Annotated in this window: 51 protein-coding genes, 1 tRNA gene and 1 riboswitch (3 of these 53 cut by a window edge); of the genes, 33 read left to right on the forward strand and 19 right to left on the reverse strand. The window is 73.7% G+C overall.

Features of this window, described 5'->3' with window-relative positions:
• Window positions 1–2, forward strand: a 2-nt sliver of a protein-coding gene (pdhA, locus tag Q6348_RS03430) for a pyruvate dehydrogenase (acetyl-transferring) E1 component subunit alpha (RefSeq protein ID WP_304601899.1). 1,147 nt of this gene lie to the left of the window's left edge; just 2 of its 1,149 coding nucleotides fall inside the window; its start codon lies beyond the left edge, outside the window; the stop codon is cut by the window's left edge — 2 of its three bases fall inside, at window positions 1–2.
• Window positions 1–1,030: the 3' portion of an alpha-ketoacid dehydrogenase subunit beta gene (locus Q6348_RS03435; protein ID WP_304599926.1), read on the forward strand. 2 nt of this gene lie to the left of the window's left edge; only the last 1,030 of its 1,032 coding nucleotides appear in the window; its start codon straddles the left edge of the window (only 1 of its three bases is visible, at window position 1); its stop codon occupies window positions 1,028–1,030. Before pdhA ends, Q6348_RS03435 begins: the two co-directional genes overlap by 4 nt.
• Before the next feature lie 24 nt (window positions 1,031–1,054).
• Window positions 1,055–2,497, forward strand: a complete 1,443-nt coding sequence (locus Q6348_RS03440) for a dihydrolipoamide acetyltransferase family protein (RefSeq protein ID WP_304599927.1) — start codon at window positions 1,055–1,057, stop codon at window positions 2,495–2,497.
• Window positions 2,498–2,585: 88 nt separating this feature from the next.
• A complete protein-coding gene (locus Q6348_RS03445) occupies window positions 2,586–4,157 on the forward strand; it encodes a succinic semialdehyde dehydrogenase (protein ID WP_304599928.1) in 1,572 nt (523 codons plus the stop codon).
• A 38-nt stretch (window positions 4,158–4,195) separates the two neighbouring features.
• Complete coding sequence (locus Q6348_RS03450; RefSeq protein ID WP_304599929.1) at window positions 4,196–5,863, forward strand: GMC family oxidoreductase; 1,668 nt, start codon at window positions 4,196–4,198, stop codon at window positions 5,861–5,863.
• A 175-nt stretch (window positions 5,864–6,038) separates the two neighbouring features.
• On the forward strand, window positions 6,039–7,712 hold the full coding sequence (locus tag Q6348_RS03455; protein WP_434062008.1) for a phospholipase C: 1,674 nt from the start codon (window positions 6,039–6,041) through the stop codon (window positions 7,710–7,712).
• A 78-nt stretch (window positions 7,713–7,790) separates the two neighbouring features.
• On the opposite strand, the gene Q6348_RS03460 is transcribed toward Q6348_RS03455, so the two are convergent.
• Complete coding sequence (locus Q6348_RS03460) at window positions 7,791–9,665, reverse strand: MDR family MFS transporter (RefSeq protein ID WP_350339637.1); 1,875 nt, start codon at window positions 9,663–9,665, stop codon at window positions 7,791–7,793.
• A gap of 137 nt (window positions 9,666–9,802) precedes the next feature.
• Here Q6348_RS03460 and Q6348_RS03465 point away from each other — a divergent pair, with 137 nt between their 5' ends.
• Both Q6348_RS03465 and Q6348_RS03470 read left to right on the forward strand, forming a co-directional pair.
• Entirely contained in the window at window positions 9,803–11,923 is a 2,121-nt protein-coding gene (locus Q6348_RS03465) for a bifunctional copper resistance protein CopD/cytochrome c oxidase assembly protein (RefSeq protein ID WP_304599930.1), read from the forward strand.
• A 98-nt stretch (window positions 11,924–12,021) separates the two neighbouring features.
• Window positions 12,022–12,249 carry a DUF6458 family protein gene (locus tag Q6348_RS03470; protein ID WP_304599931.1) on the forward strand — a complete coding sequence of 76 codons (228 nt, stop codon included), beginning with the start codon at window positions 12,022–12,024 and terminating at the stop codon, window positions 12,247–12,249.
• Window positions 12,250–12,299: 50 nt separating this feature from the next.
• On the opposite strand, the gene Q6348_RS03475 is transcribed toward Q6348_RS03470, so the two are convergent.
• From Q6348_RS03475 to Q6348_RS03490, 4 genes are all read right to left on the reverse strand, one after another.
• The gene (locus tag Q6348_RS03475) at window positions 12,300–13,085 is read right to left on the reverse strand and encodes an anti-sigma factor (RefSeq protein ID WP_304599932.1); all 786 of its coding nucleotides are present in this window, start codon (window positions 13,083–13,085) and stop codon (window positions 12,300–12,302) included.
• Window positions 13,066–13,623, reverse strand: coding sequence for an RNA polymerase sigma factor (locus Q6348_RS03480; protein ID WP_434062023.1), 558 nt, complete (start codon window positions 13,621–13,623; stop codon window positions 13,066–13,068). Before Q6348_RS03480 ends, Q6348_RS03475 begins: the two co-directional genes overlap by 20 nt.
• Window positions 13,624–13,688: 65 nt before the next feature.
• Complete coding sequence (locus tag Q6348_RS03485; RefSeq protein ID WP_304599934.1) at window positions 13,689–14,375, reverse strand: class F sortase; 687 nt, start codon at window positions 14,373–14,375, stop codon at window positions 13,689–13,691.
• Window positions 14,376–14,437: 62 nt separating this feature from the next.
• Window positions 14,438–15,271, reverse strand: coding sequence for a DUF4397 domain-containing protein (locus tag Q6348_RS03490; protein ID WP_304599935.1), 834 nt, complete (start codon window positions 15,269–15,271; stop codon window positions 14,438–14,440).
• A gap of 186 nt (window positions 15,272–15,457) precedes the next feature.
• Between Q6348_RS03490 and Q6348_RS03495 the strand changes: the two genes are divergently transcribed.
• Entirely contained in the window at window positions 15,458–15,691 is a 234-nt protein-coding gene (locus Q6348_RS03495) for a hypothetical protein (protein ID WP_304599936.1), read from the forward strand.
• Window positions 15,692–15,726: 35 nt separating this feature from the next.
• Entirely contained in the window at window positions 15,727–17,661 is a 1,935-nt protein-coding gene (locus tag Q6348_RS03500; protein WP_304599937.1) for an NHL domain-containing thioredoxin family protein, read from the forward strand.
• A 20-nt stretch (window positions 17,662–17,681) separates the two neighbouring features.
• Here the strand turns inward: Q6348_RS03500 and Q6348_RS03505 are convergent, their stop codons facing one another.
• Window positions 17,682–18,278 carry a TetR/AcrR family transcriptional regulator gene (locus tag Q6348_RS03505; RefSeq protein ID WP_304599938.1) on the reverse strand — a complete coding sequence of 199 codons (597 nt, stop codon included), beginning with the start codon at window positions 18,276–18,278 and terminating at the stop codon, window positions 17,682–17,684.
• A gap of 122 nt (window positions 18,279–18,400) precedes the next feature.
• Between Q6348_RS03505 and Q6348_RS03510 the strand changes: the two genes are divergently transcribed.
• Window positions 18,401–18,922 carry a DinB family protein gene (locus Q6348_RS03510; RefSeq protein ID WP_304599939.1) on the forward strand — a complete coding sequence of 174 codons (522 nt, stop codon included), beginning with the start codon at window positions 18,401–18,403 and terminating at the stop codon, window positions 18,920–18,922.
• Window positions 18,923–19,529: 607 nt separating this feature from the next.
• On the opposite strand, the gene Q6348_RS03515 is transcribed toward Q6348_RS03510, so the two are convergent.
• From Q6348_RS03515 to Q6348_RS03525, 3 genes are all read right to left on the reverse strand, one after another.
• Complete coding sequence (locus Q6348_RS03515) at window positions 19,530–20,210, reverse strand: hypothetical protein (protein WP_304599940.1); 681 nt, start codon at window positions 20,208–20,210, stop codon at window positions 19,530–19,532.
• Between the two features lie 698 nt (window positions 20,211–20,908).
• A tRNA-Gly gene (locus Q6348_RS03520) sits at window positions 20,909–20,982 on the reverse strand.
• 641 nt (window positions 20,983–21,623) lie between these two features.
• The gene (locus tag Q6348_RS03525; protein ID WP_304599941.1) at window positions 21,624–21,911 is read right to left on the reverse strand and encodes a GNAT family N-acetyltransferase; all 288 of its coding nucleotides are present in this window, start codon (window positions 21,909–21,911) and stop codon (window positions 21,624–21,626) included.
• Window positions 21,912–22,081: 170 nt separating this feature from the next.
• Between Q6348_RS03525 and Q6348_RS03530 the strand changes: the two genes are divergently transcribed.
• The 7 genes from Q6348_RS03530 (at window position 22,082) to Q6348_RS03560 (ending at window position 27,666) form a co-directional block, all read left to right on the forward strand.
• The gene (locus Q6348_RS03530; RefSeq protein WP_304599942.1) at window positions 22,082–22,819 is read left to right on the forward strand and encodes an SDR family oxidoreductase; all 738 of its coding nucleotides are present in this window, start codon (window positions 22,082–22,084) and stop codon (window positions 22,817–22,819) included.
• A gap of 72 nt (window positions 22,820–22,891) precedes the next feature.
• A complete protein-coding gene (gene dcd / locus Q6348_RS03535) occupies window positions 22,892–23,467 on the forward strand; it encodes a dCTP deaminase (protein WP_304601902.1) in 576 nt (191 codons plus the stop codon).
• Between the two features lies 1 nt (window position 23,468).
• Window positions 23,469–23,939 (forward strand): Fur family transcriptional regulator, encoded by a 471-nt coding sequence (locus Q6348_RS03540; protein WP_304599943.1) that lies wholly within the window; start codon window positions 23,469–23,471, stop codon window positions 23,937–23,939.
• An 81-nt stretch (window positions 23,940–24,020) separates the two neighbouring features.
• On the forward strand, window positions 24,021–25,019 hold the full coding sequence (locus Q6348_RS03545) for an energy-coupling factor ABC transporter permease (RefSeq protein ID WP_304599944.1): 999 nt from the start codon (window positions 24,021–24,023) through the stop codon (window positions 25,017–25,019).
• 1 nt (window position 25,020) lies between these two features.
• The gene (cbiQ, locus tag Q6348_RS03550; RefSeq protein ID WP_304599945.1) at window positions 25,021–25,785 is read left to right on the forward strand and encodes a cobalt ECF transporter T component CbiQ; all 765 of its coding nucleotides are present in this window, start codon (window positions 25,021–25,023) and stop codon (window positions 25,783–25,785) included.
• Window positions 25,782–26,558: an energy-coupling factor ABC transporter ATP-binding protein gene (locus Q6348_RS03555; protein ID WP_304599946.1), complete on the forward strand. Its 777-nt coding sequence runs from the start codon at window positions 25,782–25,784 to the stop codon at window positions 26,556–26,558. The genes cbiQ and Q6348_RS03555 overlap by 4 nt, the downstream gene beginning before the upstream one ends.
• 91 nt (window positions 26,559–26,649) lie before the next feature.
• Window positions 26,650–27,666, forward strand: coding sequence for a hypothetical protein (locus Q6348_RS03560; protein ID WP_304599947.1), 1,017 nt, complete (start codon window positions 26,650–26,652; stop codon window positions 27,664–27,666).
• Window positions 27,667–27,697: 31 nt separating this feature from the next.
• Here Q6348_RS03560 and Q6348_RS03565 read toward each other — a convergent pair whose 3' ends face one another.
• Window positions 27,698–30,067: a heterodisulfide reductase-related iron-sulfur binding cluster gene (locus Q6348_RS03565; protein ID WP_304599948.1), complete on the reverse strand. Its 2,370-nt coding sequence runs from the start codon at window positions 30,065–30,067 to the stop codon at window positions 27,698–27,700.
• A 183-nt stretch (window positions 30,068–30,250) separates the two neighbouring features.
• On the opposite strand from Q6348_RS03565, the gene Q6348_RS03570 reads away from it, so the two are divergent.
• From Q6348_RS03570 to mnhG, 6 genes are read left to right on the forward strand one after another with little or no spacing between them, the layout of a single operon-like run.
• Entirely contained in the window at window positions 30,251–33,250 is a 3,000-nt protein-coding gene (locus Q6348_RS03570) for a Na+/H+ antiporter subunit A (protein ID WP_304599949.1), read from the forward strand.
• Complete coding sequence (locus Q6348_RS03575) at window positions 33,247–33,717, forward strand: Na(+)/H(+) antiporter subunit C (RefSeq protein ID WP_304599950.1); 471 nt, start codon at window positions 33,247–33,249, stop codon at window positions 33,715–33,717. Before Q6348_RS03570 ends, Q6348_RS03575 begins: the two co-directional genes overlap by 4 nt.
• Window positions 33,714–35,312: a Na+/H+ antiporter subunit D gene (locus tag Q6348_RS03580; RefSeq protein WP_304599951.1), complete on the forward strand. Its 1,599-nt coding sequence runs from the start codon at window positions 33,714–33,716 to the stop codon at window positions 35,310–35,312. The genes Q6348_RS03575 and Q6348_RS03580 overlap by 4 nt, the downstream gene beginning before the upstream one ends.
• Window positions 35,309–35,857, forward strand: coding sequence for a Na+/H+ antiporter subunit E (locus Q6348_RS03585; protein ID WP_304599952.1), 549 nt, complete (start codon window positions 35,309–35,311; stop codon window positions 35,855–35,857). Before Q6348_RS03580 ends, Q6348_RS03585 begins: the two co-directional genes overlap by 4 nt.
• Window positions 35,854–36,288, forward strand: coding sequence for an MrpF/PhaF family protein (locus tag Q6348_RS03590; protein WP_304599953.1), 435 nt, complete (start codon window positions 35,854–35,856; stop codon window positions 36,286–36,288). The genes Q6348_RS03585 and Q6348_RS03590 overlap by 4 nt, the downstream gene beginning before the upstream one ends.
• The gene (gene mnhG / locus Q6348_RS03595; RefSeq protein ID WP_304599954.1) at window positions 36,285–36,671 is read left to right on the forward strand and encodes a monovalent cation/H(+) antiporter subunit G; all 387 of its coding nucleotides are present in this window, start codon (window positions 36,285–36,287) and stop codon (window positions 36,669–36,671) included. The genes Q6348_RS03590 and mnhG overlap by 4 nt, the downstream gene beginning before the upstream one ends.
• Window positions 36,672–36,688: 17 nt before the next feature.
• Here mnhG and Q6348_RS03600 read toward each other — a convergent pair whose 3' ends face one another.
• Both Q6348_RS03600 and Q6348_RS03605 read right to left on the reverse strand, forming a co-directional pair.
• The gene (locus tag Q6348_RS03600) at window positions 36,689–36,943 is read right to left on the reverse strand and encodes a DUF4235 domain-containing protein (protein ID WP_304599955.1); all 255 of its coding nucleotides are present in this window, start codon (window positions 36,941–36,943) and stop codon (window positions 36,689–36,691) included.
• A 116-nt stretch (window positions 36,944–37,059) separates the two neighbouring features.
• Window positions 37,060–37,500, reverse strand: a complete 441-nt coding sequence (locus Q6348_RS03605) for a hypothetical protein (RefSeq protein WP_304599956.1) — start codon at window positions 37,498–37,500, stop codon at window positions 37,060–37,062.
• 75 nt (window positions 37,501–37,575) lie between these two features.
• Window positions 37,576–37,696: riboswitch (TPP riboswitch) on the forward strand.
• A gap of 58 nt (window positions 37,697–37,754) precedes the next feature.
• On the opposite strand from Q6348_RS03605, the gene Q6348_RS03610 reads away from it, so the two are divergent.
• The 3 genes from Q6348_RS03610 to Q6348_RS03620 are packed head-to-tail and all read left to right on the forward strand — an operon-like array spanning window position 37,755 to window position 41,629.
• Complete coding sequence (locus Q6348_RS03610; RefSeq protein ID WP_304599957.1) at window positions 37,755–38,837, forward strand: thiamine ABC transporter substrate-binding protein; 1,083 nt, start codon at window positions 37,755–37,757, stop codon at window positions 38,835–38,837.
• Window positions 38,838–38,849: 12 nt separating this feature from the next.
• Window positions 38,850–40,562: an ABC transporter permease gene (locus Q6348_RS03615; RefSeq protein WP_434062007.1), complete on the forward strand. Its 1,713-nt coding sequence runs from the start codon at window positions 38,850–38,852 to the stop codon at window positions 40,560–40,562.
• Window positions 40,559–41,629: an ABC transporter ATP-binding protein gene (locus Q6348_RS03620; RefSeq protein ID WP_434062006.1), complete on the forward strand. Its 1,071-nt coding sequence runs from the start codon at window positions 40,559–40,561 to the stop codon at window positions 41,627–41,629. Before Q6348_RS03615 ends, Q6348_RS03620 begins: the two co-directional genes overlap by 4 nt.
• 5 nt (window positions 41,630–41,634) lie before the next feature.
• Here the strand turns inward: Q6348_RS03620 and Q6348_RS03625 are convergent, their stop codons facing one another.
• From Q6348_RS03625 to Q6348_RS03640, 4 genes are all read right to left on the reverse strand, one after another.
• Window positions 41,635–42,753, reverse strand: coding sequence for a GNAT family N-acetyltransferase (locus tag Q6348_RS03625; RefSeq protein ID WP_304599958.1), 1,119 nt, complete (start codon window positions 42,751–42,753; stop codon window positions 41,635–41,637).
• 57 nt (window positions 42,754–42,810) lie between these two features.
• Window positions 42,811–44,217: a DEAD/DEAH box helicase gene (locus Q6348_RS03630; RefSeq protein ID WP_304599959.1), complete on the reverse strand. Its 1,407-nt coding sequence runs from the start codon at window positions 44,215–44,217 to the stop codon at window positions 42,811–42,813.
• Window positions 44,218–44,471: 254 nt separating this feature from the next.
• The gene (locus Q6348_RS03635) at window positions 44,472–46,292 is read right to left on the reverse strand and encodes an NAD-binding protein (RefSeq protein WP_304599960.1); all 1,821 of its coding nucleotides are present in this window, start codon (window positions 46,290–46,292) and stop codon (window positions 44,472–44,474) included.
• Window positions 46,293–46,349: 57 nt separating this feature from the next.
• Window positions 46,350–46,925: a TetR/AcrR family transcriptional regulator gene (locus Q6348_RS03640; RefSeq protein WP_304599961.1), complete on the reverse strand. Its 576-nt coding sequence runs from the start codon at window positions 46,923–46,925 to the stop codon at window positions 46,350–46,352.
• Between the two features lie 72 nt (window positions 46,926–46,997).
• On the opposite strand from Q6348_RS03640, the gene Q6348_RS03645 reads away from it, so the two are divergent.
• On the forward strand, window positions 46,998–48,248 hold the full coding sequence (locus Q6348_RS03645; protein WP_304599962.1) for an alpha-amylase family protein: 1,251 nt from the start codon (window positions 46,998–47,000) through the stop codon (window positions 48,246–48,248).
• Between the two features lie 29 nt (window positions 48,249–48,277).
• On the opposite strand, the gene Q6348_RS03650 is transcribed toward Q6348_RS03645, so the two are convergent.
• Window positions 48,278–48,577: a Dabb family protein gene (locus Q6348_RS03650; protein WP_304599963.1), complete on the reverse strand. Its 300-nt coding sequence runs from the start codon at window positions 48,575–48,577 to the stop codon at window positions 48,278–48,280.
• Window positions 48,578–48,640: 63 nt separating this feature from the next.
• Between Q6348_RS03650 and Q6348_RS03655 the strand changes: the two genes are divergently transcribed.
• Both Q6348_RS03655 and ilvD read left to right on the forward strand, forming a co-directional pair.
• Window positions 48,641–50,575, forward strand: coding sequence for a penicillin-binding transpeptidase domain-containing protein (locus tag Q6348_RS03655; protein WP_304599964.1), 1,935 nt, complete (start codon window positions 48,641–48,643; stop codon window positions 50,573–50,575).
• A gap of 168 nt (window positions 50,576–50,743) precedes the next feature.
• Window positions 50,744–52,585, forward strand: a complete 1,842-nt coding sequence (ilvD, locus tag Q6348_RS03660) for a dihydroxy-acid dehydratase (protein ID WP_304599965.1) — start codon at window positions 50,744–50,746, stop codon at window positions 52,583–52,585.
• A gap of 1 nt (window position 52,586) precedes the next feature.
• On the opposite strand, the gene Q6348_RS03665 is transcribed toward ilvD, so the two are convergent.
• Both Q6348_RS03665 and Q6348_RS03670 read right to left on the reverse strand, forming a co-directional pair.
• Complete coding sequence (locus Q6348_RS03665) at window positions 52,587–53,411, reverse strand: N-acyl homoserine lactonase family protein (RefSeq protein ID WP_304599966.1); 825 nt, start codon at window positions 53,409–53,411, stop codon at window positions 52,587–52,589.
• 4 nt (window positions 53,412–53,415) lie between these two features.
• Window positions 53,416–54,465: a DMT family transporter gene (locus Q6348_RS03670; RefSeq protein WP_304599967.1), complete on the reverse strand. Its 1,050-nt coding sequence runs from the start codon at window positions 54,463–54,465 to the stop codon at window positions 53,416–53,418.
• 449 nt (window positions 54,466–54,914) lie between these two features.
• On the opposite strand from Q6348_RS03670, the gene dnaK reads away from it, so the two are divergent.
• The 3 genes from dnaK to Q6348_RS03685 all read left to right on the forward strand — a co-directional run.
• On the forward strand, window positions 54,915–56,777 hold the full coding sequence (gene dnaK / locus Q6348_RS03675) for a molecular chaperone DnaK (RefSeq protein WP_304599968.1): 1,863 nt from the start codon (window positions 54,915–54,917) through the stop codon (window positions 56,775–56,777).
• On the forward strand, window positions 56,774–57,397 hold the full coding sequence (grpE, locus tag Q6348_RS03680) for a nucleotide exchange factor GrpE (RefSeq protein ID WP_304599969.1): 624 nt from the start codon (window positions 56,774–56,776) through the stop codon (window positions 57,395–57,397). The genes dnaK and grpE overlap by 4 nt, the downstream gene beginning before the upstream one ends.
• Window positions 57,398–57,470: 73 nt before the next feature.
• Window positions 57,471–57,671, forward strand: partial view of a DnaJ C-terminal domain-containing protein gene (locus Q6348_RS03685; RefSeq protein WP_304599970.1) — the 5' portion only. 801 nt of this gene lie beyond the right edge of the window; 201 of the gene's 1,002 nt are visible here — the first part of the coding sequence; it begins with the start codon at window positions 57,471–57,473; its stop codon lies off the right edge, out of view.

Consider the following 57,671-nt stretch of genomic DNA (forward strand, 5'->3'; position numbering starts at 1 on the left):
GACCACCACCGCCGACCGCGCCGGCACCTCGTCGTCGTCCGTACCCACCGAGAAGGTCACGCTCGCCCGGGCGATCACGCTCGGGCTGCGCACCGCACTGGCGCACGACCCGAGCGTCCTGCTGATGGGTGAGGACATCGGGCGCCTGGGTGGGGTGTTCCGGGTGACCGACGGCCTGCAGGCGGAGTTCGGTGCGGACCGCGTCGTGGACACCCCGCTGGCGGAGTCCGGCATCCTCGGCACCGCGATCGGGCTGGCCATGCGCGGCTACCGGCCGGTGTGCGAGATCCAGTTCGACGGCTTCGTGTTCCCGGCGTTCGACCAGATCACGACGATGCTCGCCAAGCTGCACGCCCGGTCGCGTGGCCGCATCACCGTGCCCGTCGTCGTACGGATCCCGTTCGGTGGCGGGATCGGTGCCGTCGAGCACCACAGCGAGTCGCCCGAGGTGCTCTTCGCGCACACCGCCGGGCTGCGGGTCGTGAGCCCGGCCACCCCCGCCGACGCGTACACGATGATCCAGGAGGCCATCGCCTCGCCCGACCCGGTGATCTTCCTCGAGCCCAAGGGTCGGTACTGGGACAAGGCCGAGGTAGCCCTCACGCCCTACGGCACGCCCGGCGCGGGGCTGGACAAGGCGCGCGTCGTGCGCCCGGGGTCGGACGTGACCGTGGTGGGCTACGGGCCCACCGTGCACACCGCGCTCAAGGCCGCCGCGGCCGCCGACGCCGAGGGCATCAGCCTCGAGGTGGTCGACCTGCGGACCATCTCCCCGCTCGACCACGCCACCGTGGTGGAGTCGGTGCGCGGCACGGGGCGCTGCGTCGTGGTCCACGAGGCGCCCGTGCAGCACGGGGTGGGGGCCGAGGTCGCCGCTCGCGTCACCGAGGAGTGCTTCTACGAGCTCGAGGCCCCGGTGCAGCGGGTCGGGGGTTTCCACACCCAGTACCCGCCCGCCAGGATCGAGCACGACTACCTGCCGTCCGTGGACCGCGTGCTGCACGCCGTGGACCGCGCGATGGCCTTCTGAGCCGGACCCCGAGGAGACCTCCGAGTGCCCAGGTACCAGCAGTTCCGCCTCCCCGACGCCGGGGAGGGCCTGACCGAGGCCGAGATCGTCGAGTGGCGGGTCGCCGTGGGCGACACCGTGACCGTCAACCAGGTCATCGTCGAGATCGAGACCGCGAAGTCGCTGGTCGAGCTGCCCTGTCCGTTCGACGGAGTGGTGTCCGCGCTGCTCGTCGAGGAGGGTGTCACGGTCGAGGTGGGCACGCCCATCATCACGGTGGACACCGACCCGGGCGGTCCGGAGCAGGACGACGCCCCCGCCGGAGCGGACGCGGCGAGCGCCGAGTCGCCGGCGGCCGCGACGGAGCCTGCCGCGACGGAGCCCGCCGCCACCTCCGAGTCCGCCACCTCTGAGTCCGCCACCTCTGAGTCCGCCACCTCCGACCCGGCCGCGGGCGAGACCCGTGCGGTGCTCGTCGGCTACGGCGTACGGGATGACGCCCCGAGTCGGCGCCGCCGGGCCGGCGAGCCCGGACCTGCCGAGCCGCAGCCCGCGAGCGCGCCCGCGAGCCGACCGGGCGGCCAGCGGGTGCTCGCCAAGCCGCCGGTCCGCAAGCTGGCCAGGGACCTGCACGTCGACCTGGCGACGGTCTCCCCGACCGGGCCAGGCGGCATCGTCACGCGCGAGGACGTGCTGGCCCGCGCGACCGAGGTCAGGCCGCAGACCCTCGCCACGTACCCCAACGACGAGGAGCCGTGGCTCGAGTCCGGCACCGTCTCGCCCGACGGCCGCAGCACCGTGGTGCCGGTCCGCTCGGTGCGCAAGCGCACCGCGGAGGCGATGGTCGCCTCGGCGTTCACCGCACCGCACGTGTCGGTGTTCCACACCGTGGACGTGACCCGGACGATGCGGCTCGTCGCCCGGCTCCGCGAGGAGCGCGAGTTCTCCGACGTGCGGGTCACGCCCCTGCTCATCGCAGCCAAGGCGTTGCTCATCGCCGTGCGTCGGCACCCCGAGGTGAACGCCTCCTGGCGCGACGAGACGCAGGAGATCGTCTACAAGCACTACGTGAACCTCGGCATCGCGGCCCAGACGCCGCGGGGCCTGGTCGTGCCGAACATCAAGGACGCGCACCGCCTGGGCCTGCACGACCTCGCGGTGGCCCTCGCGGACCTGACCGCCAAGGCCCGCGCGGGCGGCACGTCGCCGGCCGACATGTCGGACGGCACGATCACCATCACCAATGTCGGGGTGTTCGGGATCGACACCGGCACGCCCATCCTCAACCCCGGCGAGTCGGCGATCCTGGCCTTCGGTGCGATCCGCGAGCAGCCGTGGATGCACCGCGGCAAGGTCAAGCCGCGGCACGTGACCCAGCTCGCGCTGTCGTTCGACCACCGGCTGGTCGACGGTGCGCTGGGCTCGAAGCTGCTGGCGGACGTGGCGGCGATCCTCGAGGACCCCGCGCGCGCTCTCGTCTGGGGCTGAGCCCGGCACCGGGACGCGTCGCGTGGCGGGTTGCGCGCGTGCCCCGCGGTGGTGACGCTAGGCACCACCGCGCACCGAGGGAGGGATCGTGAGCGACGTCGCCCAGCAGCAGGAGCGCCGAGCCGGCGGCGCCGACGATCCGCTCGACACCGTGCGCCTGGCCTCGCTCGTCGCGACCGCGCGGACCCCGGAACGGGCGGTGGTCAGCCCCGTGGACGGCACCGTCGTGGGAGAGGTGCCGGTGTGCACCCCGGAGGACGTCGTGGCGGCCGGCACCCGGGCGGTGTCGGCCCAGCGCGCCTGGGCGGCGCGGCCGGTTCGTGAGCGGGCCGCCGTGGTCCGGCGGTTCGCCGCCCTCGTGCTCGACGAGCAGACCTGGCTGATGGACCTGGCGACGGCCGAGTCCGGCAAGACGCGTCGGGACGCCTTCGAGGAGGTCGCGGACATCGCGCTCGCGGCGCGCTGGTTCGCGGGAGCCGCTCCCCGTGTGCTGCGCCGCAGGCGCGTGGCCGGCGCGTTCCCGGTGGCCACCCGCACGACGGTGCATCGACGGCCCAAGGGGCTCGTGGGCGTCATCAGCCCGTGGAACTACCCGTTGACCCTCGCGGTCTCGGACGCGATCCCGGCGCTGCTCGCCGGCAACGGGATCGTCCTCAAGCCGGACTCGCAGACGCCGTTCTGCGCGCTGGCGCTGCTGGACCTGCTGCGCCGCGCGGGCCTGCCCGCCGACCTCATGCAGGTGGTGACCGGTCCGGGAGCCGAGCTGGGCGGGGCCATCGTGGACACCGTCGACGCACTCATGTTCACCGGGTCGACGGCGACCGGCCGCGTGCTGGCCGAGCAGTGCGGGCGGCGCCTCATCAGCTTCTCCGGGGAGCTCGGGGGCAAGAACGCGATGCTGGTGCTGCCCGGTGCGGAGCTCGAGCGCGCCGTGGAGGGTGCGGTGCGGGCCTGCTTCGCGAACACCGGCCAGCTGTGCGTGTCCATGGAGCGGCTCTACGTCGCCGACGCCATCTACGACACGTTCGTGCCGGCGTTCGTCGAGCGGGTCGCGGCGCTGCGGCACGGCACCGGCTGGGACGGCGAGGTGGGAACCCTGACCACCGCGGGCCAGCTGGACCGGGTCGCCGAGCACGTCCGCGAGGCGGTGGCCAAGGGCGCAACGGTCCTCACGGGCGGTGTGCCCCGGCCGGGCCACGGCGAGCTCGGGTACGCCCCGACGGTGCTGACGGGCGTGACCGACGACATGGCACTCGCGCGCGAGGAGACCTTCGGGCCCGTCGTCAGCGTCTACCGCGTGGGGGACACCGAGGAGGCCGTCAGCCGCGCGGACGACTCCCCGTACGGACTCAACGCGAGCATCTGGGGACCGGCTGCGGTCGCGCGACGCGCCGCCTCCCGGCTGCACGTGGGCACGGTCAACGTCAACGAGGGCTACACCGCGGCCTGGGCCAGCCACGCGGCGCCGATGGGCGGCACGCGGGACTCGGGGCTGGGCCGGCGGCACGGCCGTGAGGGACTGCTCGCCTGGACCGAGCCCCAGACCGTCGCCGAGCAGCGGCTGGTCCCGGCCGGGTACCTGCCCGGCGTGCCGCCCGAGCGGTACGCGCGCTGGATCACGGCCTTCGCGCGGCTCCTGCACCGGGTCCCGGTGCGCTGACCGTGCCGGAACCGGCGGGCCGCCGCTCCGCGCCCAGCGTGCCGGAGCACGTCGACGTCGTGGTGGTGGGTAGCGGTTTCGGCGGGTCGGTCGCCGCGCTGCGGTTGGTGGAGAAGGGATATCGCGTCCTGGTGCTGGAGGCCGGGAGACGGTTCGCCGACCACGAGCTGCCGCGGTCGAGCTGGGACGTGCGGCGGTTCCTGTGGGCGCCGCGGCTCGGTTGCTACGGCATCCAGCGCGTCCACCTGCTGCGCAACGTGCTCGTGCTCGCCGGCGCGGGCGTCGGGGGTGGGTCCCTGGTGTATGCCAACACCCTCTACCGCCCGCCGTCGGCGTTCTACGCGGACCCGCAGTGGGCGGGGATCGCCGACTGGGAGGCCGAGCTCGCGCCGCACTTCGACACCGCCGAGCGCATGCTGGGCGTGGTGCCCAACCCGACCACGACGGCGTCGGACCGGGTGATGAAGCAGGTCGCCGACGAGATGGGCGTCGGGCACACGTTCCGGCTCGCGCCCGTCGGGGTGTTCTTCGGGCGGCAGGGCCGCAGCGAGCCGGGCATGACCGTTCCGGACCCCTACTTCGGCGGCGCGGGGCCGGCCCGCACCGGCTGCACCGAGTGCGGCGGGTGCATGACGGGCTGCCGCGTGGGGGCGAAGAACACCCTGGTGAAGAACTACCTGTACCTCGCGGAGCGCGCCGGGGTGCGGATCGAACCGTTGGCGACCGTCACGCGGCTCGCACCGTTGCCCGGCGGTGGCTACCAGGTGGACGTGACCCGGACCGATGCCCGACGTGGTGCGGGTGGGCGGCGTGCCGGTGTGTCGGGATCGGACCGCCCGGCCCGGTGGTCGGTCACCGCGGACCAGGTGGTGCTCGCCGCGGGCGCCTGGGGTACCCAGCAGCTCCTGCACCGGATGCGCGCGACGGGTGTGCTGCCCCACCTGTCGCCTCGACTGGGAGACCTGACACGGACCAACTCCGAAGCGTTGGGCGGCGCGACGGCCACGATCCGGCACCGTCGGGACGCCGACTACTCGCGCGGGGTGGCGATCACGTCATCGTTCTACCCCGAGCCGGACACCCACGTGGAGCCCGTGCGCTACGCGGCGGGCTCGAACGCGATGGCGCTGCTGTCCACGCTCGGCACGCCCGGTGGCGGACGCGTGCCGCGGCCGCTGCGCTGGCTCGGCCAGGCGCTGCGGCACCCGGGCTGGCTGCCGTCGATCTGGTTGGGGCGGCACTGGTCCGAGCGCACGATCATCGGGCTCGTGATGCAGTCGCGGGACAGCTCGCTGACGTTGTACCCGCGCCGCGCCGTGCTGGGCCGCTGGGGGCGCTGGCAGGTCACGTCCCGCCAGGGCCGCGGAACCCCCAACCCGACGTGGATCCCTGCCGGCCACGAGGCGATGACCCGCGCGTCGCGGCTGGTGCACGGGTTCCAGGGCAGCAGCGTCGGCGAGATCCTGGACATCCCGATGACGGCGCACCTGCTGGGGGGCTGCGCGATCGGCGACTCGCCCCGGACCGGTGTCGTGGACGGATACCACCGGGTGTTCGGGTACCCGGGGCTGCACGTGATGGACGGCTCGAGCGTGGCGGCCAACCTCGGCGTCAACCCGTCGTTGACCATCACCGCCCTGGCCGAGCGCGCCCTGTCCTACTGGCCGAGCGCGGGCACCCCCGACCCCCGGCCCCACCCCGTGTGATGATGCCGAGCCTGTCCCTGCCACCCCGGTGATCTGGCGTCCTGCTCGTCGCGGGAGGCCGTACACAGGCCGTTCACCGGTTTTTCACCGTTCCCAACCAGCAGAAAGTGCCGATCGGGATCACGCTTCGGAGGGGGCATCCGCCCCACCTCACCTCCGGAGAGGAGCACGTCCCGTGCACTCAGCACCCCGCACCCGCGCCGCGGTCCTGGCCCTCGGGCTCGGCGCCGCAGCGCTCGTGGCCACGCCAACGGTGGCGTCGGCCCACGGCCATGGCAGCTGGCACTCCCGCGGCAAGCGGGAGGTGGCCACGACGACGCCGATCAAGCACCTCGTGGTGATCTTCCAGGAGAACGTGTCCTTCGACCACTACTTCGCGACGTACCCGGACGCGGCCAACACGGACGGCACGACGTTCACGGCCGCCGCACACACGCCGGCCGTCGACAACCTCGCGAACGCCGGGCTCCTGACCGGCAACCCGAACGCGAACGACCCGCAGCGCCTGGGCCCGGACCAGGCCGTCACGTGCGACCAGGACCACGGGTACTCCGCCGAGCAGAAGGCGTTCAACGGCGGCCTGATGAACCTGTTCGTCGAGAACACCTCGCGTGATGCGTGCGGCAGCCCGCTGTACGGCGCCCCGGGCCTGACCATGGACTACTACGACGGCAACACCGTCACCGCGCTGTGGAACTACGCGCAGCACTACGCGATGTCGGACAACTCCTACTCGACGACCTTCGGCCCGTCGACGCCCGGTGCCCTGAACCTGGTCTCCGGCCAGACGCACGGTGTCACCGCCCGGACGCCCGACGGCGCTCCCACGTCCGACTCCTACGCCGTCGTGTCCCCGGACGCCAACGGCGTGGGCACCGTCATCAACGACCCGGACCCGTACTTCGACGACTGCGCCAACAAGAACGGCGAGCGCAGCTACAACCTCGCCGTCATGCACGGCCGCAACGTCGGTGACCTGCTCGACGCCAAGGGTGTGACCTGGGGCTGGTTCCAGGGCGGCTTCCGGCCCACGACGCCCTACGACGCCTCCGCCGGCAGCACGGCGGTGTGCGGTGCGACCAGCACCAACGTCGCAGGCGTCTCCTCGCTGGACTACAGCGCCCACCACGAGCCGTTCCAGTACTACGAGTCGACGGCCAACCCGCACCACCTGCCGCCGACGTCGGTGGCGATGATCGGGCGCACCGACCAGGCCAACCACCAGTACGACATGAGCGACTTCGACGCTGCGCTCGCGGCCGGGAACCTCCCCGCCGTGAGCTTCCTCAAGGCGCCCGCCTACCAGGACGGCCACGCGGCCTACTCCGACCCGCTCGACGAGCAGAACTTCCTGGTCAAGCAGATCAACGCGATCCAGACCTCGAGGTTCTGGAGCTCGACGGCGATCGTCGTGCTCTACGACGACTCCGACGGCTGGTACGACCACGTCGCGGCGCAGATCCTCAACGGTTCGAACGACCCGGCGAACGACTCGGCGATCTGCACCGACGCCGCGGCCTCGGTGGGTGTCGCGGGCGGCTACCAGGACCGCTGCGGGCCGGGCACCCGGCAGCCGCTGCTCGTGATCTCGCCGTTCTCGAAGACGAACTACGTCGACCACGCCCAGACCGAGCAGGCCTCGGTGCTCAGGCTGATCGAGGACAACTGGCGGCTCGGCCGCATCGGTGACGCCTCGGCCGATGCGCGTGCAGGGTCGTTGCTCGGGATGCTCGAGTTCCACCACGGGCGAGCCCCGCGGGTGCTGCTCAACGCCGACGGGTCGGTCGCCCACCACGACGGGCACGGTGACGGGCGCGGTGACGGGCACGACAGCGTCGGTCGCTCCTGACGTCCTCGGGTGCTGCGTCGGCCGGGTCTGCGGGCATCGCCCGCGGGCCCGGCCCCGCGGCGCCCGGGAGGTCGCTCGTCAGTCCGCCGCGTGCCGGCCGTGCGGTTGGTCGTCGTCAGGCACCGCGCCCGGTTCGCGGAGCGCATCGCTCGGCGCGTCGGGTACCGAGTCCGCCGCGGCCGCGCCGGCGGCGCCCGCCTCCTCAGGGACCCCCGAGCCGTACGCGCTGGCCTGCGCGGCCGCGGCGGCGTCCTCCTCCATCCGGCTCTGGATGCCCGAGGTCATCCGCAGCGGGAGCTCGGGGACGAACCACGTGAGCAGGAAGCCGAGGAGCAGCACCACTGCGGCCGTGAGCATCACGACCGACACCGAGTCGGAGAAGCCCTGGATGATCGGTGCGGCCAGCTTGGGGTTGATCTGGCTGAGGAACGAGGAGTCGTTCAGCGACACGGTCGAGGAGCCGGGGTTCTGCAGGGCCTGGAGCACGGGCGCGTTCGCGGGGTTGTTCAGCACCGCCTTGTCCTGCAGCACCGCCTGGAACGACGGATCCTGGGCCGCCGTCGCGAAGGCGTCCTTGATCCTCCCGCCCACGGTGGAGAACAGGATCGACAGGAACACCGCAGTACCCAGTGTTCCGCCCATCTGCCGGAAGAACAGCGAGGACGACGTCGCGGTGCCCATGTCCCGGGGGGGCACGGCGTTCTGCACCGCCAGGACCAGCGGCTGGAAGCAGAAGCCCAGGCCGAAGCCGAACACCGCGGCGCGCCACGCCACGTCGCCGTAGCTCGACGCGGGCTCGAGCTGGGCGAGCAGGTAGGCACCGGCGACCAGGGCCCCGGTGCCCAGCACCGGGAAGATCTTGTAGCGCCCGGTGTGCCCGACGGTCTGTCCGGCGATCACCGAGGACACCATGATCCCGCCGGTGAACGGCAGCAGCGCCAGCCCGGCGTCCGTCGGCGTCATGCCCTTGACGATCTGCAGCCACAGCGGCAGCGTCGCGATGCCACCGAACATGCCCATCCCGAGCACCACGTTGACCATCGCGGTGGTGGAGAAGGTCGAGTTCCGGAACAGCCGCAGTGGCAGCAGGGCCTCGTCCTTGGCGGCGCGCTCGGCCCAGATGAACAGCGCGATGCCGAGCGCGCCCAACCCGTAGCAGCCGAACGCTGCCCCGGACGCCCAGCCCCAGTCCCGGCCCTGCTCCGCGATCACCAGGAGCGGGACGAGCCCACCGGCCAGCGCGACCGCGCCCTGCCAGTCGATCCGGTGGTCGACGTGGTGCTTGGGCAGGTGCAGCACCCGAGCGATGACGATCATCCCGGCGATGCCCAGGGGCACGTTGACCAGGAAGATCCACCGCCAGCCCGTGATCCCGAACACCGTCGTCGCGTCGGCGAAGAACCCGCCGACGATCGGGCCGACCACCGAGGAGACGCCGAACACCGCGAGGAACATCGCCTGGTAGCGGGCCCGCTCGCGCGGGCTCAGCAGGTCGCCCAGGATCGTGATGGCCAGCGACATCAGGCCGCCACCGCCGAGGCCCTGCAGGGCCCGGTACCCGGCGAGCTGGTACATCGAGGTCGCGGTGCCGCTCAGGAGGGAGCCGGCCAGGAACAGGCCGATCGAGACCAGGTAGAACGGCTTGCGGCCGTAGATGTCGGAGAGCTTGCCGTACAGCGGCGTCGAGAGCGTCGAGGTGATCAGGTAGGCGGTGGTGACCCAGGCCTGCAAGGTCAGGCCGTTGAGGTCGTCGCCGATGGTGCGGATCGCGGTCGCGACGATGGTCTGGTCCAGGGCGGCCAGGAACATGCCCATCATCAGGCCGCCGAGGATCGCGAGGATCTGGCGGCGGGTGGGCGCGACGTAGCCCGGGGCCGATGCGGCCGGTGGCGTGGCACTGGTCGGTGCGGCGCTGTCGACGGCGGCGGTGGACGGCGCGCCGGATGCGCTCACGCGAACGGGATCACGGTGACTCACTGAGACACCCTACGGTTCAGTTGAGGCGAGCGCCGCTCTCGTCCAGGGTCAGAGGTCCCGATCGGCACCCGATTCCGCCCAGGGCGTAGCGCCGCGGCACCTACGCTGGTGGGGTGACCACGACGACGCGCGGCGCGCCATCCCGCCCCGCCGACGACGCACCGCGCGACGTGCACCGACCGGTGCGCCCCGGCCTGGTCGCCGGTGCACTGGCTGCCGTCCTGGGTGTGGTGCTGGGCACGCTGGTGGTCCGCTCCGGCACGATCGACCTGCTCGACCCCGGCGCGCTCGTCCGGTGGGGCGCGCCCACGGCCGAGGTGCTCACCGAGCTGGCCGGCGCCGTGACCCTCGGCGCGCTCGCGCTCGCTGCGTTCGTCCTGCCCTGGCCCGCGGGCCGGCGGGGGGCCCGCAGGGTCACGCGCGCGGGCGGCGCGCGGCGCGCACGCCCCGAGCCCAGCCCCGCCTTCGCCGCGACGCTCCGGGTGGCAGCGGCCGCCGCCGCGGCCTGGACCGTGATCGCGCTCGCCGACCTCGTCCTCGGCTACGGCGCGATCGCCGGCCGATCGCTGGGCACCCCGTCCTTCGGGCCCGAGCTCGGCGTCTACGTCACCTCGATCTCGCTGGGCAAGATCGGCCTGGGCATCGTGGTGGTCGCCGCGCTGACCAGCGTCCTGGCGCTGCTGGTCACGACGCCGGTCGGCGCGCTGTGGACCGCGCTGCTCGCCCTGGTCGCGTTGGTGCTGCGTGCGCAGACCGGGCACGCCTCCGGCGACACCAACCACGAGCTCGCGATCTCGACGATGTTCCTGCACCTGCTGGGAGCGGCGCTGTGGATCGGAGGCCTGGCGGCACTGGCCTTCGTGGCGCGCCGCCTGGGCCGGGACCTCGCGCCCGCGGTCGCCCGGTTCTCCACCCTGGCGCTGTGGTGCTACCTCGGCGTGGGGATCTCCGGAGCCGTCAACGCGGCGATGCGGATGGCCGACCTCGGTCAGCTCGTCACGACCGCGTACGGGCGGCTGGTGGCCACGAAGATCACCATCATGGTCGGGCTCGGGCTGGTCGGCTGGCTGCACCGTCGCCGGGTGGTCGAGGCGCTCGCGGCGCGGGCGTCCGTCGCGGGAGCGTCCCGCCGCGCCCCGTGGGTGTTCTGGCGCCTGGTCGCCGTGGAGCTGGTGCTCATGGGTGCCGTGTCCGGGGTGGCCGTCGCGCTGGCCTCGGCCGAGCCCCCTGTGCCGCAGACCCCGACGGGCGCCCTGAGCCCGGCCGAGGTCGTCACGGGCCACCCGCTGCCGCCGCCACCGACGTTCGACCGGTGGCTCACCTCGTTCCGCTGGGACCTGCTGCTCGCGCTCGCCGCGCTGGCGGGCGCCGTCGTCTACCTGCGCTGGGTCCGGCGGCTGGCCTCGCGCGGCGACCGGTGGCCCGTGGGCCGTACGGTCAGCTGGCTGGCCGGGATGGGGACGTTCTTCTGGACGACGTCCGCCGGCCCCGCGGTCTACGGTCACTTCCTGCTCAGCGCGCACATGGTCGCGCACATGACCCTGATGCTCATCGTGCCGGTCTTCGTGGCCGTCTCCGGCCCCGTGACGCTCGCGGTGCGGGCCTTACCGGCCAGGCAGGACGGCTCCCGGGGACCTCGTGAGTGGTTGCTGGTGATCGTGCACTCCCGGTGGGCGGCGTTCTTCTCGCACCCGCTGGTCGCCGCCGCGAACTTCGCGGGGTCGATGTACGTCTTCTACTTCACCGACCTGTTCAAGTACGCCTTGGAGACCTACGTCGGGCACCTGGGGATGGTGCTCCACTTCAGCCTCGCGGGGTACATGTTCATCAACGGGCTGATCGGCATCGACCCCGGACCCAAGCGGCTCGCGCACCCGATGCGGCTCGTGCTGCTGTTCGCGACCATGGCGGTGCACGCGTTCTTCGGGGTGGCCCTGACGATGGACACCGCGCTGCTCGTGCCCGAGTGGTTCGGCCTGCTCGGCCGGACCTGGGGCCCGTCGGCTCTGGCCGACCAGGCCACCGCGGGCGCGGTCGTCTGGGGGATCTCGGAGCTTCCGATGCTCGCCGTGGCCATCATCCTGGCGGTCTCCTGGACCCGGGCCGACGAGCGCGCCGCCAAGCGCCGGGACCGTCGTGCGGACCGCGACGGGGACGCGGAGCTGGACGCCTACAACGCGCGGCTCGCGGCCCTGGCCGACCGGGACGACAAGCCGCCCACCGGCAACGGCTGAGCCCGTCGCGAACCCCTCGGCCTGCGAGATCTCGCCTCTCGGGTGACAGTGGAGGGGTCCGGAGCCGCGTGTCCGCGGCTCGAGCACAGGAGGGGCACATGGGTATCGGAGCGGGAATCTTCCTCATCGTCGTGGGCGCGATCCTGACGTTCGCGGTCAACGTGAGCTCGGACGCCGTCAACCTCGACCTGATCGGCTGGATCATGATGGGGGCCGGCCTCGTCGCCCTCCTCGTCGGGTTGATCATGAACGCGCAGCGGTCCAACACGAGCCACCGCGAGGTGGTCGAGCGCCGCGAGCGCGGCACGGAGCCGCCGCCGGCCTGAGCACGACAGCCGGAGCCGGTCGACACGCCCGGCGTCGACCGGCCCGGCGGTCAGGTGCCCAGCACGCCGCGCACGATGCTGTCGCCGGAGTGCGCCGGGTTCCCGTCGTAGGGCTCCTCGGAGACGTCGACGATCGGGTACTGCGTCAGGTTGACGCCGTCCGGGAGCGGGAAGCTGCCGTGGTCGCCGTGCAGGACGCCGAGGCTGATGAGCTTGGTGACCTCGGGGTCGATGAGCCACACCTCGTGATAGCCGCTGTCGGCCCCCGCGCCGGAGAGCGTGACCACGAGTCGCCGTGTCCCGTCCGAGGAGCGTTCCACCATCGCCGAGCCGGAGGCCTCCGGCCACTGGGGCAGCGCGTCCAGGGTCGCGCGCTCGACCACCACCTGGGTCGGTGACCGTCCGTTCCACCAGGCGGTGCCCGCCCCACCGAGCACGACGCCGACCGCGGCGGCCGCTGCCAACCAGGCCGGAGCGACGCGCCGTCGCGACCGGCGCCTCGCGTCGCGCCCGGCCGGCCCGGTGGCGGCGGGGGGACGGGTGGGCGCGGCGGCGCCCTGCGGCACGCGGTGCGCCCCGGGGTCCCGCGGCGCGGGGCCGGGTTGCACGTGCTCGGGCAGGTCCAGCTCTGCCGCGATGCGGTCCCACACGGCCGGCGGCGGCTCGACCAGCTGCTCCGTCACGGGCCCCGCGGCACGCGCCCGGACGGCGGTCACCGCGAGGGCGTCCAGCTCAGCGCGGCACGCAGCGCACTGCTCGAGGTGCGACCGGGCGTCGTCGTCCAGCGGCTCACCCAGCGCGGCGAGCGCGATCACGTCAGGCTCCAGATGCGGCACGGTCCACCTCCAACCGGTCACGCAGGCGCAGCAGGCTGCGCCGGATGTGGCTCTTCACCGTCCCGAGCGGCAGCCCGAGCCGCTCGGAGATCTGCGGGTGCGTGAGGTCCTCCCAGAACGCCAGGGCAAGGATGGTGCGTTGCGGCTCGCCGAGCCGCGCCAGCTCGTCGGCGACGACGATCCGGTCGGTCAGTGCCGGGGTCGGAGCCGCCACCTCGACGGTAGCGGTGGCGGCCTCTGCGTCCCGTCGCTCCCGGCCCCGGCGCGCGGCCGCGTCGGCGATCGCCCGTCGGGTGATCCCCGTCAGCCACGCCGGCAGCGGCCCCCGGTCGGGGTCGAAGCCGGAACGGCCGCGCCAGGCGTTGACGAACACCTGCTGGGTGACGTCCTCGGCGTCCGCGCGTTCCCCCAGGGAGCGCAGCGCGAGGGTGTGCACCAGGGCGCCCCACCGCCGGTAGGCCTCCGCCAGCGCGTCGTCATCGCCTGCGGCGAAGGCGCGCGACACCGCCTCGTCGTCCCAGGACGACGGAGGGTGCAGTCGTGTCACGTCGGTCAGGGTGGACCTCCTCGGCCGGCGTCCCGTGGTCTCGTACGGTAGCGCGCTCACGGCCCGACCGGGCTCAAGTACGCGATGACGTTGTTCGAGTAGTGCCGCACGGCGGGCTGCCACGTCCCGCCGCACGTGACGAGCACGAGCCGCGGAGCTCCCTGCCGCGTGAACACGTCCGGCCAGGCGACATCGGTCTTGGGCACGGAGACCACCTGGTCCACGCGGTAGCTGAGCGTCGAGCCGTCGGCGAGGTCCACCTGGGCGACGTCCCCCTGCGCCAGCTCGTGCAGTCGCACGAACGGACCGGTGCCGCCCGACGCGTCCGAGTCCACGTGCGCCGCGATCACCGCCGAGCCGCGATCCGAGCCGGGCGCCGGGCCGAACCGGTACCAGCCGGCACGCTCGGCCAGGGGTGGGATCTCCATCTGCCCGTCCTGGGCGACCCCGACCGGGTCCACCGGCAGGTCGGCGTCGATCGTCGGCAGCGAGAGGTGGACCGGGGCCGGCGCCAGAGCGGCGGCGGGAGCGGTCGCGTCGCGGACCGGGATGTCGGGGGTCGGCGCCGTCGGGGTCACGACCGCGGTGGGCGATGGGGGCAGGGCGGTCGATGGGACGGACCCGGCCGAGGCTTCAGCCGCCGACCGGTCTCGGCCGGCGGGACCGAGGGCCACCGCGACCACGACCGCCACCGCGAGGGCGGCGGCCACGATGGGCGGGACGGTGCGTCGCGCCGGGTTCATCGATCCTCCTGGTGGGGACCGCGGGTGGGCGCCGAACGGACGGCGCCCACCCGCGGAGGTGATCAGCGGTTCGCGCGCACCGGGGCGGTGGCCCGGCGTCGGGACGCCAGCACCGCACCGCCACCGGCCAGGGCGACCAGCGCCGCCACGGCCACGAGCCAGCCGGTCGAGCTGCCCTGGTCGGCGAGGCCCAGCTCACCGGTGGGCACGCCGCCGGGCGCGGTCATGCCGGTGTCGACGGTCTGGGTGGCCAGGGCCAGGTTGTCGTCGGCCAGGCTGCCCCAGGCGTAGACGATCGTGTTCTTGCCGTCGGAGACGGTCACGTCGGCCGGCCCGAGCACCGGGTCGGTGGTGCCGGTCGCCGCCACCGCGGCCGAGACCGTCCCGGCCGGCAGCTCGAGCGTCGCCTCGTCCGGGTTGGCGAGGTTCGTGATCGCCGGGCTGCCCCCGGCGAGCACATCGACGGCGGGCGCCGCGGCGACGTGCCGGACGGTCAACCGCCCCTGACCGGCCGGGGTGGCCGAGGTGTCGTTGGTGAACAGCGTCGCGGTCGGGTTGCCGTCCGCGTCCAGGTGCGCGACCGCGGTGTAGGACATGTTCGCCTCGAGCGGCAGGTCCACGGGGCCGATCGCCGGCGAGCTGTCGTCCGCCGCGTCGGACGCGGTGATGGCGACGGTGTAGGTGCCCGGGTCCAGCGACAGCGGTCCGGCGAGGTCGCCAGGTGCGAAGTTGTCCAGCGTGAGCGCGCCGTTGACGTAGACGTCCACGGTCAGGCCGGGCACGCCGTGCAGCACGGACAGCGAGGCCTTGCCGTCGGTGGCGGCGGTGGCGGGCAGTGCGGCGGAGAGGGTGAGGGCCGCGCCGGCGACGGCGCCGGCGAGGAGTCGGGTACGCATCGGTGTCCTCCTGGGTCGTGCCGGCGGGACGGACCCCCGCCGGTCGCGGAACAGCTGACACCCCCACTACGGCCGGGCCCAGGCGTCCGGATGCACCCGGCCTCAACCAGTTCTCCCCAGGCCCGGGACCGGGCGCTCCCGGCGAGCCTCCCCCGGCCGCCTGCGCCCAGCCGATGGCATAGGCGCATGCCCGGCCGCCGACGCAAGATCCGCCTCACCCACGACGAGATCCTGGTGCTGTTCGACCTGGTGCACCGCTGGCAGGGCGGCCCGAGCCCGGACACCGTGCTGCTCGCGCACCCCGGCGAGGCGGCGGCCCTGCGCCGGCTGGCCGAGGTCCTGGCCCCCGAGGTCGACGGGGTCTACGACGCCCGTTATGCCGAAGCGGTCGACGCCGCCCGCGCCGCCCTGGCGCCCTGAGCCCGGGTGCTGCCCCACGTCGTAGCCTTGCCCGCGTGAACCCTGCCCGCCTGCCCCGCGTCCGCGCGTCGGAGCTCGTGGGGCGCGGCTGGCTCAACACCGGCGGGAGGGACCTCCACCTGGCGGACCTCCGCGGGCGTGTGGTCGTCCTGGACTTCTGGACGTTCTGCTGCATCAACTGCCTGCACGTCCTGGACGAGCTGCGCGACCTCGAGGCCCGGTACGGCGACGCCCTTGTCGTGATCGGCGTGCACAGCCCCAAGTTCCTGCACGAGGCGGACCCCGACGCGCTCGAGGCGGCCGTCGAGCGTTACGAGGTGCACCACCCGGTGCTCGACGACCCCGAGCTGGTCACGTGGTCGGCGTACACGGCGCGCGCCTGGCCGACGCTCGTCGTGATCGACCCGGAGGGCTACGTCGTCGCGCACCTTGCCGGCGAGGGTCACGGTCCCGCGATCGAGGCGCTGGTGGCGGAGATCGTGGCCGCGCACGAGGCGAAGGGGACCCTGTACCGGGGCGACGGTCCCTACGTGCCGCCGCCGGTCGAGCCGTCCACCCTGCGCTTCCCCGCCAAGGCGATCCGGCTGCCGAGCGGCAACGTCCTGGTGGCCGACGCCGGGCACCACTCGCTCGCCGAGCTCGGCGCGGACGCCGAGACCCTCGTCCGGCGCATCGGGTCCGGTGAGCGCGGGCTGGCCGACGGTGTCCCGGAGATGGCGCGGTTCGCCGAGCCGAACGGGCTGTGCCCCGTGCCGGAGGCGCTGCGTACCCGGTTGGGGTACGACGTGCTCGTCGCGGACACCGCCAACCACGTGCTTCGCGGCGTGCGGCTGGCCGACGGGCACGTCACCACCGTCGCGGGCACGGGCGAGCAGTTCATGGTCGGCGGGCCGGACAACCTCGAGCCCCAGCCTGCACCCGACGGAGGTCCGGGCGATCCCGACGACCGGCCGCGGTGGGAGCCGGGCGGCCGGTGGCCGTCGCGCATGGTCCGGCTCTCCTCCCCGTGGGATGTGGCGTGGTCGCAGGACCTTGCCGCGTTCGTCGTCGCGATGGCCGGCACGCACACGATCTGGGCCTTCGACGGAGAGGCGGGGTCGCTCACGCACCTCGCCGGGACCATGAACGAGGGCCTGGTCGACGGCCCCGGCCTCGAGGCGTGGTTCGCGCAGACGTCCGGCGTCGCAATCGGTGCGGACGGCGACATCTGGCTCGCGGACTCCGAGGTCTCGGCGCTGCGCCGGCTGGCCCCCGAGCGCGCAGCGGTCACCGTGCGCACCGCCGTGGGCCAGGGGCTGTTCGACTTCGGGCACCGCGACGGGGCGGCGGCCGACGCGCTGCTCCAGCACCCGCTGGGCGTCGCCGCGCTGCCCGACGGGTCGGTCGTGGTCGCGGACACGTACAACGGGGCGGTGCGGCGGTACGACCCGGGCGCCGACACGGTCAGCACGCTCGCGCGCGACCTGGCCGAGCCGTCCGGGCTGCTGGTCGACGCGCACGACGACGGCACGATCGACCTCCTGGTCGTCGAGTCCGCCGCGCACCGGATCACCCGGGTGCGGCTCCCGGCCCGGTTGGCCGGCGAGATCCTCGACGTGGGAGCGCGCCGGACCGCTCGGCCGGTCACCGAGGTGGGACCCGGCGAGCTGCGCCTGGAGGTCGCGTTCACGCCCGCCCCGGGCCAGAAGCTGGACACCCGCTACGGACCGTCCACCCGCCTGCAGGTCTCGGCGTCCCCGCCCGAGCTGCTCGCCGACGGTGTCGGCGAAGCGACCGACCTGGTCCGGACCCTGCGCCTGTCGCCCGACGTGACCGAGGGCGTGCTGCACGTCACCGCGCAGGCCGCGTCCTGCGACGACGACCCGTCGATCGAGTTCCCGGCCTGCCACCTCGCGCAGCAGGACTGGGGCGTGCCGGTGCGGGTGGTCGACGGGGCCCCGACCCGGCTGCGGCTGCCGTTGCTGGGCTGAGCGCGTCCCGGGTCCGGGCGCTACGGCAGCGCGGGTACCTGCGCGCCGAGTGCGCGGAGCACGAACTCCTCCGTCGCGGCGACCGCGCCCGGGTCTCCGTCCGCGGTGGCGCGGGTGGACAGGCAGGCGTTGACGAGGGACACCGTGGTGTCCAGCGGCTGCGGTGCGAACTCCCCGGCGGCCATGCCCTGCTCGAGGATGCGGCGCAGCACGGTCTCCACCAGCGTGGCGTGCGAGCGGAGCTGCGCCTGGGTGGCCGGCGAGACCACCGAGCGCAGGTCCGGGCCCGGCGAGAGCCGGTAGACCCGCTTGAGCTGTGCCTGGCGGCGGACGTAGGTGCGCAGCTGCTCGACCGGGTCCTCGATGCCCTCGAGCGCGGACTCCAGGCTCGCGACGTACTCCTGGGTCTCGTGCGTCATGTACGCGAGGAGCAGCGACTCCTTGTCGGCGAAGTGGTTGTAGACCGCGGTGCGCCCGACGCCGGCCTTCGCGGCGATGTCGGCGAGGGTGATCGCGTCGAACCCGCGATCGAGCATCAGCGAGGCGAGGGCGCTGAACAGCTTGATCCGGGTGCGCTCCCGGTGCTCGTGCAGTGAGCCACCGATGATCTTCGGCACCCCCCTATTGTCGCACCGGCGACCGTGAGAAGTCTGCGGACCTTGTGGCGGTCCGGTGAGGGCCCGTCCGCGGGGCGCCCCGGGCGGTGTCGCGGCGTTGCGCGTCGCCTAGTCTCGGCACGGTGAGCGAGATCGTGCCTGACACCAAGGACTGGACCTGGGTGCTCGAGCGCCCGTGCGGGGAGTGCGGGTTCGTCGCCGCCGGCTTGGCCGCGCCGGGGATCGCCGGGGCGGTGGCCGCCTCGGTGCCGCGTTGGCAGGCGGTCCTGGACCGTGCTGACGTGCGGCGGCGCCCCCGGCCCGACGTCTGGTCACCGCTGGAGTACGCCTGCCACGTGCGGGACGTGTATCGGCTGTTCGCGGCCAGGGCGCGGCTGATGCTCGACCGGGATGGTCCGACGTTCGAGAACTGGGACCAGGACGCGACCGCGCTCGAGGAGCGGTACGGCGAGCAGGAGCCGGCCGTCGTGAGTACCGAGCTCGCAGCGGCCGGGACCGAGGCCGCCAGGGTGTTCGCCGCCGTCCCGGCCGACGCGTGGCAGCGCGTGGGCCTGCGCAGCAACGGTTCGCACTTCACCGTGGAGACGCTCGGCCAGTACTTCGTGCACGACGTGGTGCACCACCTGCACGACGTGGACGGGTGACGTCGGCCTGACGCGGTGCGGACGGTCCTTGTCGTGCACATCTTTCGTGCACAGGCCTGTGCATCTTGAACGTTTTCGCTGGTCATCTTGTGGATGAAGCTGTGACTAACCCATGGTCGGAAACTGGTCTCCAGAAACCCTTGCGGGCCGTGATCAGCCGGGACTAGAACTGAGTCATCGGCAAGGACGGATCGCCGGATCGAACGGGGAGACCCGGGAGATTCCAGTCGGGGCAACCCGGCAGGAACGGCGAACCGGACCTACCGGCCCGGTCGGAGACCGGCGGACCATCTCGGTGGGGGAACTCATCGGGCTGTGGATGACGACACAGGTGTCCGTGCGGACCGGTTGGGCTGTGGTTGCTGGGCTCGGTGCTCGTGGTTCGCTGCGCAGCGTGGAGTCCACCGCATCGTCAGAGCGGGGTCGGCGTCTCGGGTTACACCGGATGCGCCAGGATCGCAATTCACAGCAAGGCCCCTCGGACGCTTACTCCGAGGGGCCTTTGCTGTGCCCCAGGGTAGGGGGCATCGGTGAGCGCGGCCTGTCCGACACGCGGCGCTGGGGTGAACACCGCGGTGGGTGCGGCGATGGGCGCAGGCGAACGCGGTCAGCCGCAGCCCAGGATGTGCCGCGCTGCTACGAGCACGACGCGGCTGTCCGGCACGTCCGACGGTGCCCAGTAGAACAGCGACGAGTCCGCCTCGGAGCCGACCTGGACCTGCGCCACCTGGTAGTTCTCCAGTGTCGTTGCGGGCTGGGCCCCGGGCAGTGCGGTGACCGCCGACCATGGCGAGCCGATCGCGATCCCGTGCGGCAGCGCGATCCCGGTCGGCGTCGGTTCGGCCTGGGTGACGGTCCAGGAGAACAGCGCGTCGGACAGCACGTTGATCGTCACGCCGCCGTAGCTGAGCTGCTCCACGTCGGCGAGTCCGCACTGGCTCGGGAACGGCTCGATCGAGTCCGGCGGCCCCAGAAGGGCCTCGACCGCCGTGGTCGCCTCCGGGGTGTCCCACGCGACGTCCCCGACGCCGTGCGCGGACAGCGCGACGGGTCCGGCGCTCCGGGGTGCGGATGAGGCCTCGGAGGAGAGGGCGGACGAGGGTGCCGTCGTCGGGCTCTGCCCCCGGGTCCGTGCCGGGGTCTGTGCAGCCGACGTGGTGGTCGGAGCCGGCGTGTCGGAGGCGGTCGTGCCGCGGCGGGTGGGTGGTGCAGCCGTGCCGGCACACGCGGCGAGGGCCAGCGTCGCGGCAACCGCGGTGCCGGCCGCCATCCATCGTGCTGCGCGCATCGTCCCTCCTGCGCCGACATCGCAGGATCGCACGGGCCGGCGTGACGCCGCCAGGGACGTCCGCCCGGCGCGTCCGGGCTCCTGCTCACCCAGCCCCGCACCTGCCCGTGCGCCGAGATCGGGTGGACGGCGCGCCCGCCTGCGCCCAGGTGGAATCGTGACGAGGCCGGCGCCGGCCCAGCGGCCGGGAGGGGTTCCCGTGGCTTCGAAGTAGGCGACGAGTGGCTCGGACGCGGACAGGCCGGTGTCGCCCGCGCAGGCCGGTGTCACCCGCGGTGACCTGCCGGGTCAGGTATCGGTGGCCGTCCCCGGCGAGCAGCTTGTGCATCGAGATCATCGCGGGCTCGCCTCCCCCGACGCGCAGCTGGTCCCGCCGCCGGGCAACGGGTCGGGTCGTCGCACCCCCGGCAGGTTTCGCTGTGCCGATGACCGCTCGCGACCTCAGCTGTCTCGACCTCGGCCCGGCGCCCGCTCCTCGCAGCGCTGGGCCGTTCACTCGCGTGGGTCCGCCTGAAGGATGAAGCGTGAGCGTCGAATAGCGACGGAAACGCTTCAGACTTCGCCGTCGACACGTCCTCGACGACCGACCCGGCAGTGCCTCCGGTGCCCGCCATAGATCGCGAACCCCGCTTCGCCGGCCAGGCCGACCGCGACGGCCGAGCCTTCAGCGTCGACATCGCTCTGACCTGGGGAAATACTGGAGCGGGTGACGGGAATCGAACCCGCGCTGTCAGCTTGGGAAGCTGAAGTTCTACCATTGAACTACACCCGCAGACGTCCACCGGGGCGGACGTGCGCGGTCGATCATACCTGGCATCGTGGATTCAGCACGCACCGCACCGACGTCCGCGACGGGACCGCGGACGGGCCCCAGCCGGTGCGCCGCCGTGCGGAGTCCCATCGCCGGTGTCCACAGATTTCGTCCACAGGGATGTGCGCCTTCGCCCGCACGCCGTGCGCAAGCTGTGGACAGCACTGTGGATCACCTCGATGGAGGAGATTGCCGACTGCGGGACCCTTGCGGTGCGCCGCGCCGGGGGTCTAGAACGTTCTCCATCGGCAGCGCCGCCGGGGGGCCGACCTGAGATCAGGTGGGCGTGCGGTGGAGCTGCTGGGCCGACCGGAGAACGGTGGACGGCTCGTTCGACTTCGCTCGGGCGGGCGGCGGCCGGCGCCGCAGATGTCCATACGGACCGGAAGGCTGGTCGTCACCGGACGGCGTGCCGCAGCAACGCCCACGTCGGACCGGCGCCACGCCGGGGCGGGACGAGCGGGTCCGCGGACCTGCCGTCCGACGGTCGCGCGGGGCCCTCGGACGCTTACTCCGGGGGCCTTCGTGCTGTCCCGACCGCTCGGCCGGGTTCCTCGGCCGCCCGTGCCGGTCCCGCTCTGGCCCGTGCCGCCGCGTGCCCCTCAGGCGCGCCGCGCCGCCTCGGGGTGCCGCTCGAGGTACCCGGCGACGAACGTGCACTCCGGCTCCACCGCCAGGCCCTCCTCGGCCACGTCGGCGAGTGCGCGCGAGACCAGCACGGTGCCCAGCCCGCGGCCCCCGAAATCCGGGTCGATCTCGGTGTGCGTGAACGCCATCACGTCACCGCGGCGCTCGACCTCCGCGACGCCTGCCCGCTGACCCTCGACGGTCAGCAGGTAGCCGCCGGCCTCCTCGTCGTAGCGGACCTGGGCACCGGTGTCGTCAGTCACGCCCCCGACCCTACGGCCCGCGAGGTCGGTGGTGCAGAGCGCGTGTCAGTCACTGACTCGTCCACCCACGATGCAGATGTTGGCCTCCAACACCTCGGCTGGGCAGATACGGTCGATGTGAGCGCGCACATCCCAGCGCGCCCCGACAGCACTGTCCCCAGGAGGCCGACATGCCCTACCCGACCAACGACCTGACCGGCACAGTCGTCGCGATCACCGGAGCCAGCGCCGGCATCGGGCGCGAGACTGCTCGGCTGCTCGCGGAGGCGGGCGCCAACGTGGTGCTCGCCGCGCGCCGCACCGAGCGCCTGACCGCACTCGTGGAGGAGATCGGCCCCGACCGCGCCCTCGCCGTGCCCACCGACGTGCGCGACCCCGAGGCCAACCGCGCGCTCGTCGCCGCCGCCGTCGAGCGCTTCGGAAGGCTGGACGTGCTGGTCGCCAACGCCGGCATCGGGATGTACGGCGGTATCGAGGACGCCTCCGACGACGACCTCGAACGCATGCTCGACGTCAACCTCGCCGGCACCGTGTGGTCGGTGCGCGCGGCCGTGCCGCAGATGCGCAAGCAGGGCGGCGGCGACATCGTCATCGTGGCCAGCGTCGCGGGCCTGCGCGGCGACGGGAACGAGGCCGTCTACGCCGCGACCAAGCACGGGCAGGTCGGCCTGGCGGGTGCGCTGGACCGCGAGCTGCGCCGCGAGGGCATCCGCGTCACCGCACTGTGCCCGGCCGGGGTGAGCACCGAGTTCGCGATCGGCGCCGGTCGCACTGAGGGCGACCCCGCGCTCGAGGAGTTCCTCAAGCCGCAGGACATCGCGTTCCAGGTGCGCACCGTGCTCGAGCAGCCGCGTCGGCTGCGCAGCACCCTGTGGACGCTGTGGCCCATGTCGGTTGACCTACCCTGAGTGCGGTTCGTGGTCTGCGGCACCCAGGACGTGCCGCAGGCCACGACCCCCGGCAGCCGCTACCGTGACCCCGTGCTGCTCTCCGACCGCGACATCAAGGCCGAGCTCGACTCCGGGCGCATCACCCTGGACCCGTACGAGCCGGTGATGATCCAGCCGTCCAGCATCGATGTGCGCCTGGACCGGTTCTTCCGCCTCTTCGACAACCACAAGTACGCGGTCATCGACCCCGCGCAGGAGCAGCCGGACCTGACCCACCTCGTCGAGCCGGACGGCGACGAGCCGTTCATCTTGCACCCCGGCGAGTTCGTGCTCGGGTCCACCTACGAGGCCGTGACGCTGCCCGACGACGTCGCGGCCCGGCTCGAGGGCAAGTCCTCGCTGGGCCGCCTGGGACTCCTCACGCACTCGACGGCCGGGTTCATCGACCCCGGGTTCACCGGGCACGTCACGCTCGAGCTGTCCAACGTCGCGACGTTGCCCATCAAGCTGTGGCCGGGAATGAAGATCGGCCAGCTGTGCTTCTTCCGGCTGTCCTCGGCCGCGGAGCAGCCGTACGGCTCGGGCGCCCACGGCTCGCGCTACCAGGGCCAGCGTGGGCCGACGGCGTCGCGCTCGTTCCAGAACTTCCACCGCACCCGGGTCTGAGGTGTCCGAGCTCCACGGCACCGGCGCGCACGTGCACCGGCACACCGCGCTCGCCGAGCCGCACTCGCACCCCGGCGACCCGCGCGCCCTGCTGCGCGCCCACGGCCTGCGGGCCACCGCCCCTCGCCTGCGCCTGCTCGCGGTGATGGCCGAGCGTGACCACCTGACCGCCGAGGCCCTGCACCGGGAGGTCGCCGACGACGGCACTGCGCTCACCACGGTCTACCGCACCCTGGAGTCGCTCGAGCAGGCCGGGCTGGTCTGGGCGACGCAGGTCCCGGACGTCGGGCGCACCTACCACCTGGGGACCCACCCGCCGCACGCTCACCTGTACTGCCGGGTGTGCGGGTCGCTGTGGGACCTGGACGGCCCGTCGGCGGCCGCGTGGGCCGCCCAGGTCCCGGAGGGTTTCGAGGTCGAGCACGTGCAGGTCACGGTGGTCGGCCGTTGCGCACGGTGCCGCGCGACCTGAGTCGCCACTCCGTCGTCCGCCGTCCACCTGTGGGGACCCTCGTCCTCTTGCAAGTCATGTGCAAGACGGCATCATCGTCGCATGCACGTACCCGACGGGTTCCTGGACGTTCCCACCTCGGTCGCGACCGGGGTGGCGGCCGTCGCGATGGTGGGCACCGCACTGCGCCGCGCCGAGCGCGAGATCACCGAGACGGGGCCGGCGCTACCCGGCCTGACCGCGGCGTTCGTGTTCGCCGCGCAGATGGTCAACTTCCCGGTGGGTGCCGGGACCAGCGGGCACCTGCTCGGCGGCGCGCTCGCCGCGGCGCTGGTCGGGCCGTGGACCGCGACGGTGGTGATCACCTCCGTGCTCCTCGTGCAGGCGCTGCTGTTCGCCGACGGTGGCCTCACCGCCCTGGGCACCAACGTCATCACCATGGCGGTCGTCGGGGTGGTCGTCGGCTACCTGGTGGCGCGTCTGGCCCTGCGCTTCCTTCCCCCGCGAGCCCGCAGCCTGGTCCCTGCCACAGCGCTCGGCGGCCTCGTGTCCGTCCCGGCCGCAGCGTTGGCCTTCACCGGCCTGTACGCGATCGGCGGGACCGTGGACATCCCGATCGGTCGGCTGGCGACGGCGATGGTCGGGTGGCACGCGGTGATCGGCGTCGGGGAGGCCCTCATCACCGCGGCGGTCCTCGGCGCCGTCGTGGCCACCCGGCCCGACCTGGTCCACCTTGGTCGGCACCTGCAGCCCGCGGGCTCGCCCGCCGGCGGTCCGACGCGTGTCCGGCTGGGTCGGCGCGGCCTGGCGATCGGGGGCGCGGTCACCCTGGCCGTCGCGAGCGCGGTCAGCCTGGCCGCGAGCACCCATCCCGACGGACTGGAGTACATCGCGACGTCGCTCGGCTTCGCCGGCGCAGCGAGCGGCTCCCCCGCGGACCGCAGCCCCCTGGCGAACTACGTCGTGCACGGCCTGGCCAACCCCTGGGTGTCCGGAGCGGCTGCGGGCATGGTCGGGGCGGTGGTGCCCGTCGTCGTCGGGCTGCTTCTCACGTTCCTCGCCCAGCGCCGGCGTGGCCGTGCCGCGCGGGCGGCGGAGTGAGATGGCGCACCCCGTCGACGGCCTCCTGATCCCCACCGGCAGCGCGGTCCATCGGCTGCCGGCACAGACCAAGATCGTCGCCGTGGTGCTCGTGGTGGCCACCGTCGTGCTGACACCTGCCCGCTCCTGGGGCGTGCTCGCGGCGCAGGGTGCGCTCGTGGTGGCGGTGGTGGCCGCGTCCCGGCTCCCGGCCGCCGCCGTGCTGCGTCGGCTGGGCGTCGAGGCGCCCTTCGTGGTGTTCGCACTGCTCATGCCGTTCGTCGCCGCGGGCCCGACCACCCGGCTCGGCCCGGTGACCGTCTCGCAGGCCGGCCTGCTGGGTGGCGCGACGTTGCTGGTCAAGGCCACCGTCGGGGTGCTCGCGGCCGTCGTGCTCGCCGCGACCACCGGCGCCCGCGAGCTGCTGGCCGGGCTGGAGCGGCTGCACCTGCCGGCCGTGCTGGTGGCGATCCTTTCCTTCATGCTGCGCTACGTCGTGGTGATCGCCGAGGAGCTGGGCCGCGCCCGGGTCGCACGGGAGGCGCGAGGTGGGCGTCGCGCCGGGCTCGCCGCGGTCGCCGGGGGCGTCGGGGCCCGGTTCGTGCGGACGTACGAGCGTGGTGAGCGCGTCCAGCAGGCCATGCTCGCCCGCGGGTACGCCGGACGGATGCCTGTGCTCGCGGGCGGGGCTGCGACCGCGGCCCAGTGGGCGTCGGCGCTCAGCCTGCCCGCCGCGGCACTGCTGGTCCTGCTCGTCGGGCGGCTCCTCGTGGGGGTGGGTGGGTGAGCGGGACCCAGCGGGCGGCCGCGCTGGACGTGCGGGGGCTCAGCTTCACCTACCCGGACGGTCGGCGGGCCCTGCGCGCGGTCGACCTGCGGATCGAGCCGGGCGAGCGGGTGGCGCTCCTGGGACCCAACGGGGCCGGCAAGACGACCCTTGCGCTGCACCTGGACGGAATCCTGCGGGGCTCGGCCGGGACGGTGGACGTCGGCGACCTGCGCGTGGGACCCACGACGCTCCAGGAGGTGCGCCGCCGGGTCCAGCTCGTGTTCCAGGACCCCGACGACCAGCTCTTCAGCCCGTCCGTGCGCGACGACGTCGCCTTCGGCCCGGCGAACCTCGGGCTGCGGGGCGCGGAGCTCGAGGCCCGGGTCGCCGAGGCACTGGACGCGGTCGGGATGGTCGGGCACGCGGACCGTCCGCCGCACCACCTGTCCTTCGGGCAGCGCCGACGCGTCGCGATCGCCACCGTGCTCGCGATGCGCCCCGACGTGCTCGTGCTCGACGAGCCGACCTCCAACCTGGACCCCGCCGGGCGTCGCGAGCTCGGCGAGATCCTGGACGCGCGCGACGCAGCGCTCCTGATCGCCACGCACGACCTCCCGTTCGCGCTGCAGCTGTGCCCGCGCGCGGTGGTCCTGGACGACGGGGCCGTGGTCGCCGACGGCCCGACTGCTGACCTGCTCGCCGACGCCGACCTCATGGCGGCGCACCGGCTCGAGCTGCCCTACGGCTTCGACCCGCGGTCCGTGCCGCCGGCCCGCGGCGCCCGTCGCTGACCGCGGCGCGATCGTGCGGGTCGCGTGAGGATCCCGGCGCAGCGCACCCCTTCGTGGCGTCGTGACCGCACCGGCGACCTAGCATCGGCCCATGCCCGTCCCGCTCGACCCCGGTGCCACCGAGACCGCGCACGTGCTCGTGCTGGCCGAGGACGTGCTGCCCGAGGAGCTCGAGGTGCTGGCCACGAGCCGGTTCACCGCCGCGCACTGGGAGCACCCGCCCGCCGCGCCCGACCCCCGCACGCGCGTCCCGTCGCTGCGGCTGTCCCGGCTGTCGACGCTGGACGGTCCGTACCGCATGGACCGCGACGTCCGAGCGCGGCTCGGGCTCCCGGCCGCCGGCGTGCAGGGGTACCTCCTGCGCGGCCCGCACGAGCGCGGCGAGGCGCCGTGGCCCGAGGCGGGCGACCGCGACGGTCTCGGCCGGGCGTTCCCTGACGGTCTGCCGGTGCGCGACGAGCTGCGTACGGTGACCTGGCTGGTCGCCGCCGCGCGTCGGCTGGGCGGGGCTGTGCGGGTCGCGGGCTCCGGCGTGGTGCTCGTCCCGGACCCGACCCAGGCGGTGGACCTGACCGTGTGGAGCGACATCTGGCTCGACCCGCAGGCGTGCCTGGTCGTGGTGCGCCAGGCCCTGCCCCGGGCGCAGCTGGACCTGGGCCGGGAGTGGGCCGGGCCCCCGCCGGAGGCCGGCCGCGTCCCGGCGCAGGGGACGCAGGACATGGACCCGGAGGAGCGGGCCGCGCTGCACGTCGCGGCCGAGGAGCGCGACCTCCAGGTCCTTGCGCACCCGGCGCACCGCAGCTCCTACGGTCTGCTCGCGGACCTGGATGCCGACGGGATGCTGGCCGTCGGCGTGGAAGCGGTCGAGGAGGTCCCGGTGGTGCTCGCCGGCGTGCCGTGGACCGAGGGCGGGGCGATCGCGTACCGGGTGACCTGGGAGCCCGACGACCTCGCCGTGCTCGGCCAGGAGCGCCCGGCCGTCGAGCACCGCGTCGCGCGGAGCCGCACCGCACCCCTGGTCAACGCCGTCACGAGGGCGCTGCACACGGCCGTCGCGGGCGAGATCACCGACATGATGGACTTCGTCGTCGACCCCGCCGACCTGTAGGCCGGCCGAGCGCGAGCCCGACCGGAGCGCATCACTGCCCGGCAGGGCCCCCCTCGCCGCCCCGCACCGCATCGAGCAGCACCTCGGCCACGTCGCGCACGACCGGCGCGCGCCCCCCTGCGGACCGCGAGGCGTCGGTGAGCATCACCGTGCAGAACGGGCAGGCGGTGGCCAGCACCTCGGCCCCGGTCCCAGCCGCCTCGTCGACCCGGTCCCCCGCGATCCGTCGCCCGGTGGTCTCCTCCATCCACACCCGGGCACCGCCGCCACCGCAGCAGAACGACCGTTCGCCGGACCGCGGCATCTCCGTGACGGTTGCGCCGGCCGCGCCGAGCAGTGCCCGCGGCGGGTAGTAGACCTGGTTGTGCCGGCCCAGGTAGCAGGGGTCGTGGTAGGTCACGTCGGCGCCGGTCTGCTGCACCGGGGTCAGCCGACCCTCGGCCACCAGGGTCTCGAGCAGCTCGGTGTGGTGCAGCACCGTGAAGTGCCCGCCGAGCTGCGGGTACTCGTTGGCGATGGTGTTGAAGCAGTGCGCGCACGTGGTCACGATCCGGGTTGGCTTCGCGGCCTCGAGGCTCTCGATGGAGGTGTGCGCGAGCTGCTGGAACAGCGCCTCGTTCCCCGCTCGACGGGCTGGGTCGCCGGTGCAGGTCTCCCCGTTGCCCAGCACGGCGAAGCTCACGCCTGCGGTGTGCAGCAGCTCCGCGACCGCCCGCGCGACCTGCTGGCCGCGGTCGTCGTAGGCGCCCGCACACCCCACCCAGAACAGGCAGTCCAGCCCTGAGGCGTCCTCGACGTCCTCGCCCACCACGGGAACCGGGAAGGCCAGCGGCTCGGCCCACGCCATGCGTTTGCGCCCGGGCATGCCCCATGGGTTGCCACGCCGCTCGAGCTTGCTGAACATCTGGCCGAGCTCCCCCGGGAACGCCCCGGCCAGCAGCACCTGGTTGCGGCGCAGGTCGAGGAGGTGGTCGACGTGCTCGATGTCCACCGGGCACTGCTGCACGCACGCCCCGCACATGGTGCAGTCCCACAGGGCCTCGGGCGTGACGACGTCCCCGACCAGGGTGAGCACGTCCACCTCGGCGTGCGAGCCGCCCGACGCGCTGCCGCGGCTGCCCGGCACCAGAGGCAGCACCCCGGTGGCGGACGTCGCACCCGCCGGCGCCGTCGAACGGTTGGGGCCGGCCCACAGCCCAGGGGTCGTCGCATAGGTGTGGTCGCGCAGCGCGGTGATGACCAGCTTGGGCGACAGCGGCTTGCCGGTGTTCCACGCCGGGCACTGCTCGGTGCAGCGGCCGCACTCGGTGCAGCTCGACAGGTCCAGCAGGCCCTTCCACGTGAAGTCCTCGACCCTGCCGACCCCGAGCATGAGGTCCTCGGGCAGGTCCTCGAGCGTGGTCAGGTCCAGGGCGGTGCCGTCGGCGGCACGCAGCGGCTCCGCGGCCCCCAGCGCCGGGCGGCCGTCGGTCCGTCGCCGCGCCCACACGTTGACCACCGCGAGGAACCGGTGCCAGGCCACCCCCATCGCCGGCCGACGCCCCACCACCACCAGCCAGGCCATCGACACCAGGATCTTGACCGTCGCGAGCACGACCACCGCGGTCGCGAGCGCGCCGATCGGCAACCGTGCGAGCAGCGAGCCGAGCCACGCGGTGAGCGGGTAGTGCACGTCGAACCCCTGCGGCAGGGTCGGGTACGCCTGCCACCACGGCGCACCCAGGAAGCTCGGCCGCCCCAGGGTCAGCTCGCTCGTGCTCTGGAACGTCGCCCACCAGATCCCCCGGCCCCCGCCGAGCGCGTACTCCAGTGCGCGCAGCCCGATCACCGCGAGCACCACCGCGAGGATCACGCCCTCGACCAGGTACGCCTGCCCCGCGTTCGACCCGAAGAACCGCGACGCGCGCGGCCCGTCGGGGCCCACGAGCTCGCCGTCGGCGCCGCGCCGCGCCGCGGACTGCTCCGCGACCGCCGCCGATCCCCGCCTCGGGTGGTGGAGCTGGCGCTGCACGATCAGCGTCACGATGCCCACCAGGCCGCCCCACGCGAACAGCTCGACCGCCCACTCGTAGGGGATCCACGTGCCGATCCCGGGGAGCACGTACACCGGGTTCACCACCTCCCCGTACCCGGCGACCAGCGTGAGGAACAGCACCGGGAAGGAGATCATCACGGCCCAGTGCGCCAGCCGGATCGCCGGGCGGTGCCGGAACCGGTCGTGCCCGAGGATCTCGGCCAGCGTGCGTCGGGTCCGCAGCCACCCGGACGTCGTCCGGTCCGGGGCCGGCCCGCCGCGGCGCACGGTCGCCACGATCGCCGCGACCCCTCGCGCGAACGTGACGACCCCGAGCACCGTCGCGAGCACCACGAGCACGAGCGCGATCACCTGGAGTCCGGACACGCGCCCACGCTAGCCGCAGCCCACCCCCGCGAGTGGTGCACGTCCAGTCGAGTGGTGTGCCTGCAGGTGCGACGTTCGCCTCGAGGTGCGCCACTCGGCGAGAGGTGCCCCTCGGCAGGGCGGGGTGCTCGCGGGTACCCTTGACCAACTTCCCGCCCTCGCCCCTCGACGGACGGAGCGGACGTGCTGCTGCTGCTCGGCCTCCACGGGATCGCGGCCCTCGTCGCGCCCGTGGTGATGCGCTGGGCCGGACGCCGCGGCTTCTGGATCCTGGCCCTCGTGCCCGGCTCGGCCCTGGTCTGGGCCATCGCGAACGCGTCCTCGATCGCCCACGGCCGCATCCCCACCAGCCACCTCGCGTGGGTGCCCGACGTCGGGCTCGTGGTGGACCTGCGGGTGGACACCCTGTCCTGGCTGATGGTGATGCTGGTGGGCGGCGTGGGCGCCGCGGTGCTGGTGTACTCCTCGGTCTACTTCAAGTCCGGCGCCAGCGGGCTCGGCCGGTTCGCGGCCACCCTGGTGGCGTTCGCCGGCTCGATGCTCGGCCTGGTCACGAGCGACAACCTGCTCCTGCTGTACGTGTTCTGGGAGCTGACGACGGTCACGTCGTACCTGCTCATCGGGCACTACGCGGACCGCAAGACCTCCCGGCGCGCGGCCATGCAGGCCATCATCGTCACCACTGCCGGCGGCCTGGCGATGCTGGTCGGGATCGTGCTGCTGGGCAGCGCGGCGGACAGCTACCGGCTCTCGCAGGTCCTCGCGGACCCGCCGAGCGGCGCCGCGGCGACCACGGCCGTCGTGCTGCTCCTGGTCGGTGCCGTGACCAAGTCCGCACTGGTCCCGTTCCACTTCTGGTTGCCGGCCGCGATGGCTGCGCCGACGCCGGTGTCGGCGTACCTGCACGCGGCGGCGATGGTGAAGGCCGGCGTCTACCTGGTCGCACGGTTCGCGCCCGTCTACTCCCACCTGACCGTGTGGCAGGTCACGGTGCTCGGGATCGGCGGCGCGACGCTGCTGGTGGGCGGGTACCGCGCGCTACGGCAGTACGACCTCAAGCTGGTTCTCGCCTTCGGCACCGTCAGCCAGCTGGGCCTCCTGGTGATGCTCGTCGGGCACGGAACCCGGGAGGCGGCCTTGGCCGGCGTGGCCCTGCTGGGCGCGCACGCGATGTTCAAGTCCGCGCTGTTCCTCAGCGTCGGCGTGGTGGACGCCGCCACCGGCACGCGTGACCTGCGCCGCCTGCACCGGGTGGGCCGCGCCCTGCCGGGGACCGCGCTCGCGGCCGGGCTGGCCGCGGCGTCGATGGCCGGGGTGCCGCCCTTCGCGGGCTACGTCGCCAAGGAGGCCGCGATCGAGGCGCTCCGGCACGACGCGACGTGGTCCGGGCGGGTCGTCCTCGTCGCGGTCCTGGTGGGTTCGGTGCTGACTGTCGCCTACGGGCTCCGGTTCTGGTGGGGCGCGTTCGGCGCCAAGCGCGTGCTGCCCGGCCAGACCCCGGCCACCGACGTGGGCCCGGCCGCGGCCGCCGAGCACCCGCGTGCCGACGTGACCCACCGCCCGTCGGCGCTCCTCGTGGGCCCGGCACTGGTCCTGGCGACGCTCGGTCTGGTCACCGGGCTGGCCCCGACGCTCGGCGACCACCTGCTCAGCCCCTACGCGGCCGGTCTCCCCGGAGAGGGAGCCCACCTCGTCCTGTGGGCCGGGCCGGTCGGTGCGCTCATCACGGCCGCCGTCCTGGCCGGTGGTGCCTGGCTGTTCCGGCAACGCACCCCGGTCGAGCGGTGGCAGGGGCACCGCCCGTGGCCGCTCGACGTCGACCTCGTCTACCGCCGCTCGATGCGCCGGCTGGACGGGTTGGCCGCCGACGTCACCGGCGCCACCCAGCGCGGCTCGCTGCCGCTGTACCTGGGCACCGTGCTGGTGGTCATGGTCGTCGGCGCGGGCTGGGCGCTGGCCACCGGGACGGCACTGCCCGGGCTGGACGCGATCCGGTGGTGGGACTCCCCCGGTCAGGCGATCGCCGGCGCGCTCGCCGTGGTCGCGGCGATCCTCGCGGCGCGCTCCCGCCGACGCCTCAAGGCCGTGGTACTGGCCGGGATCAGCGGTTTCGGCGTCGCGCTGCTGTTCCTGCTGCACGGTGCGCCGGACCTGGGTCTGACCCAGGTGCTGGTCGAGACGATCACCTTGGTGGTCTTCGTGCTGGTCCTGCGACGACTGCCGCCGTACTTCTCGGTGCGGCCCCTCGCGGCGAGCCGCTGGGTGCGCATGGCCGTCGGACTCGCGGTGGGGCTGACCGTCGGCGTGCTCGCGCTGGTGATGCCGCTGGCCCGGACCGCGTCTCCCGTGTCGGTGGCGTTCCCGGCCGAGGCCTACGAGTTCGGTGGCGGCAAGAACGTCGTGAACGTGACGCTCGTGGACATCCGCGCGTGGGACACGATGGGCGAGATCTCGGTGCTGCTGGTCGCCGCGACGGGTGTCGCGTCGCTGATCTTCCTGCGCCGACGCAGTGGGGACCTGGACAGGTCCGGCGCTGTGCGTGAGCGCACGGTCTGGCGGGTGGACGCCGACGCGATGGCTCCGCTGCGGGCCAGCGCCCGGGCACGCTGGGAGGCCTCGGTACGGGCGGGTGGCCCTGCCCGGATCCACAGCGAGTGGCTCTCGGGCGCGGGGTCGCTGCACCCGCAGCGCCGCAGCGTGATCATGGAGATCGCCACCCGGCTGCTGTTCCACACCATGGTCGTGGTCGCGATCTACCTGCTGTTCTCCGGCCACAACGCGCCCGGCGGAGGGTTCGTCGCGGGCCTCGTGGTCGGGATCGCGCTCGCGGTCCGGTACCTGGCCGGCGGCCGCTACGAGCTGGGCGACGCCGCGCCGGTGCATCCCGGCCTGCTGCTGGGTTCCGGGCTGTTCCTGTCCGCCGGCGTGGGCCTCCTCGCCCTGCTCTTCGGCCAGCAGGTGCTGGAGTCGACGATCGTGCAGGTCGACCTGCCGGTGCTGGGGCACGTGAAGCTCGTCACCTCGCTGTTCTTCGACATCGGCGTGTTCGGTGTGGTGGTCGGGCTGGTGCTGGACCTGCTGCGCAGCCTGGGTGCGGAGATCGACCGGCACGTCGACGCCGAGCTCGACGACCGGTCCGGCGGGGATCAGGAAGCGCCGACCGACGCGGCAGGTGCGCGATGAACGCCCCGAGCCTCGCCCTGGTCGTGGTGGTCGTGGCCCTCGTCGCGGTCGGGGTCTACCTCCTGCTCGAACGCAGCCTGACTCGCGTGATCATCGGGCTGGTGCTGACCGGGAACGGGGTCAACCTCCTGCTGCTGGTCGCCGGGGGGAAGGCGGGCGGCCCGCCCCTCACCGGCCAGACGCCGCCGGAGGACATGTCCGACCCGTTGCCCCAGGCGATGGTGCTCACCGCGATCGTCATCACCTTGGGCATGACCGCCTTCCTGCTCGCCATGGCCTACCGCTCCTGGCAGCTCACCGGGCACGACGAGGTCCAGGACGACCTCGAGGACCGCCGGGTCGCGCGGCGCGCGGCGCTGGACCGCGCGGCCTACGAGGACGTCGACGCCGGTACCGAGCCGGAGTCCCTCGACGAGGCCGCGGCCGAGGTCCACGACGAGACCGGCGACGTCGGGGGGCGGTCATGACCCCTCAGCTGGGCTGGCTGGTGCCGCTGCCCGTGGTGCTGCCGCTGTTCGCCGCGGGGCTGGCCCTGGCACTGTGGCGGCGCGGGCGGGCCCAGGGCGTGATCAGCGTCGTCGCGCTGAGCCTGGCCCTCGGTGCCTCCGTGACGCTGCTGGTCGCGGCCGACTCCGGGCCGGTGGTCGCCGAGCTGGGTGACTGGGCGGCGCCGGTGGGGATCAACCTGGTGGCCGACCGGGTGTCCACCCTGATGCTCACGGTGTCCTTCGCCGTGACGCTCGCGGTGCTCGTGTACTCGTTGGCGCAGGGCGTCGAGGACGACAACGCCGAGACGCCGGTGGCGATCTTCCACCCCACGTACCTGGTGCTGACCGCCGGCGTCGCCGACGCGTTCCTCACCGGGGACCTGTTCAACCTGTTCGTGGCGTTCGAGGTGCTGCTCGCGGCGTCCTACGTGCTCATCACGCTGGGAGGCACCGGCGAGCGGATCCGCGCAGGGACGGTCTACGTGGTGGTGTCCCTGCTGTCCTCGCTGCTGTTCCTCGCGGCGATCGCGGTGGTGTACGCGGCGACCGGGACGCTGAACCTCGCCCAGCTCGCACTGCGGCTGCCCGAGCTGGACCCCGGGCTGCGGCTCGTGCTCCAGGTGATGCTGCTGCTCGCGTTCGGCATCAAGGCGGCGATCTTCCCGCTCTCGGCCTGGTTGCCGGACTCCTACCCCACGGCACCAGCGCCGGTCACCGCCGTGTTCGCCGGCCTGCTGACCAAGGTGGGCGTGTACGCGATCATCCGGACCCAGACGCTGCTGTTCCCCGGGGGCCAGCTCGACGACGTGCTCATGGTGCTCGCGCTCGCGACGATGCTGGTCGGGATCCTCGGTGCGGTGGCGCAGAACGACATCAAGCGTCTGGTGTCCTTCACCTTGGTCAGCCACATCGGCTTCATGCTGTTCGGCATCTCGCTGTCCAGCGAGGCCGGTCTCGGCGCAGCGATCTTCTACGTGACGCACCACATCACCGTGCAGACCGCGCTGTTCCTGGTGGTGGGCCTGGTGGAGCGCCGGGGTGGCTCGACGTCGCTGGACGAGCTGGGCGGCCTGGCCAAGGCGGCGCCGGTGCTGGCGGTGCTGTTCTTCGTCCCCGCGATGAACCTGGCCGGTGTGCCGCCGTTCTCGGGCTTCATGGGGAAGGTGGGCCTGCTCGAGGCGGGCGTCGCCGACGGGCGGCCGCTCGCGCTGGTCCTGGTCGTCGGCGGGGTCCTGACCTCGCTGCTCACGCTGTACGCGCTGGTCAAGGCGTGGAACAAGGCGTTCTGGCAGCCGGTGCCCGAGAACCTGCGTCCGGTCCGGCTCCCCCGGCGGATGGTGGGCTCGACCGCCGTGCTGGTGTCCTTCGGGGTGATCATCGCCGTGCTCGCCGGCCCGCTGTACGGGTACACCGAGCGTGCGGCCGTCCTGCTGCGCGACCGCGGCCAGTACGTGCTCTCCGTCCTTCCGGACGGGCAGCGCGGCGAGGGGCACTCCGCGGACACCACGAGGGACCCCTCGGCGCAGGCCGCGTCGACGCCACGGGACGTGACCGGCGAGGGGGTGACGCCGTGAGCCTGCACCCACGGCGTCGTCCGGGCGCCGGCTTCCACGTCCTGACGATCGCGTGGCTGACCGCCGTCTGGGTCGCGCTGTGGGGCGAGCTGTCCATCGCGAACGTGCTCGCCGGCCTTGCGGTCGCCCTCCTGGTGGTCCGCTCCCTGCCGATGCCGTCGATCGACTTCCACGGCCGCGTGCGACCGGTGGGCCTGGTGCGCCTGGCCTGGCACTTCGTGCGGGACCTGGTGGTGGCCAGCGTCCAGGTCGCGTGGCTCGCGCTCACCGGCCGACGTCCACGGTCGGCCGTGATCCGGGTGCGGCTGCGCTCTCACTCCGACCTCTACCTGACGCTCACCGCCCAGCTGTGCTCGTTGATCCCCGGGTCCGTGGTCGTCGAGGCCCACCGGCACGACGGCGTCCTCTACGTGCACCTGCTGGACGTGGCGGACGCGGACGTCGCCGTGGCGCACGCGGACGTCCTCGCCATCGAGGAGCGCGTGCTGCGCGCACTCGGTTCGGACGACGAGCTACGGGACGCGGGGCTGGAGGTCGGGCGATGACGGCGGTGCTCGTGGTGTGCACGGTGCTGCTCACAGCGGCGGCCGTGATGGTGATCGTGCGCGCGGAGCGTGGACCCTCGATGCTCGACCGCACCATCGCGCTGGACACCCTGACCGCCGTCGTGGTGGGCGCCGTCGCGGTGCACGCCGCGTGGACGGGCCGCACCGACACCGTCCCGGTGATGGTGGCGCTGTCCCTGGTCGGCTTCGTCGGGTCGGTCGCGATCGCCCGCTTCGCGGCGATCGAGCCGGAGGGTGAGGGCCGGGTGCTGTCCCGCGAGGAGGTCGCGGCCCTCGAGCTCGAGCGCCTGCGTGCCGAGGACGCCGAGCGCTCAGCGGTCGACGACGAGCACCACGGCGGCGCCGCGGAGGGCGACGTGCGTCGGCTCGACGAGACCGTGCAGGACGGGGACGAGGAGAGGGACCGATGAGCGTGCTGCTCGACGTGCTCGCGGCCGGCTGCCTGATCGCCGGGTCCGCGCTGGCTTTCGCGGCGGGGCTCGGGCTGCTGCGGTTCCCGGACCTGCTCGCCCGGTCGCACGCGGCGACCAAGCCACAGGTGCTCGGCCTGCTGCTGATGCTGCTGGGTCTCGCGCTGCGGCTGAGGTCCGGACCGGCGATCTGGATGCTCGTGCTCGTCGCGCTGTTCCAGATGGTCACGGCACCCGTCGCCGCGCACATGGTGACCCGCGCCGGCTACCGCACGGGCAAGGTCGACCCCTCGTCGCTCGTCGTCGACGAGCTCACCGACGACCTGCGAGCGGCCGAGCGCGAGGTCGGGGGCTCGTCGCAAGGCCCGTCCCCGCGGTCCTGATCGAGCGTCCGGGCGGGTCAGCCGATGAGCTTGCGCGCCCCGCGCGTCGCGCTCGCGCGGAACAGCGCCACGATCGCGCCGGAGATGACCGCCGCCGCCGCGACCTCCCTGAACCGGATGTCGTCGGAGTCGTCGTCGGCCTTCGGCGGGGCGTGCCCGAAGGCCTTGGTCCACAACGAGTCGATGAGCTTGCCGGCGGCCCAGGCGGCGCCGGCGGCTGCCGCCAGGCCGACCAGCTTGGCGATCCTCGACTCGGACTTGTCGTCCGACACGTGAGCCTCCTCGAGCGGTGCGGTACGTGCGTGATCACGCTAGCGGTGCGGCGCGTGCCCCGCACGATGCCCGGCTTCCACGATGCCCGCAGCCGAGGTGTGCCGACCCTGGGCGCTCAGGCCGAGGCGACCCACAGGTAGACGTTGCGGCCCACCTGCTCGGCGGCGACCACCACGCCCACGATCCGCAGCAGGAGCGGCAACGGGTCACCCTCGTGCGGGTCGCGCTCCGCCGAGGCGGCCCACGCGTCGGCGACCTCGCGCGGCAGGTCGGGGTCCTCGGCGCGGCTCAGCTCCCCGAGCACCTCCACGAGGAACGGCGGGAGCTTGAACAACAGCTCGTGGTTCAGGTCGACCTCGGCCGGTTCGAGGTCGCCCCGGCCGAACCGGACGGCCTGCGCGGCGGCCTCTCCCAGCAGCTCCAGGTCCAGCGCGCCGAGGTCGGTGAGCTCGACGTGCGGCGTCTCCGACTGCGGGGGAACGCCGGCGTCGAGGGCGTCGGCCCGGGCCAGTGCCCCGGCGTGGGTTGCGACGAACAGCTGGGCGCGCCGTGCCATGTGTGCTCCTGGGGATGCTCTGCCCGCGAAAGCCGCCGCCGTGACGGCGAGGCGAGCCTATCGGGGTAGGCTGAACGCGAACGACAGGGGAGCGTCGTCCGGTCAGCCGGACAGCGGACGCTGAGAGTGCGGGAGACCGCAGACCCTCGAACCTGATCCGGTTGGTACCGGCGTAGGGAGTCGGGATTCTCAGGTGTCGTGGACCGCATCTGCGCGGCCACGCCGCCCCCCTCCTTCATCGACGAGGAGGACGCATGTCAAGAAGCATTCGGACGAGATGGGCCGTGCCCGCCGTGGTCGGGGCCCTCGCACTGGCCGGCTGCGCGGGCGCCGGATCCACGTCGGGCGGCACCGCGAGCCCGTCCGGCGGCTCCGCCGCACCCGGCGGGACCGTCGTGCTGGTCACGCACGACTCGTTCGCACTGCCGGACGCCCTGATCTCCCAGTTCGAGTCCGACACCGGGCTCACGCTCGACGTGCGGGCCCAGGGAGACGCCGGGGCGATGGTCAACCAGCTCGTCCTCACCAAGGACGCGCCGATCGGCGACGCGGTGTTCGGCATCGACAACACGTTCGCCTCGCGAGCGGTCGACGCCGGCGTGCTGGCCCCCTACCAGGCCACGCTGCCGGACAGTGCGAAGCAGTACACCGTCGGTGACTCGGGCGAGCTCACGCCGATCGACGTCGGTGACGTGTGCGTCAACGCCGACCTGGAGTGGTTCAGCAAGCACGACCTGGCGGTGCCGAGCACGCTCGAGGACCTCACCAAGCCCGAGTACAAGGGGCTGCTCGCGGTCGAGAACCCGGCCACGTCGTCGCCCGGCCTGGCGTTCCTGCTCGCCACCGTCGGCGCGTTCGGCGCCGACGGGTGGCAGGGCTACTGGCAGGAGCTGGTGGCCAACGACGTCCAGGTCGCCTCGTCCTGGTCCGACGCGTACTACGTGGACTTCTCCGGGCCCTCGTCGGACGGTGACAAGCCGTTGGTGGTGTCCTATGCCTCGTCCCCGCCGGACGAGGTCCCCGACGGCGCGACCAGCGCGCCGACGACGGCGCTGCTGAACACCTGCTTCCGGCAGGTGGAGTACGCCGGCGTGCTGGCCGGGGCCGCCAACCCGGACGGCGCGAAGAAGGTCGTGGACTGGCTGCTGTCCCCTGCGGTGCAGGCGGCGATCCCGGAGAGCATGTACATGTACCCCGTGGACTCCTCGGTGGCGCTGCCCACCTCGTGGACCAAGTACGCCCCGCTGGCCACGAAGCCGTTCAGCGTCTCCCCTGCGGAGATCACCGCGCACCGGGACGACTGGATCCAGGCCTGGACGAGCCTCGTGGTCGGCTGATCGGTGAGTCGGGTGGCGGCAGTCCCGGCGGCGCTCAGCGCTCGGGTCCCGCGCAGGTGGCGCGCGGGCCGGGTGGTGCTGTGGGCGCTGGCCGCCGGGCTGCCGCTGGCCTTCCTCGGACTGTTCTTCGTGCTGCCCGTCGTGGGTCTGGTCGGCCGAGGGTTCGTCACCGACGGCTCCCTGGACCTGTCCGGGTTCGCGGAGGTCATGAGCCGGCCCCGGACCTGGCGGATCCTCGAGCTCACGGTCGGCCAGGCCACCGTCGGCACCGCGATAGCCGTCCTGCTGGGCATCCCGGGTGCCCACCTGCTGTACCGCACCCGGTTCCGCGGTCAGGCGCTGCTGCGTGCCCTGGTCGCCGTGCCGTTCGTGCTTCCCACGATCGTCGTCGGCGTCGCGTTCCGGTCCGTGCTCAGCGGGCACGGTCCGCTGGCGTTCCTGGGCTGGGACGGGACCTTCGCGGGGGTGGTCGCGGCGCTGGTGTTCTTCAACTACACCGTGGTGGTGCGCACCGTCGGCGCGTTCTGGACGGGGCTGGACCCCCGCGGCGAGCAGGCCGCGCGCGCACTCGGGGCCTCGCCGGCGCGGGCGTTCTGGTCGGTGACACTGCCGGCGCTGGTGCCGGCGATCGCCTCCGCGGCCTCGATCGTCTTCCTGTTCTGCGCCACCGCGTTCGGCGTCGTGCTGGTGCTCGGCGGTGTCGGGTACGGGACCGTCGAGACCGAGATCTGGGTGCAGACCACGCAGTTCCTGGACCTGCGGGCGGCGTCGGTGCTGTCGGTCGTGCAGCTCGTGGTGGTGACCGCGTCGCTGTGGGTGGCCGGTCGGGCGCGGCGTCGCCGCGAGCAGGCCTTGAGCCGGGTGCCCGAGTCGCGGCCCGTGCTCGCGCTGCGGGGGCCGGACGCCCGTGGCGGGGACCGGCTGGCGGTGGCCGTCACCGCTGCCGTGGTGGTGCTGCTGCTCGGGCTCCCGATGGTGACGCTCCTGCTGCGATCCCTGCGGACCCGGGACGGCTGGGGGCTGGGCAACTACCGCGCACTCGGCGTCCGGGGGTTCGGCCTCGGCGCGTCCGGCTGGGAGGCGGCGGCGACCTCGCTGCGGGTCGCGGTGGACGCGACGCTGATCGCGGTGGTGGTCGCAGGCCTGGTCGCGCTGGTCGCGTCGAGACGGCCGCGGTCACGCGGTCTGCGACGGGCCGTGGGGACGATGGACGCGGTGATGATGCTGCCGCTCGGGGTCTCGGCCGTCACGGTCGGGTTCGGCATCCTGGTCACGCTCAACCACCCGTTCGGACTTGCCGTGGACCTGCGCACCTCGCCGATGCTGCTGCCCATCGCGCAGGCCGTAGTCGCCGTCCCGCTGGTGGTGCGTACCGTGCTGCCCGTGCTCCGCGCCATCGACTCCCGCCTGCACGAGGCGGCCGCGGTACTCGGTGCGTCACCGGCCCGCGTGCTGCGCCACGTGGACTGGCCGGTCGCTGCACGGTCGCTCGGGCTGGCCGTCGGGCTGGCCTTCGCGGTGAGCCTGGGCGAGTTCGGCGCGACGTCCTTCCTGGTCCGGCCCTCGGCGCCCACCCTGCCGGTGCTGATCTACCGGCTGATCGGCCGGCCGGGCGCGGACAACCTGGGCACCGCGATGGCGGCGTCGGTGCTGCTCGCCGCCCTGACGGCAGTGGTGATGGCGCTCGCGGAGCGGCTGCGCGGCGACACCGGAGGTGACGTGTGACCGGCTTGGGCGTGCGCGACCTCGTCGTGCTCTACCGGGACGACGACGGCTCGGTCGCGACCGCCGTCGACCACCTGGACCTGGACGTCGCGACCGGCGAGGTCGTGGCCCTGCTCGGACCGTCCGGCTCGGGCAAGTCCAGCCTGCTGCGCGCCGTCGCCGGCCTGGAACCCGCGGCGTCCGGGCGCATCGGCTGGGACGGGGTCGACCTGGCGGGCGTGCCCACCCACCGGCGCGGGTTCGGGCTGATGTTCCAGGACGGTCAGCTCTTCGGGCACCGGGACGTGGCGGGCAACGTCGCGTTCGGCTTGCAGATGCAGCGGATGCCGGCACGCGAGCGGGCCACGCGAGTCAGCGAGCTCCTGGGGCTGGTGGGGCTGGGCGGCTTCGAGCACCGGGCGATCAGCACGTTGTCCGGCGGCGAGCGCCAGCGGGTCGCTCTGGCCCGGTCGCTCGCCCCGGGGCCGCGGCTGCTGCTGCTCGACGAGCCCTTGTCCGCGCTGGACCGTGCGCTGCGCGAGCGCCTGGCGGATGACGTGCGTGCCGCGCTGCTGGCCACCGGAACCACGGCGCTGTTCGTCACGCACGACCACGACGAGGCGTTCGCCGTCGCGGACCGGATCGCGGTGATGGACGCGGGGCGGCTGCTGCAGGTCGATGCCCCCGCGCTCCTGTGGCAGGCGCCCGCGACCCGACGGGTCGCGGAGTTCCTGGGCTACGAGGCGTTCGCCCCCGTCGACGCGCCGGTGGCGGCGGTGCTCGGGTCCGGTCTGGCCGTGCCCGTCGGCACCGTGGCCGGACGGTCCTGGTCGGACGGCACGTCCGACGCGGTGCTCGCCGTAGGCCCGGGTTCGCTCGAGACCGCCGCGGACGGCCCGCTGGCAGGTGAGGTGCGGTCCGCCGGGTTCCGTCGCGGTGTGATCGAGCTCGGCGTCGTGGTCGAGGGGCTCGGCGCGGTCACCGTGGTCGAGCGGAGCGCGGGCCGGACCGGCGCCGCGGACCTTCCCCGCGCGGGCACCACGGTGCGGCTCCGGCCCGTCGTCGGCGGCGTGGCACGGATCGGCTGACCGGGTCACAGGGAGGTCTGCCAGAGTCCCACGACGCCTCGCGGCCGGAAGCCGAGCGCCACGTTGATCGCGAGCATGGGGGCGTTCTCCTCGGCGTTCCAGGTGTGCACGCGGCGCGCGGCGGGGCGCTCGACGGCGAGGTCGGCGAGCATCGTCGCCTTGAGCAGCATGCCCAGTCGGCGCCCGCGGTGGGCGCGCAGCACGATCGTGTCGTTCTGCTCGACCACCTCGGGGCGGTCCCGCGGGTACTCGACCATGGTCAGACCCACGAGTGCACCGTCCGGCACATGCTGGACAGCGACCGCCCGGTAGCCGAACCCCGCGGCGGCGAGCTGCCGTTCGCGGGCGCGGACGCGTGCGGCGTCCCAGACCTCCTCGCGGGCGTCGACCTCCCCGACCGGCGCGTCGGTGGTCATCCGGGTCTCCAGCTCGGCGAACGCGTCGAGCCACCGCGCGGGTGCCGCATCGGCCCAGGACACCAGACGGTAGGCGCCCCCGGCACGGGCGGCCGCGTCCCGGCGGAGCGCCTCGAGCAGGTCGCGGTCCACCGGCAGGTCGAGCGTGGAGTAGCGCTCGGCCTGGGCGAGGGCGTAACCGCGGCGCCGGGCCACGACGGCGGCGGCCGCGTCGGAGCGGATCCGGCCCGACCCGGTCGGTGCGACGAGCGCGAGAGGGTCCCCGGGGTCCGGCTCGCCGGCGTGCTCGCTCGCCGCGACGAGTGTGGTGCGCCCGGCCTCGGCCGCGAGCGCCTCGCCGCGCGCGAGCAGGGCGGAGCCCACGCCCCGCCGCCGCGCCGCAGGGTGCACGCTCACGTCGAGCACCGCCGCGTGGTCGTTGCCCTGACTGGGCAGGGTGAGCAGTGCCTTGCCCAGCACGTTGTCCGCGTCGCCCTCGCGGCCCGGGTCGGTCGCCACCAGGCACACCCGGGTCGCGTACCTCTGCTCGCGCTGACGTGCGAGCAGGGCCTGAGCGGTGACGGCCGTGTCGGCGTCGCCCCAGTGCTCCAGCTTCACGGCGCGGGACACGGCGGCCGCGCCGTGCAGCGCCCACGCGTCGGGGTCGTCCAGGGCGGTCGGCGTCGGGGCCGTGAGCACGGTCGTGGTCGCGGCAGCGTGGTCGAGCATGCCCGCACGATGCCCGACCCGGCGCCCGCGGGTCACGGGGTTTTCGTCAGCGGCTGATCATCGTCGACCCCGGCGGCCGCCGCCGCGCATCGACATCTCGACGGCGCCGCCGCGGCCCGTGCCGGACGACTGCCGCCCGGGCGCGGGGGAGGCTTCGGTGCGGCGGCCGCTCGACGCCCCGGCGCTCGGGCCCGCCGCCGATCCACGACCGCGGCCACCGCGGCGCCGCCGACGCGCGGAGCCGCCGGACGACTCGGTCCGGGCCTGCTGCGGTCGGGTCGGTGCGGCCGCCGGGGCGGACGGGGGGACCAGGGCGGCGACCTCGCCCACCAGCCGGGCCAGCCGCGGTGCGTCGGCCGGGGCGGGCTGGGCCGAGATCTTGGCGGCCCGGGTCAGGGCGCGCACGTCGGCGAGCTGCTCCGGCAGGACCAGGGTGACCACGTCGCCGCCCGAGCCGGCCCGAGCTGTCCGGCCGGACCGGTGCAGGTAGGCCTTGTGCTCGGCCGGCGGGTCGACGTGCACCACGAGCTCGACGCTGTCGACGTGGATGCCGCGCGCGGCGATGTCGGTCGCCACCAGGACGCGGACCCCGCCGCCCGAGAACGCGGCGAGGTTGCGCTCGCGCTGTGGCTGGCTCAGGTTGCCGTGCAGGTCCACGGCGGGTATGCCCGCCTGGGTGAGCTGCCTGGCGAGCTTCTTGGCCTGGTGCTTGGTGCGGGTGAAGAGCAGCCGGCGGCCGGTCCCGGAGGCGAGCCGGTGCACGACGTCACGCTTGGCGGCCGCGTCGGCCACCGTCAGCACGTGGTGGGTCATGGCGACCACCGGGGACTCCTCGGGGTCCACCTCGTGGCTCAGCGGTTCGTGCAGGAACTCCCGGACCAGCCGGTCCACGCCGCGGTCCAGCGTCGCAGAGAACAGCATGCGCTGACCGCGCGTCGGGGTTGCGGCCATGAGGCGCCGCACGCCCGGCAGGAAGCCGAGGTCAGCCATGTGGTCCGCCTCGTCCAGGACGGTGACCTGGACGTCGTCCAGCGTCAGGACGCGCTGGCCGAGCAGGTCCTCGAGCCGGCCGGGGCACGCCACGACGATCTCGACGCCCGCGGCCAGGGCCTTCTCCTGCCGCTGCTGGGAGACGCCGCCGAACACGGTCGTCAGGCGCAGCCCGGCGGCCTGGGCCAGCGGCTCGAGCGTCGCGGCGATCTGGGTCGCGAGCTCGCGCGTCGGGGCCAGGATCAGGCCGCGCGGGCGGCCGGCCTTGGCGCGGCCGCCGGTGAGCGCGGCGACCATGGGCAGCGCGAAGGCCAGGGTCTTGCCGGACCCGGTGCGCCCGCGGCCCAGGACGTCGCGACCGGCCAACGTGCTGGGCAGGGTGGCCTTCTGGATGGGGAAGGGCTCGGTGATGCTCTGCGCGGACAGCGCGCGGACGAGGGTCTCGGGGACGCCGAGCAGGGAGAAGCCTGACACGGTGGCAGGCAGGGACGAGGACGGTGCAGCAGACAAAGGGGGTGCCTTTCCGGCGACGGTGGTCGGGGCTCGCGGCGGCGTGTCGGGCTCTCGCCCGCCGGTGCTCCACGACGTGGGACGCGCAGGTCGCGCGTCGCTCGCCGGTCAGTCTCTCACGACGAGCCGGGGATGTCGTCCCACGACTCGACGTGACCGCCTGCTGGGCCCCGTGGCGCGGCGGAGGGCAGCCGGACACGGCGGCCCCGGGTCGCGGTTCAGCCGGCGTGGTCCACGGGAACGGCGTCGCGCCGCAGCAGCCCGAGCAGCTCCTCGTGCGGCCCGACGACGAATGCCTCGTCTCCGCCGTGCAGGGTGTGCCAGCGCCGCACCACCCGGTGCGCGGAGCGCTCGTCGCGGTGCCGGACGGCCAGCACCCGGCTGCGGCCGGTCACGGCGTCGACTCGGGCGCCGTCCAGGCCGCCGCCCGGCGTGACCTGGACGCGGGCGTACAGCATCGGCACATCGCCGGCGTAGAACGTGCCCAGCACCTCCAGGCCGAGCGCCGCCCCCACGAACCACGGCGCGGCGAGCTCGTCGGTCGACCGCACATCCGTGAGCCCGAACGCACGTCGCACGGTGCCGGCGAGGCGCCGGTCGAACAGCCGCAGCGCGACCGTGACGTCGTCTCGTGCGCCGAGGGCGTCGCGTGCCGCCAGACCGACCTCGAGGTTCGTCAGGTCGTCGGCGGTGAGCACGGCGACGGCGCGGGCCCGGTCGAGGTTGACCAGCTCGAGTGTGCCGGCCAGCGTCGCGTCGCCGCTGACCACGCGCGCGCCCGCGGCCCTCGCCTGGGTGAGGTACCGGTTGTCCTCGTCGCGTTCCACGACGACCACCGGCGTCCCGGTCGCCGCGACCGACTCCACCACGCGCTCGCCCACGGAGCCGAGCCCGACGACCACGACGTGCCCGCGCAGGCCGGTCACCTTGCCGTGCCCGAGCGACTCCTCCAGGCGCCGGGACACCAGCAGGTTGGTCAGCAGCGCGTACGTGGTCGCCGCGAGCACCACCCCCGCCAGCATGAGCACCACGGCGAAGGCACGCAGCCAGGTGGGCTGCTCGCGGAAGCTGAAGTCCCCGTAGCCGATGGTCCCCACGGTCTCCGCGGTGAAGTACAGCGCGTCGAGGAGCGTCATGCGGGTGCCGTCGGCCTCGCGGTACCCGACCATGAGCAGGACCACGGCCGTCACCGAGAGCCCGGTGAGGGCGAGCAGCGCCCTGCGGAGCCGCACGTCGCTGGCCGCGAGCACGGCGCGGCTCCACCGCCGCAGCGCCGCGGTGGGGGTGGGCTCGGCGGCGGGGGTGCGGCGTCGTCGGGCGCCGGTGGCCTCGGTCTGCGCCGCAGGTTCGGGTGCCACCTCGCGCCAGACCGCCGGGGTCCCGAGGAGGCTGACCTGGTCGCCGGCCCGGACCTCGAGGTCCCGGCCCGGGCACACCACGGCCTCGTCGGCGAGAGCGGCGTGCTGGACCCCGAGCGGCACGAGCGCCTCGCCGTACAGGTCGCGCAGCGCGCCGTCCCGCGGGGCCGTGACAGTGCGGACCTGCACCACCTCGTCGTCCACCCGCAGGCCGTGCCCCTCCGCCCCGAGGCAGGCCTCGACGATCGCCGGTGCGGCGATGCTCGCGACGTCGAGCACGAGGACGCCGGCGTCGGCCTGCATCGCACGCGCGACGGCGGGGTTGCGCATCTGCGCGATCACGGGTAGCTCCGGGCGCAGCCGCCGTACCAGGAGCGAGGTCTCCAGCGCGCCGAGGTCGCTCGAGGACAGGCAGACCACCGCGCGGGCCTCGCGCAGCCCGGCGGCGTCCAGCGCGGCGGCGGCCCCGTCGACGTGCTGGACCACCGTGGCGCCCAGCGCGTTCGCGGCCTGCACCGCGCCGGGCCGGGCGCCGTCGTCGATGGCCACGACCTCGACGTCCAGGGCGACCAGGTGCTCGACCACGCGCAGGCCGAGGCCCTCCAGCCCGTGCACGATGACGTGGCCGCCGGGCTCGGGCGCTCCGGGACGCGCCGCGGGTGCGGGGTCGGCGCCGGTCATGAACGCATGATCCCGCGCGGGACGTCGGGTGTGGGGGATCCGGCCGTAGGGCGGGTCTCAGCGTCCCCAGTCGCCCAGTGCGCCCTGCAGTGCGCCGAGGGTCGCCTCCTGGACGTGCCCGCGGTCGTCGGCGGGGCAGCCGCGCCCCACCCAGGTCCGCACCGCCGCCTCGACGAACCCCGGCCAGGACTCCAGCGCGTAGTCGTGCCGGCCCCAGCTCGGTGGGAGCAGGTCACGCACCGTGCGGGCGAGCGCCGCGCGCGCGTCGGCCACCACGGCGACCGACACGGACGGGAAGGACGCGGGCTCGAGCCACCACCGGGCCCCGGCCGCGGCGTCGTCGAGCAGCACCTCCAGCAGGGCGCGCACCCGGTCGCGCACCGGGGCCCCCTCCGGGACGGCGCTCACGGCCGCGTCCTGGCGTGCACCCAGGTCCTGCGCCCAGGACCGCAGCACGGCCGCGTGCAGCTCCGCCTTCGTGGGGAAGTACCGGAACACGAGCGGCTCGGACACCCCGGCGAGGGCAGCCACGTCGGCGACCGACGCCGCGGGATAGCCCGCCTGCGCGAAGACGTCGCGCGCGGCGGCGAGCAGGGTCGCGCGCCGCTCCTCGGGGGTGCGTCGGGCGGCCATCTTGCGAGGCTAGTCCTCGTGAGTCAGACTCAGCAAAGTGAAGTGAGTGCGGCTCAACAACGGGAGGCTGACATGACCGGTGCCCGGCACCTCACCGACGACCTCTGGTGGCACGTCTACCCGCTCGGTGCCGTCGGTGCACCGATCCGGGACGGCGGCGACCGTGAGGTCGTGCACCGGCTGCCCCGGTTGCTGCCCTGGGTCGAGCGGGCGGCCGAGCTCGGGTTCACCGGGCTCCAGCTCGGGCCCGTCTTCGACAGCAGCACCCACGGCTACGACACCGTCGACCACGACCGCGTCGACCCGCGGCTGGGTGACGTCGACGACCTCGTCGACCTGATCGCCCGGGCTCACGCGCTCGGGATGCGGGTCATGCTCGACGGCGTCTTCAACCACGTCGGCGCCGAGCACCCCCTGTACCGGCGCGCTCTCGCCGAGGGTCCGGGGTCCGACGCGGCACGGCTGTTCCGGATCGACTGGGACGCAGCTGGCGGCCCGCGCGCCGCCAGCTTCGAGGGCCACGAGTCGCTCGTCGCGCTCAACCACGACGAGCCCGCCGTGGCGGACCTGGTGACCGGTGTCATGAACCGCTGGCTGGACGCGGGGGCGGACGCCTGGCGCCTGGACGCCGCCTACGCCGTGCCCGCGGAGTTCTGGGCCCGCGTCCTGCCCCGCGTCCGCACCGCCCACCCGGACGTGACCGTCATCGGCGAGGTGATCCACGGCGACTACGTCGACGTCGTCACCCGGTCCGGGATGGACGGCGTCACCCAGTACGAGCTCTGGAAGGCGATCTGGAGCTCGATCGGCGACGCCAACCTGTTCGAGCTGGCCTGGGCGCTGGACCGGCACACCGGGTTCGTCGAGCACTTCCGGCCCATGACGTTCGTCGGGAACCACGACGTGACCCGGATCGCGACCCGCGTCGGGGACCGGGGCGCCATGGTCGCCCTCGCGGTACTGATGACCGTCGGCGGATCGCCCTCGGTGTACTACGGCGACGAGGACGCCTACCGGGGGGCGAAGACGGAGCGGCTGGGCGGCGACGACGAGGTGCGGCCGCCACTGCCGGACTCGCCTGCCGACCTGAGCGCGCTGGGTGCCTGGATGGTCGAGACCACCCGCACGCTGGTCGGGCTGCGACGGCGGCACCCCTGGTTGGCCGACGCGCGCACCGCCGTGCTCGAGCTCGCCAACGAGCGGATGGTCTACCGGTCGACCAGCGCCGACGGCACGCGTTCGCTCGACGTGACGCTGGACCTCACCCAGGACCCGGCGGTGACCGTCACCGGCGGCGCCGAGCCCCTGCACCTGAGCCGCTGAGCACTGCGCCGGTCAGTGAGCCGCGCGCTTCAGAGCTCGTGGTCGACGCACAGGCGGTCGACGGCCAGCGAGCCGATGAGGTCGGCGACCTTGCGGTGCTCGGGGTGCGCGCGGTAGGCCTCCAGGTCCGCGCGGCTGTCGACGTCGACGCTCAGCACGACGTCGGCGTTGGTGGCCGACTCGCCCAGGTCCAGGCCCACCTCGAGCCGGCGGACCTGCGGGACCAGGGCCGGCAACGCCTGCAGCGCATCGCGCACCCTGCAGGCGTTCGCGCGCCGCGCCTCCGGCGAGTCGCCCGCCATCGTCCAGGCCACCACGTGTCGGATCACCCCGGAAGCCTAGGACGCGGCACGCCGGCGCGTGGCACGCTTGCTGGCGCGGATGGGGGGCACATGGGGCGCAGGACCCGCACGGAGGCCTGGAGAGCACGGCTCGTCGAGGGCGGACTCGTCCTGCTGGTGGGAGCGGCGCTGAGCGCCTGCACCCCCGACCGGCCGGGCCCGGAGCAGGCGGCCGAGGCGCTCGCGGCAGCGGTCGCGTCCGGGGACTTCTCGCACGTGGCGTTCGTCGAGGACCAGCAGGCCGCGGCCACGCAGCGCCGCGCGGACGCCTACGCCGCGCTGGGCCCGCACGAACCGCGGGTCACCATCCACGACGTCGCCGTGCACGCCGACGACGACGCGGCGACCGCGAACCTGAGCTTCCGGTGGGACCTCGGCACCGCCGAGCCGTGGGAGTACACCACGCAGGCGGACCTGACCCGGGGGAGCCCTGGCGACCCGGACGTGTGGCTCGTGCGCTGGGCGCCCCGGATCCTCGCCCCCGACCTCGGCCCCACCGAGGTGCTGAGCACCGAGCGGCTCCCGGCGGCCCGCGCCGACGTGCTCGGGGCCGCGGGAACCGTGATCGTCCACCCGCGACCGGTGCAGCGCATCGGTATCGACAAGACCCGCGGCGACGCCGCCACCCAGGAGGCGGACGCCCGGGCGCTCGCGACGGCGCTCGGCATGGATCCCGACGCGTTCGCGTCCCGGGTCGAGGCGTCCGGGACCAAAGCCTTCGTGCAGGCGATCGTGGTGCGCGACGACGACCCGGACTACGACGTGGAGGCGCTCACCTCCTCGACCACGACACGCGCCGTCGCGGGCTCCCTCCCGCTCGCGCCGACGCGGGCCTTCGCGCGTGAGGTGCTGGGCACGGTGGGCCCGGCCACGGCCGAGATCGTCGACGACTCCGACGGTGCTGTCGTCGCGGGGGACCTGGCCGGGCGCAGCGGCCTGATGCGTCAGTACGACTCGCAGCTGCGCGGCACGTCCGGCCTGCGCGTCCTGGCCACCAGCGAGGACAGCGACGTGGTCCGCCAGCTCTACCGGACGGAGCCCGTGGACGGGACGCCGCTGCAGACCACGCTCGACGTGGGGCTGCAGATCGCCGCGGACTCGGTGCTCGCCGGCGTCGGGCCGGCGAGTGCGGTCGTCGCGATCCGGCCGTCCACCGGGGACGTCCTCGCGGTGGCCTCGGGGCCGGGGAGCGACGGGCTCTCCACGGCGACGCTCGGCCAGTACGCGCCGGGGTCGACCTTCAAGGTGGTGTCCGCGCTGGCGCTGCTGCGCGGAGGTCTGCGGCCCGACGGCCCGGTGGACTGCCCGGCGACGGTCACCGTGGACGGTCGGGAGTTCTCCAACTACCCGGACTACCCGGCCGCCCACCTGGGCACGATCGACCTGGCCACCGCCGTCGCGCAGTCCTGCAACACAGCGTTCATCGGGCAGCGCGCGGTCGCCGGCGCGCAGGCCCTCGTCGATGCGGCGGGGTCGCTGGGCCTGACGACCGACACCGACCTCGGGTTCCCGGCTTTCCTCGGCTCGGTACCCGCCGACTCGACCGGCACCGACCACGCCGCGTCGATGATCGGCCAGGGCAGGGTGCTCGCCTCGCCGCTCGGGATGGCGACCGTCGCGGCCTCCGTGGCCGCGGGCCACACGGTGGTGCCGCGGCTCGTCCTGCCGGCCGGCGGGACCGAGTCCCCCGCGTCGCTCGCCTCGCAGCCGCTCACGTCGGCGGAGGCCACCACCGTGCACGCGCTCATGCGGGGGGTCGTGACCGACGGCGGCGCGACCTTCCTGCAGGACGTCCCCGGTCCGGAGGTGGCCGCGAAGACCGGGACCGCGCAGTTCGGGCCGGCCGGCCAGGTGGCGAACCACACCTGGATGATCGCGATCCAGGGTGACCTCGCCGTCGCGGTCTTCGTCGAGGTCGGGGACTACGGGTCCACCACCGCAGGGCCTCTGCTCGAGGCGTTCCTGCGGGCCGTGCCGCGCTCGTAGCGTCCCGCCGGGGTGCCCCGTCTCGTCCTGCGACCGCGCCCCGGGAGCGCCGACGCGCCCGGGTCTAGCCTGTGGGCACCGCGACACCCCTCGCCGCGCGTCGTCGCCCGGTGCGGCCAACCCCGCCCCGCCCGACTCCGGCGCCTGCCCGTCCTCCCGAGGTTCCTCATGCCCGAGCTGCGCTCACGCACCACCACCCACGGCCGCAACATGGCAGGCGCCCGCGCCCTGTGGCGCGCCACCGGCCTGACCAACGACGACTTCGGCAAGCCGATCGTCGCGATCGCCAACTCCTACACCCAGTTCGTGCCGGGCCACGTGCACCTCAAGGACATGGGCGACCTGGTCGCGGGTGCGGTGCGCGAGGCCGGTGGCGTGGCACGCGAGTTCAACACGATCGCCGTGGACGACGGCATCGCGATGGGTCACCACGGCATGCTCTACTCGCTGCCCAGCCGCGAGATCATCGCCGACTCGGTGGAGTTCATGGCCAACGCGCACCAGGCCGACGCGCTCGTGTGCATCTCCAACTGCGACAAGATCACCCCCGGGATGCTGCTGGCCGCCCTCCGGCTGAACATCCCCACCGTGTTCGTCTCCGGCGGTGCGATGGAGGCCGGTCGCGTGGTGGTCGGCGAGGACGGCACCGTGCAGTCCCGGCTCGACCTCATCGACGCGATGGTCCAGGCGGTGGACTCGAAGGTCTCCGACGCCGAGATCACCACGATCGAGGAGAACGCCTGCCCCACCTGCGGGTCCTGCTCGGGCATGTTCACCGCCAACTCCATGAACTGCCTGCTCGAGGTGGTCGGCCTGGCGTTGCCGGGCAACGGCTCCACGCTGGCCACCGCCTCGCGCCGTCGGGACCTGTTCCTGGACGCCGGCCGGACCGTGGTCGAGCTCGCGAAGCGGTGGTACGGCTCCGACGACGACTCCGTGCTGCCGCGCTCGATCGTCACCAAGGAGGCGCTGGCCAACGCGATGCGGGTGGACATCGCGATGGGCGGCTCCACCAACACGATCCTGCACCTGCTGGCCGCCGCCCAGGAGGGCCGGATCGACTTCGACCAGGACGACATCGACGCCCTGTCCCGGGTCACCCCGTGCATCTGCAAGGTCGCACCCAACTCGCACCGGTACTACATGGAGGACGTGCACCGGGCCGGCGGCATCCCCGCGATCATGGGCGAGCTGGCCCGCGCGGGGATGATGGACGACACCGTGCACGCCGTGCACTCCCCGTCGCTCGAGGCCTGGCTCGCCGAGTGGGACGTGCGCGGCGGGTCGGCGAGCGAGCGTGCGATCGAGCTCTTCCACGCGGCACCGGGCGGGGTGCGCACCACGCAGGCGTTCAGCTCGACCAACGTGTGGGAGTCGCTGGACACCGACGCCGAGGGCGGCTGCATCCGCTCGGTCGAGCACGCGTACACCGCCGACGGCGGGCTGGCCGTGCTCACCGGGAACCTGGCGCCGGACGGCTGCATCGTCAAGACCGCCGGTGTGCCTGAGCACCAGTGGACGTTCTCGGGGCCGGCGAAGGTCGCCGAGTCGCAGGAGGAGGCCGTGGAGATGATCCTCGGCGGCCGGATCGCCGCGGGCGACGTCGTCGTGGTCCGCTACGAGGGCCCCAAGGGTGGCCCGGGCATGCAGGAGATGCTCTACCCCACCGCGTACCTCAAGGGTGTCGGCCTCGGCCCCCAGTGCGCCCTGATCACCGACGGCCGGTTCTCCGGCGGGTCGAGCGGCCTCAGCATCGGACACGTCTCGCCCGAGGCGGCGAGCGGTGGGGCGATCGGCCTGGTCGAGGACGGCGACGTCATCGAGTTCGACATCCCCGGCCGGCGCGTGACGCTGCGGGTCCCGGACGAGGAGCTGGCCCGGCGTCGCGCCGAGCGGGACCTGCTGGGCTGGCAGCCCAAGGACCGCAAGCGTGAGGTGTCCGCGGCGCTGCGCATCTTCGCGGCGTTCGCGCAGTCCGCCGACAAGGGGGCTGCGCGCAAGGTTCCGTGACTCAGGTCACGAGCGACGGCGCTGCGGGGTCGTGCGCGGCGATCACCCGCAGGTCCCCGACGTGCTCGCGCAGCCGGTTGATCGCTCGGGTCGTGGCCAGCTGGGTGGCGCGTGCGCCCGTCCCCGGGATGCGCTCGTCGGCCATCAGAGCAGGGTCGTAGGTGACGTCCCCGACCAGGAGCAGCGGTGCAGCGTCCGCGCGCCGGACGAGCAGGCTCATCGAGCCGCGGGAGTGGCCGGGCGTGGGCAGCAGGACCAGGGAGCCGTCGCCGCGCAGGTCAAGCCCGGTGTCGAACGGCGCCAGGTCACCGATCGGGCCCGGCGTGACGGGCTGGACGCGAGCCGCCTCCACCTGGGTCGGCAGCACGCCGTGCAGCTCCGGCCGCTTCTCGTCCAGCAGCGCGAGCTCGTCGGCGTGCACGAGCACGCGGGCTCGCTCCAGGAGGCCGACGTTGCCGGCGTGGTCCTGGTGCAGGTGGGACAGCACCACGGTGTCGACGTCGTCGGGTGACAGGCCGATCGACGCGAGGCGGGCCGTCAGCAGGTCGGAGTCGGCGATCCGGAAGCGGGCCTGTCGGCGGAACGCCCAACCGACGAGCCCGCCGGGGTAGTAGCCCGGGTCGCTGAGGGACGTCGGGCTCTGACCGGTGTCGAACAGCAGGACGCCGCCGTCGTGCTCGACCACCACGACGTGCACCGGGAGCCAGTCCGTCCAGGAGCGGGAGGTCGCGGTCCACAGCAGCATCGGCCGCCACGTCCCGGCGACGTTGTCGGGCCGGACCTGCACCTCGCCGACGCGCAGCACGGACACCCGGGAGATCGTCACGCCCTCAGTGTGCCGGGCCGGGTCGCGGGTTCCGGCCCCGGCTCGCCCAGGCCCCGAGGGTCACGCCGAGCAGGGCGACGGCGGCCCCCACCACGGTGAGCGGGGCGAGGCGCTCGGTGCCGGTGAGCGCGTCGAGCAGCACGGACGTCACCACCTGGCCGGCGACCGTGCACAGCCCGAGGACGAGCACGCCGTGCACCCGCACGAGGACCGCCGCGGAGGCGATGAAGACGCAGCCCAGCGTGCCCCCGGTGTACAGCCACCACTGCGTCGGCGCGCCTGTGAGGCTGCCCGGGGCCAGGAAGGACACCGCGAGCACGACGAGCAGGGTCGTGGTACCCACCGCGAAGTTGTTGAGCGCCGCGGCCAGCGGCCCCCCCACGGTCGAGACCTGTCCGTTGACCGCCTGCTGCCAGCTCGCGAACGACCCGGCGACGAGTGGTAGCGCCGCGAGGGCGAGTGCACCTGCGGTGAGCGCATGGGCGCCGCCCAGCCGGCCGGAGACCCCGATCGCGACGGCGGCCAGCGTCACGCCCGCACCGAGCATCCGTCCGGTGCTGATGGCGCGCGGGCCCGAGGGGCCGAGCCCCGCGTGGTCGACGGCGAGTCCGCTCGAGGTCTGCCCGGCGACCACAGCGACGGTGAACAGCGCAACCCCGATCGTCGGGACGGTGAGGCCCTGCGATGCGACGAGCATCGCTCCGGCGGTGCCGCCCAGGACGTGCCAGGGGCGCAGCCGCCCGACCCGCACCGCGGCATAGAGGGTGCGGACCCTGCGGCGAAGGCGCGGCACGCTCAGGTTCACGGTCGCCAGGAGTACGAGCCCGGAGCCGAACGAGACCAGTGCGGCGAGGACTCCGGCGCGCATGCCGGTGCCGAGCTCGTGGGCGAGGCGCCCGTTGACCGTGGACTGGACCGCTATCAGGCCGCCGATCGCGACCATCGCGGGGATCGCGAGCGCCTCGAGCAGCGTGCGCGCGTCGCTGCCTTCCCGCGACGCCGCGGGCGGCGCGGTGCGGGAGCCGCCCGGAGCGGATCGGTGCGGAGGGGTCACCGGCGGATCCTGTCAGCACATCGCCGCATCGGCGCGTCCACCCGCGACGGGCCGCCGGCACTCGCCCCCCACCGCCCGGCAGGCCCCTCCCGTCCCTCCCGCCGCCCAGATCGGGGCTTCGGCTCGAATCGGGGACCAGACCCGATGTCGTCGCAGGCACCCCCGTCGGCGCAGACACCCGCGGTCGGCGGCGGGCGGGGGCGACCGGCGGGAATGCCGGACCCCTGCAGAGGGTTGAGTCTGGCAGGCTCAAGTTTGGGGTGGATGACTTGCATCGCGCAGGTGAACCTCGCAGACTTGAGCGCAGCAGGCTCAACGTAGGACGACCGCGTCGGCGGCCGGGTCGCAGCCCCCGGCCCACCACGCACCGCCCGACGTCGACCTGGGACCGGACCACCCGGTGGTCGCCGACCCGGCGCCGCCGCGAGCACCACGAAGGAGCACCACCCATGGCACGAGCCGTCGGCATCGACCTCGGCACCACCAACTCCGTCGTCTCCGTCCTCGAGGGCGGGGAGCCGACCGTCATCGCCAACGCCGAGGGCTCGCGCACGACGCCCTCCGTCGTGGCGTTCTCCAAGACCGGTGAGGTCCTGGTGGGCGAGGTCGCCAAGCGCCAGGCAGTCACCAACGTCGACCGCACCATCAGCTCCGTCAAGCGCCACATGGGCACCGACTGGAAGGTCGACGTCGACGACAAGACGTACACGGCGCAGGAGATCTCCGCGCGCGTCCTCGGCAAGCTCAAGCGGGACGCCGAGCAGTACCTGGGCGAGACCGTCACCGACGCCGTGGTCACGGTGCCGGCCTACTTCAACGACGCCCAGCGCCAGGCCACCAAGGACGCCGGCCAGATCGCCGGCCTCAACGTGCTGCGGATCGTCAACGAGCCGACCGCGGCCGCGCTCGCCTACGGGCTCGAGAAGGGCAAGGAGGACGAGCTGATCCTGGTGTTCGACCTCGGTGGCGGCACGTTCGACGTGTCCCTGCTCGAGGTCGGCAAGGACGAGGACGAGTTCTCCACCATCCAGGTGCGTGCCACCAACGGCGACAACCACCTGGGTGGCGACGACTGGGACAACCGGATCGTCGAGCACCTCATCAAGGAGGTCAAGAACACCTCGGGCGTCGACCTGTCCAAGGACAAGATCGCGCTCCAGCGGCTGCGTGAGGCCGCCGAGCAGGCCAAGAAGGAGCTGTCCTCGACCACGTCGACGACCATCTCCATGCAGTACCTGTCGATGTCCGAGAACGGCCCGATCCACCTGGACACCAAGCTGACCCGGGCGCAGTTCGAGCAGATGACCTCGGACCTGCTGGAGCGGACCAAGGCGCCGTTCCACGCGGTGATCCGCGACGCCGGCATCTCGGTGTCCGACATCGACCACGTCGTGCTCGTCGGTGGTTCGACCCGGATGCCCGCGGTGACTGAGGTCGTCCGCGAGCTCACCGGCGGCAAGGAGCCCAACAAGGGCGTGAACCCGGACGAGGTCGTCGCCGTCGGCGCCGCGCTGCAGGCCGGTGTCATCAAGGGTGAGCGCAAGGACGTGCTGCTCATCGACGTCACCCCGCTGAGCCTCGGCATCGAGACCAAGGGCGGCGTGATGACCAAGCTCATCGACCGCAACACCGCGATCCCCACCAAGCGCAGCGAGATCTTCTCGACCGCCGAGGACAACCAGCCGTCCGTGCTCATCCAGGTGTTCCAGGGCGAGCGCGAGTTCGCCCGCGACAACAAGCCGCTGGGCACCTTCGAGCTGACCGGCATCGCGCCGGCCCCGCGCGGCGTGCCGCAGATCGAGGTCACCTTCGACATCGACGCGAACGGCATCGTGCACGTGTCCGCCAAGGACCGTGGCACGGGCAAGGAGCAGTCGATGACGATCACCGGTGGCTCCGCACTGCCCAAGGACGAGATCGACCGGATGGTCAAGGAGGCCGAGGCCCACGCGGCCGAGGACAAGAAGCGCCGAGAGGAGGCGGAGGTCCGCAACACCGCGGAGAACCTGGCCTACCAGGCGGAGAAGGCTCTGGCCGACGCCGGTGACAAGGTCGGTGAGGACGTCAAGACGGAGGTCACGACCGCGGTCGGTGAGCTGCGCACTGCGCTGGAGGGCGACGACGTCGAGGCGGTCAGGACCAAGCAGACCGCGCTCGCCGGCGTGATCCAGAAGATCGGTGAGGCCGTGTACGCGGCCGACCAGGCGGCCGCCACCGAGGCTCCGGCCGAGGGTGCGGACGCCGGGCAGAGCGCCGACGACGACGTCGTCGACGCCGAGATCGTGGACGAGGACGAGAGCGAGAACAAGTGAGCGACCAGCCCACGAACGAGGGTGGCACTCCGCAGGAGCCACCGCCCCGGTTCACGGACAAGCGACGGATCGACCCCACCACGGGTGAGGTCCGCGCCCCGGCCGATGAGCAGTCCCCGACCGGGGCCGCCGCCGCGGGCCCGGTCGACGGGCTCGAGGCCCCCGAGGGGGAGAAGCACCCGGTGGTGGCGGCGCTCGAGGCCGCCGAGCAGATCGCCGGGGAACGGCTGGAGGACCTCCAGCGTCTCCAGGCCGAGTTCGTCAACTACCGCAAGCGCGTCGAGCGCGACCGTCTGGTCGCGCGCGACCAGACGGTCGTGGCGATGGTCGAGGCGATGCTCGGGGTGCTGGACGACATCGACGCGGCCCGGACGCACGACGAGCTGACCGGTCCGTTCGGCTCGGTCGCGGAGAAGCTCGAGACCACGCTCGGAAGGTTCGGATGGGAGCGCTACGGCGCGGCCGGCGAGCCCTTCGACCCGAACGTCCACGAGGCGCTCATGCACGCGCACTCCGACGACGTCACCGAGCCGACCGTCGTGCAGGTGCTCCAGGCCGGCCACCGGGTCGGCGAGCGCATCGTCCGCGCCGCCCGTGTGGCGGTGGCGGAGCCCGAGTGACCGGCGCTGGGACGGATCCGGCAGGCAGGACGCCGGGTCCGTCCCAGACGGACGGCGGGAGAGGAGGATCGCGATGACCGGGCAGGACTGGTTCGAGAAGGACTTCTACGCGATCCTCGGCGTCCCCAAGAACGCCGACGCCGCGGAGATCAAGAAGGCGTACCGCAAGCTCGCGCGCACGCTGCACCCGGACCACAACCCCGGGGACGCGGCCGCCGAGTCGCGCTTCAAGGACGTCGGCGAGGCCTACGCCGTGCTGTCCGACCCCGAGCAG

The organism is Actinotalea lenta, from assembly GCF_030586465.1.
Lineage (GTDB): Bacteria > Actinomycetota > Actinomycetes > Actinomycetales > Cellulomonadaceae > Actinotalea > Actinotalea lenta.

Coding starts and splice junctions, on each gene's coding strand:
- Q6348_RS03515 (WP_304599940.1), bottom strand. CDS start 20,210: ATGCGCGCAGCACGATGGATGGCGGCCGGCACCGCGGTTGCCGCGACG.
- Q6348_RS03545 (WP_304599944.1), top strand. CDS start 24,021: ATGCACGTACCCGACGGGTTCCTGGACGTTCCCACCTCGGTCGCGACC.
- Q6348_RS03485 (WP_304599934.1), bottom strand. CDS start 14,375: ATGAACCCGGCGCGACGCACCGTCCCGCCCATCGTGGCCGCCGCCCTC.
- Q6348_RS03530 (WP_304599942.1), top strand. CDS start 22,082: ATGCCCTACCCGACCAACGACCTGACCGGCACAGTCGTCGCGATCACC.
- ilvD (WP_304599965.1), top strand. CDS start 50,744: ATGCCCGAGCTGCGCTCACGCACCACCACCCACGGCCGCAACATGGCA.
- Q6348_RS03575 (WP_304599950.1), top strand. CDS start 33,247: ATGAACGCCCCGAGCCTCGCCCTGGTCGTGGTGGTCGTGGCCCTCGTC.
- mnhG (WP_304599954.1), top strand. CDS start 36,285: ATGAGCGTGCTGCTCGACGTGCTCGCGGCCGGCTGCCTGATCGCCGGG.
- Q6348_RS03580 (WP_304599951.1), top strand. CDS start 33,714: ATGACCCCTCAGCTGGGCTGGCTGGTGCCGCTGCCCGTGGTGCTGCCG.
- Q6348_RS03625 (WP_304599958.1), bottom strand. CDS start 42,753: ATGCTCGACCACGCTGCCGCGACCACGACCGTGCTCACGGCCCCGACG.
- Q6348_RS03640 (WP_304599961.1), bottom strand. CDS start 46,925: ATGGCCGCCCGACGCACCCCCGAGGAGCGGCGCGCGACCCTGCTCGCC.
- Q6348_RS03560 (WP_304599947.1), top strand. CDS start 26,650: ATGCCCGTCCCGCTCGACCCCGGTGCCACCGAGACCGCGCACGTGCTC.
- Q6348_RS03610 (WP_304599957.1), top strand. CDS start 37,755: ATGTCAAGAAGCATTCGGACGAGATGGGCCGTGCCCGCCGTGGTCGGG.
- Q6348_RS03655 (WP_304599964.1), top strand. CDS start 48,641: ATGGGGCGCAGGACCCGCACGGAGGCCTGGAGAGCACGGCTCGTCGAG.
- Q6348_RS03645 (WP_304599962.1), top strand. CDS start 46,998: ATGACCGGTGCCCGGCACCTCACCGACGACCTCTGGTGGCACGTCTAC.
- cbiQ (WP_304599945.1), top strand. CDS start 25,021: ATGGCGCACCCCGTCGACGGCCTCCTGATCCCCACCGGCAGCGCGGTC.
- Q6348_RS03590 (WP_304599953.1), top strand. CDS start 35,854: ATGACGGCGGTGCTCGTGGTGTGCACGGTGCTGCTCACAGCGGCGGCC.
- Q6348_RS03470 (WP_304599931.1), top strand. CDS start 12,022: ATGGGTATCGGAGCGGGAATCTTCCTCATCGTCGTGGGCGCGATCCTG.
- Q6348_RS03635 (WP_304599960.1), bottom strand. CDS start 46,292: ATGACCGGCGCCGACCCCGCACCCGCGGCGCGTCCCGGAGCGCCCGAG.
- Q6348_RS03605 (WP_304599956.1), bottom strand. CDS start 37,500: ATGGCACGGCGCGCCCAGCTGTTCGTCGCAACCCACGCCGGGGCACTG.
- dnaK (WP_304599968.1), top strand. CDS start 54,915: ATGGCACGAGCCGTCGGCATCGACCTCGGCACCACCAACTCCGTCGTC.
- Q6348_RS03490 (WP_304599935.1), bottom strand. CDS start 15,271: ATGCGTACCCGACTCCTCGCCGGCGCCGTCGCCGGCGCGGCCCTCACC.
- Q6348_RS03495 (WP_304599936.1), top strand. CDS start 15,458: ATGCCCGGCCGCCGACGCAAGATCCGCCTCACCCACGACGAGATCCTG.